Source organism: Streptomyces corchorusii (genome assembly GCF_001514055.1).
Taxonomy (GTDB): domain Bacteria; phylum Actinomycetota; class Actinomycetes; order Streptomycetales; family Streptomycetaceae; genus Streptomyces; species Streptomyces olivaceoviridis.
In genome coordinates this window covers 259,949-302,969 of record NZ_KQ948361.1, presented here as the reverse complement: position 1 = coordinate 302,969, position 43,021 = coordinate 259,949, and the positions used below count along the sequence as shown (strand labels likewise).

The following is a 43,021-nucleotide window of genomic DNA, read 5'->3' as shown; positions in this document are numbered from 1 at the left end:
TGGACAGGGTGAGGGCGGCGACCGCCAGCGCGGCGGACGCCGACGCGGGGAGGGATCTGGCTCTGCGCATGGTGGGGGCACCCTTTCGTGGGGAGGGGTGGTCGCCCGCGAAACTAAAGGTCCAGACCACTTCCGTCAAGGTGTGAAGTAAGAAGTGAGGGAAGTGAGTTGTCGTGCCGACCACGGGAGCGGACGCTGGCCGGAAGTCGTCACCGCCGCAGCGGTGGGTCCTAAGCTCGGTCGCGCTTGACGATCTCGGTGATGCTCGGTGATCTCGGTGAAAGGGGCCTGAACTGCAATGGAGGACAAGCGCGTTGTCGTCGTGACCGGCGGAGGCTCGGGTATCGGCCAGGCGACGGCCCGGCTGCTGACCGAGGCGGGTCACCAGGTGGTCGTCTCCGGCCGCCGGGCCGAACCCCTGGAGCGCCTCGCGCGGGAGACGGGAGCGCTGGCACATCCGTCCGACGTCGGGGACCCCGACGCGGCCGAGGGACTGGTCCGGGCGGCCCTGGCCGCGTACGGACGGCTCGACGGGCTGGTGCTGAACGCGGGCATCGGGCGCGGCGGAGCCGTGGGCGACATGTCGCTGCGGGACTGGGACGAGGTGATGCGCACCAACGTGACCGGACCGCTCCTCCTGCTGCGCGCCGCGATCCCGCACCTGCTGGAGTCCCGGGGAGCGGTGGTCGCCGTCGCTTCCGTGTCCGCGCTGCGCAACGGCACGAGCAACGCGCCGTACGCCACCTCCAAGGCCGCCCTGCTCCAGCTGTGCCGTTCCGTCGCCGTCGACTACGGGCGTCAGGGGGTGCGGGCCAACATCGTGTGTCCCGGCTGGGTGCGCACCGAGATGGCCGACCGGCGCATGGCCCGCTTCGCCGCGGAGGCCGAACTGCCGGGTGGCGGGGTGGAGGCGGGCTACGCGGAGGCCACCAGGCTGCTGCCGCAGGGGCGCCCGGGTGAGCCGCGCGAGGTCGCGGAGGCGATCGGCTGGCTGCTGTCCCCGGCGGCGTCGTACGTCAACGGCGCCGTGCTCACCGTGGACGGCGGCGCGACGGCCCTCGACCCGGGAACCCTCGCGTTCGACTACCGGATCACGCCCCGCGACGACGAGAACGGCTCCGCCGCTCCCCACTGACCGGGCTTCGGTGCTGCTGGGCCGGTGTTCAGCGCGGTTGACGGGGCCTCTGCTCGGCCGATCCTCAGCACGGCTGACGAGGCCCCTGCTCCATCAGGCTTCCCCTGCTCCATCAGGCTTCCGCGCGGCGGGCTGGCTTCCGCGTTGCCGGCCGGCCTCGGCGGCCTGCCGGGCTTCAGTGCCGACGGGCCGGCGAGGTCCGGTCGGGGCAGGGGAGTACGCCGGTCATGGCGGGCCACATCCGGGCGATCCCGAGGAGCGTCCCCGGACTGCCCTGCGTCACCCCGGGCAGGGGCCGCGGGTCGGCCGGTGGCACGCCGGCGAGGACGGCCCGCCGGGCCTGGTCCACGGCACCGGCGAGCGCGGCGGACGCCAGACGGTCGTCCCGCACCCCCGCCCGCCTGGCGTACCGGTACGCGCTCTCGTAGGCGTCCGGCCGCACGTACTGCTGGAGTGTCAGAAGGGCGTCGTACGTCTCGATGGTCTGCCGGTGCGCCTGCAAGGCCGGTGGAAGGCGCGGCCACAGCACCTCCTGGAGCCGGGACCGCCGGGGCCCGGCGAGGGCCACGTGGGGCACCGCCGTCACCAGGTCGCGCCACAGCGGCCACAGCAGCCAGATCGTCCGCAGCGCCCCGGCCGACCGGACGAGGGCGCTCGCGGTGGGGACCAGCAGGGACGCCGCCCGCAGGAAGCCGTGCACACTCATGATCACGGTCAGGTAGGGGAGCAGGCGCGGAACACGGTCGTAGAGGTGCCAGAGGTAGCCGGACCAGAAGGCGAGCGCGAGCACGCTGCCCGCCGCGAACAGGCGCAGCGACCATACGAGATCGCGCTCGGTCGTCCGCAGGCTGTACCGCCAGCAGACCACGACGGCGGCGGCGTCACCGGCGAGATGGGCGGCGATGAGGATCAGCCAGTAGGCGGACGCGGCGGACGCGGGCCCCTGGGCGGACGCCGTTCCCGTGCCGAGGTGCAGCAGACCCAGGACGAGCAACGAGACGAGGGCCGCCGTCATCCCCACCGCCGCGCAGAGGCGCAGCCGCGGCGGACCGCTGGAGTCGACCACGAAGAGCAGGACCAGTCCCGCGCTGAGCACGCCGATCAGATTGCGGAGGAGGGACACCGTGTGGACATCGAGGCCGGCCGACGTGAGCGGGCCGACGATCCCGGGCTGGAAGAGGGTGATCGCGATGGTCGTGGCCAGCACGGTGAGCCAGAGCCCCCGCTGCTGGGAGTGGCGCAGTGCCGGCCGGGCCCGCCAGACGAGGGCGAACCACAGGGCGAAGACGCCGGCGAGTCCGACCCGGGCCGCCAGCTCATTCACCGGCGTCGGCCGTCACCCCGAGGAACGCGCCGAGCCGCCCCAGGGGTCCGGCCACCCGGCCGGCGGTCCCGGCGCTCTGGATCAGGGTGGCGATCATCTCGGCTTCCTGTTCCTCGGTGTTCGTGTAGCTGGTCCTCGCCCTCAGCCGTGTGACGAGATGGGGCTGGAGGCCGACCAGGAGGTCACCGGCCTGCTGCTCGCCGTCGGCCGTGAGGCTCCGGTGGTGGTCGCACAGCACGTGGCCGATCTCATGGAGGATGATGTGCTCCCGGTGCAGCGGGGCGGTCCGGGCCTCGTAGAAGACGTAGTCGGCCTTGTCGGTGGCCATCCACAGGCCGCAGGCCCCGGTGGCCGCCGCCTCCTCGGGCAGCTCCCTCAGCACGAGCGGACGGCCTCTGAGTTCTTCCACCCGCTCCCGTACCGCGTCCAGGGACAGCGACCGGGGCACCCCGAGATCGCGCAGGATCGTGGTGCACCGGCGCCGTAGCGCGGCGTACTCGCCCGTTCTCCTCACCTGCCGTGTCACCCCGTTCGGGCGAGAAAGCACTTCACGTCACCAGCGGACAAGCTGTGGGTCACACCTAAGCAGGTCGCGCGTCCTCTTGCACACGCCTGCCCGGCCTTTTTGGTCACCCTTTGGCGAAAACCTTCTGCCGCGCCCGGCCGGCCCGTGACCGCGTCGGGGCCCGGACAGGCGCCGGCCGGGCCGGGTCAGGCGTCGAAGTCGGCGTCGCGGCCGACCGGCTCCGAGGCCGGCGACTCGTCACCGACGCTGTCCAGGTGGCCCTTGAGCGCGTCACGGAATCGTTGCCCGGCGCCAGGCGCGGCGGTGTCCTGCCGCTGTCGAGGGCTGCGGGAACGGGCCGCGGCGGCCTTGGCGGGATCACCGGGCTGCCTGCTGTGCGCACCCTCCATACCGGCGGGGCCGACGGTCGCCTCGTACGCGGGCGGGGACGCCGACCCGGTCCTTGGAGTCCGAGCCCGGCGTACGCCGGCTGGGTTCGAAGCCGGCGGCGCCGGTGGGCTCAGCGCCCGCGGCAGGTTTGCGCGTCGCAGGCCCGGCGCCCAGGGCGAACCGAAACGCCTCGACTGAGGCGAGGAGGTGGCGGCACTGTGCGACGGCCGGGCGGACGCCGCCTTCGTCTGGCCGCCGGCCGACCTCACCGGCCCGTACAGCGAGGTGATCCACTTCGAGCCCAGGTCATCCGCCTGCCCCGGGGACACCGGCCGGCCGCACGCGACGCGGTGAGCCTCGCCGATGTCAACGTCGACAGCCCGCCGCAGTGCCCGGGAGTCCGGCCCTGAGGCCATCGGCCGGCAGGGCAGCGGTCGGCAGGGCAGCGGTCGCCCCCTTCGGGACCGCCTACCCTTGACGCATGACCAGCAGCAGCGACCGGAGCCCGGCAGTGGACGTTCAAGGATCCAAGAGTTACGAAATCCGCACCTACGGGTGCCAGATGAACGTCCACGACTCCGAGCGATTGGCCGGGCTGCTCGAAGACGCCGGGTACGTGCGGGCCCCCGAGGGCTCGGACGGCGACGCCGACGTCGTCGTCTTCAACACCTGCGCGGTCCGCGAGAACGCCGACAACCGGCTCTACGGCAACCTCGGCCGGCTCGCGCCGAAGAAGGCCTCGCGCCCCGGGATGCAGATCGCGGTCGGCGGCTGCCTCGCGCAGAAGGACCGGGACACCATCGTGAAGAAGGCGCCCTGGGTGGACGTCGTCTTCGGCACGCACAACATCGGCAAGCTGCCCGTCCTGCTGGAGCGCGCCCGCGTCCAGGAGGAGGCGCAGGTCGAGATCGCCGAGTCCCTGGAGGCCTTCCCCTCCACGCTGCCGACCCGTCGCGAGAGCGCCTACGCGGCCTGGGTGTCGATCTCCGTCGGCTGCAACAACACGTGCACCTTCTGCATCGTCCCGGCCCTGCGCGGCAAGGAGAAGGACCGCCGCCCCGGCGACATCCTCGCGGAGATCGAGGCCCTGGTCGGCGAGGGCGTCTCCGAGATCACGCTGCTCGGCCAGAACGTCAACGCCTACGGCTCCGACATCGGCGACCGCGAGGCGTTCAGCAAGCTGCTGCGCGCCTGCGGGACCATCGACGGCCTGGAGCGGGTCCGCTTCACCTCCCCGCACCCGCGCGACTTCACCGACGACGTCATCGCCGCCATGGCCGAGACGCCGAACGTGATGCCGCAGCTGCACATGCCGCTCCAGTCCGGCTCGGACACGGTCCTGAAGGCGATGCGCCGCTCCTACCGCCAGGACCGCTACCTGGGAATCATCGAGAAGGTGCGGGCGGCCATCCCGCACGCCGCGATCACCACCGACATCATCGTGGGCTTCCCCGGCGAGACCGAGGAGGACTTCGAGCAGACGCTGCACGTCGTCCGCGAGGCCCGCTTCGCGCAGGCCTTCACCTTCCAGTACTCCAAGCGTCCCGGCACCCCCGCCGCGACCATGGAGAACCAGATCCCGAAGCAGGTCGTCCAGGAGCGCTACGAGCGGCTGGTCGCCCTCCAGGAGGAGATCTCCTGGGAGGAGAACAAGAAGCAGGTCGGCCGCACGCTGGAGCTGATGGTCGCGGAGGGCGAGGGCCGCAAGGACGGCGCCACCCACCGTCTCTCCGGCCGCGCCCCCGACAACCGCCTCGTCCACTTCACCAAGCCGGACCAGGAGGTGCGCCCCGGCGACGTCGTCACCGTCGAGGTCACCTACGCCGCCCCGCACCACCTCCTCGCCGAGGGCCCCGTCCTCGGCGTGCGCCGCACGCGCGCGGGGGACGCCTGGGAGAAGCGCACCGCCGCGGCGGCCGCCAAGCCGGCGGGCGTCATGCTCGGCCTGCCGAAGATCGGCGTCCCGGCGCCGCTGCCGGCGACCGCGGGAAGCGCCTGCGGCTGCGACTGAGGTCCTGGCGCACCTTGGGGCGGCGGGCAGCGGCATGCTCCTGCCACCCAGGCGACCTCTTCGGCGAGTACCTGATCGGCGTCCGGGTGGCCGGCGCGGCGGGGGACAGGGAGGACCCGTGCCGGTGATCACGCCGTCCGGTTCCATCCGGTCCAGCCGGGCCCGGAGCGTGCGGGCCACGCCGAGGAGGCGGGCGGCAAGCTGGTGGTGCTCGTCCTGACGGTGATCGGCCTGGCGGACGTGCCGATCGAGGAGTGAGCACGCGCCCCGCTCGCGGGGTTACGCTGCCGATCATGCTTGTCGCCGCCGCAGTCTGCCCCTGCCCACCACTGCTCGTGCCCGAGGTCGCCGCCGGTGCGGCGCCGGAACTGGACGCCGCCCGCGCGGCCTGCACGGACGCGCTCGGCGTGCTCGCCGCCGCCCGCCCCGGCCTGCTGGTGGTCGTCGGCACCGCCGAGGAGGGCGGGCGCGGCCCGTTCCCGCAGGGCACCCCGGGCACCTTCCGCGGGTTCGGGGTCGACCTGGACGTACACCTGGGGCCCGCCGCTCACCCCGTCCCGGAGCGCCCGCTGCCGACCTCCCTGGCGGTCGGCGCCTGGCTGCTGGAGCGGACCGGCTGGTCCGACGCCCCGATCGAGGGACTCGGCGTCGCGGACACGCTGGAGCCGGAGCGGTGCGCCGAGACCGGACGGGAGCTGGCCGGCCGGGCCGAGCGGGTGGCCCTGCTGGTGATGGGGGACGGCAGCGCCTGCCGCACGGTCAAGGCACCGGGCTACCTGGACGAGCGGGCAGCACCCTTCGACACGGAGGCCGCCCGGGCACTCGGCGCGGCGGACCTGGCCGCCCTGCGGGCACTGGACCCGGCCCTGGCCCGCGAACTGAAGGCCGCGGGCCGCGCGCCCTGGCAGATCCTGGCCGGCGCGGCCGAGAACGCGCACCTCGGCGGGGCACTGCTGTACGAGGACGCGCCGTACGGCGTGGGGTACATGGTCGCGTCCTGGTCCTGAGCCGGGATCGAGGGCTGGGCGGGCCGCACGCACGCGCGTGCGCGTGCGGACGCGACACGGCAGGCCGGCCCGGCTTCCGCGTGCGGATGCACGGCCCCCACGCGCCTGCTTGCCGTACGGCCCTGCCCCCGCGCGCTGACGTACGGCGCCGACACGCGCGTGCTGACGTAAGGCGCCGACACCGCGCGTGCCGACGTACCACCCTGCACCCGCGCAAGCTGCTGACGTCGCACGCCGCCGGGGCGCCCCGCTGATCACGGGACGCCCCGGGCGCGTAGTCACCAGGAACGACCGTCGGCCCTCACGAAGCCGGTGGCGGGCCCTCCGGGTGGGTCGGACGGGTCGGGGTCATCGGGTCGTGGGGCGCCGCCTCCGGGCCGCCCTTGTGCGCGAGGCGGTCCATAGCCTCCTTGGCCTTGCCCGTGCCCGCCTGGATCTTGTCGCTGTACTTGCCCTTGGTCCGCTGGTCGACGGCCTTCGCGGCCTTGTCGATCCCGTGCTGGACCTTGTCCCCATGCTGCCGCGCGAGGTCCGACACCTTGTCCTTGGCCGGGCCCAGCTTGGCCTTCATGTTGTCCATCAGACCCATGGTCCACCTTCCCTCGCGGGACAGTTATCTGCGGGCGCCCTCGCCGGCCTCGCTGTCGACGGCCTCGTCCGCGGACTGCTGGCGGGGGATCCCGGCACCGTCGGACGCGTCGTCCGCACCGGAGTCCGAGTGCACGGCCCCGTCCTCGTGCCCGTCACCGGACGCGTCCTTCGCCTCCGCCGGCCCGGTTCCCCTCGCCTGTGCCGCCTCCGCCTGCTCCGCCTCGGCCTCCTCCGGCTCTGTGCCGGCGCTCACCGCCGTGGCCGACGCCTCCGGAGTCGCCTTCGATCGGCCGAGAAGCCGTGCAAACACGCCCATATCCACTCCATACGGTACTCGTGCGGGCGAATTCCCGCGTCACCCGGTGCGTAAGGTTGCGCCGCCCGGGTCACCGCCCCCGGCAGCCCGGCGGGCGGCACCTCGCACGGGCAACGACCCGGGATGTACACCGTCACGTAACTCGTTCGAGACCTCGCCGGAAGGTTTGCGAGACTGGTGCGGTGAGCAGTGCACCCTCCGCCCCCCGCGTCATCGCCGTCGTCGGACCCACCGCGGCCGGAAAGTCCGATCTCGGCGTCTTCCTGGCCCAGCGGCTCGGCGGCGAGATCGTCAACGCCGACTCCATGCAGCTGTACCGAGGGATGGACATCGGTACCGCCAAGCTGACGCCCGAGGAGCGCGGCGGCGTCCCCCACCACCTGCTGGACATCTGGGACGTGACGGTCACCGCGTCGGTCGCCGAGTACCAGAAGCTGGCCCGCGCGCGGATCGACGCACTGCTCGCGGAGGGACGCTGGCCCATCCTGGTCGGCGGCTCCGGCCTGTACGTCCGCGGCGCCGTCGACAACCTGGAGTTCCCCGGCACCGACCCGGAGGTCCGGGCCCGCCTGGAGGAGGAGCTGGCGCTGCGCGGCTCGGGCGCGCTGCACGCCCGGCTGGCCGCCGCCGACCCCGAGGCCGCCCGCGCGATCCTGCCGAGCAACGGCCGCCGTATCGTCCGCGCCCTCGAAGTGATCGAGATCACCGGCCAGCCCTTCACGGCCAACCTGCCCGGTCATGACTCCGTCTACGACACCGTCCAGATCGGCGTCGACGTGGCTCGTCCGGAATTGGACGACCGCATCGCGCGGCGCGTCGACCGCATGTGGGAAGCGGGTCTCGTGGCGGAGGTGCGCGCACTGGAGGCGCAGGGCCTGCGCGAGGGGCGCACGGCGTCGCGCGCGCTCGGCTACCAGCAGGTGCTGGCGGCACTCGCCGGGGAGTGCACCGAAGCGGAAGCGAGGGCCGAGACCGTCCGTGCCACCAAGCGCTTCGCGCGCCGCCAGGATTCATGGTTCAGGCGCGATCCCCGGGTGCACTGGTTGAGTGGGGCCGCGGTGGATCGCCGGGAACTTCCGCAGCAGGCCCTGGCGTTGGTCGAACGACCGGTTACAGCCTGATCACGTCATGGCATCGGGATGCGCCGCCGGTCATCGCGGCCTTGGGCGCCGTGCCATCATCGAGCTTCGATCGACCAAGTGGAGCCTAGTTGGGAGGGCGCGTGGCGATGGAGGCCGGCCCTCGCGACACCGCACGAAGTGCCGAGCACGTCACCACAGAGGGTGACGAACCGGGCCGGGGCGGCCCGTGCCCCGGCGGGGAGCGCTCACGGGTGAACGGACACGCCGACAGCCGTCCGCACGAGCACGGCGTGCTCGACGCCGCTGTCCCCGACGACGGCCTCCGCGAGGGCCGCCCGACGGAGACCGGCCTCTCCGGCGACCGGCTCCCCGGCGACCGGCTGGTGGAGGACCGCCTCTCCGACGACCGCCTGTCCGACCCCGGCCTCTCTGACGACCGCCTCTCCGAAGACCCTCTGGCCGATGACGGGCCCGACGACACCGTGGGCGGTGTGACCGCCGACGGGCCGGCGCCCGAGGAGATGTACCCGAGCGGGCCGGAGGTCGAGGTCGAGCTGCGCCCGCAGCGCCGGCTGCGCATCTGGCAGCTCGCCCCCATCGTGGGCCTGGCCGCCGTCGGCTCCCTGATGTTCGCCTTCCCGCTCGCCTTCGACTTCGGCGACAGCGGCGCGGTCATCGCCATGCTCGGCCTGCTGATCTGCTCCTGCGCGGCGGGCTGGGGCATGATGGCCGCCCGCCGGGTGGGCTACACCTGGCCCGGCCTGCCCCCGCGCGGCTCCGGCCGCCGCCCCGACTGGCGGGTGGTGCTCGGGTACGTGCTCCTGGTGGCCGTGGTCGTCGTGCTCGCCGTGTGGCGCGTCGCCCGCCTGCGCTGACCCGCCGGAACGGGCACTGTCGTACCCACCCCGTACGATCGAGGAATGAGCACACGGATCGCCTTCCTCAAGGGTCACGGCACCGAGAACGACTTCGTGATCGTTCCGGACCCCGAGAACGCCCTCGACCTGTCCCCGGCCGCCGTCGCCGCCCTGTGCGACCGCCGGGCGGGCATCGGGGGCGACGGCGTGCTGCACGTCGTACGGTCCGCGGCTCACCCGGAGGCGCAGGGGATGGCCGCCGAGGCCGAGTGGTTCATGGACTACCGCAACGGCGACGGCTCGGTCGCCGAGATGTGCGGCAACGGCGTCCGTGTGTTCGCGCGCTACCTCCAGCACGCCGGACACGCGGCCGAAGGCGACCTCGCGATCGCCACGCGCGCGGGCGTGAAGACCGTCCACATCGCGAAGGACGGCGACATCACCGTCGGCATGGGCCGCGCCCGCCTCCCCGAGGGAGACGTCACGGTCACCGTCGGCGAGCACAGCTGGCCCGCGCGCAACGTGAACATGGGCAACCCGCACGCGGTGGCCTTCGTGGCCGACCTCGCGCACGCCGGCGACCTGTACACCGCGCCGCCGGTCAGCCCGGCGGCCACGTACCCGGACGGGGTGAACGTCGAGTTCGTGGTCGACCGCGGCCCCCGCCATGTCGCCATGCGCGTGCACGAGCGCGGCTCCGGCGAGACCCGCTCGTGCGGTACGGGCGCCTGCGCCGTCGCCGTGGCCACCGCCCGGCGGGACGGCACCGACCCGGCCGTCACCGGCACCCCGGCGACCTACACCGTCGACGTGCCCGGGGGCCGCCTCGTCATCACCGAGCGACCGGACGGCGAGATCGAGATGACCGGCCCCGCCGTGATCGTCGCCGAGGGCGAGATCGACGCCGAGTGGCTGGCTCACGCGTTCGGCTGACCCGCGACCCTAAACCTCAATTCCGTCGCTCGAATGGGTGATCCGTTTCACGCTCGGCGAGAGGCGGTCCGTCGCACGTGGTGGGCTCGGTAGCATCAAGCACCGGCACGGACGGGGGAACGTCGCCATCCCTGAGCCGCGTACGCCCTGGGGCCCCGTCCGCCGGTCCACGAGCCGGAGGTGCCCATGAGTGCGGAGGCCACGAATCCTGCGACCGCTGGCCCGGTAGCGCCCACAGCGCCACAAGCGCTCACAGCGTCCGTGGCGCCCGCGGCGGCGCGCAGAAAGTCCAGGCCGCGGATCGATCTGCGCCGACTGGGCCGGGCCGCGCTGCTCGGCCCCACGGCCCGCGGGAAACTGCCCGACGCGATCAGCCATGTCGTGGAGGCGCACCGCGCCCACCATCCCGACGCCGACCTCGAACCCCTGCGCCGCGCCTACGTCCTGGCGGAGTCCTCGCACCGCGGCCAGATGCGCAAGAGCGGTGAGCCGTACATCACGCACCCGCTCGCCGTGACCCTGATCCTCGCCGAACTCGGCGCCGAGACCACGACGTTGACGGCCTCCCTGCTGCACGACACGGTCGAGGACACCGAGGTGACGCTGGATCAGGTGCGGGAACAGTTCGGGGAGGAGGTTCGCTATCTCGTCGACGGCGTGACGAAACTGGAGAAGGTCGACTACGGAGCCGCCGCCGAGCCCGAGACCTTCCGCAAAATGCTCGTCGCCACCGGCAACGACGTCCGCGTGATGTCGATCAAACTCGCCGACCGCCTGCACAACATGCGCACCCTCGGCGTGATGCGCCCCGAGAAACAGGAGCGGATCGCCAAGGTCACCCGTGACGTCCTCATCCCGCTCGCCGAACGCCTCGGCGTGCAGGCCCTGAAGACCGAGCTGGAGGACCTGGTCTTCGCCATCCTCCGCCCCGAGGAGTACGAGCACACCAGAGAACTCATCGCGGAGAACGCCGCCCGCCCCGGCGACCCCCTCGCCGAGGTCGCCGACGAGGTGCGCGGGGTGCTGCGCGAGTCCGGCATCCCGGCCGAAGTCCTCATCCGCCCCCGGCACTTCGTCTCCGTCCACCGTGTGGCCCGCAAACGCGGACAGCTGCGCGGCACCGACTTCGGCCGCCTGCTGGTGCTGGTGAACGAGGACGCGGACTGTTACGGCGTCCTCGGCGAACTGCACACGTGCATGACGCCGGTGGTGTCGGAGTTCAAGGACTTCATCGCCGTACCGAAGTTCAACCTCTACCAGTCCCTGCACACCGCCGTCGCCCGCCCCGACGGCCAGGTGGTCGAAGTCCTCATCCGCACCCACCAGATGCACAAGGTGGCGGAGGCCGGTGTCGTGGCCCTCGGCAACCCGTACGCGCCCGCCGCCGACACTCCCGCGTCCGACACCGCCACGGCCGACGCCCCGTCTCCCGGTGCCTCGGCCGACGGTGAGCGCGTCGACCCCACCCGCCCCGGCTGGCTCTCCCGCCTCCTCGACTGGCAGCAGGCCGCCCCCGACCCCGACACCTTCTGGTCCACCCTGCGCGAGGACCTCGCCCAGGACCGCGAGATCACCGTCTTCCGCCCCGACGGCGGCGCTCTCGGCCTGCCCGAGGGCGCCACCTGCGTGGACGCCGCCTACGCGCAGTACGGCGAAGACGCGCACGCCTGTATCGGCGCCCGCGTCAACGGCCGGCTGGCCACCCTCAGCACGGTCCTGCGCGACGGCGACACGGTCCAGCTCCTGATGGGCCAGGACCCGGCCTCTGAACCCTCCCGCGAGTGGCTGGAGCACGCGCACACCCCGGCCGCCCGCATCGCCATCCAGCGCTGGCTGGCGACCCACCCCGCCGGCGGCACCGACCCGGCCCAGCCGGGCGAGTCGGACGACACCTGCGCCGGAGGCGTCCAGGTCACCGCCGGGCCCTCCGAGGTCACCGCCGAGCCCCGCACGGCGTCGTCACGGGCGACAGAGGTCCCCTCGCCCGCCCCCGCAGCCACCACCGCCGGCCCCGCGGACCCCTCCGCGTCCCGTTCAGCAGACCCCTCCGCCCTCCGCCCCCCAGTCGCTCCGGGAGCTGCGCCGGCGCACCCCGCCGGCGGTGCCCACACCCCGCGCTCCCGGCGCGCCGACGTCCTCGTGGACCGGCCCGGTGCCGCCGTACGGCTCGCCGGGTGCTGCACGCCCGTACCGCCGGACGAGATCACCGGGTTCGCGGTACGCGGGGGAGTGGTGACCGTGCACCGCGTGGAGTGCGCGGCGGTGGCGCACATGAAGAGCAGGGGGCGCGCGGAGATCGGCGTGTGCTGGGGGGACACCGCCGAGTGCCGGGTCTCCCTGGTCGCCGAATCGTTCGGCCGCCCCCATCTGCTCGCCGACCTCACCGAGGCGATCGCCGTACAGGGCGTCGAGATCGTCTCCGCCACCGTCGAACCGCCCAGCCAGCAGCGGGTGCGGCACACCTACACCCTCCAGTTGCCCGACGCGGCCCACCTCCCGGCCCTGATGCGCGCCATGCGGGACGTACCGGGGGTGTACGACGTGCGGAGGGCGCAGCACCAGCCACGGACGTCCTGACGACGGCGGCCACCGGCCTCGTGACGACGGCGTCCACGAGCGTCCTGGCGACGGTGTCCGGCCTACCCGTTCGGGTGGACCGGTCGCGCGTCGCCACCGTGGGGCGGGCAGCCACTGGTAGCGGTGGTCCATGCCGCTCACCCTCCGCTCCCGGCCCCGGACCGCCGTCCCCCGGACCACGCCCAAGGCCTCCCGGCACCGGAAGGCGGCCCTGCTCGCCTCCGCCGTCTCCCTCTGCCTCCTGGCCGCCGCGGCGCCGCCCGAACCCCTCGGCGTCGGCGACCGGCTCTTCCCCTACCTCGGCAACCCGGGCTACGACGTCGCCTCGTACGACCTGTCCCTCACCTACCCCGGCACCAACGACAAGCCGCTCCAGGCCGTCACCACCATCGACGCCTGGACCACCGACGACCTGGAGCGCCTCAACCTCGACTTCGCGCACGGCACCGTGCGGTCGGTCGAGGTCGACGGACGTCCCGCGGACTTCACCAGCGCCGGCGACGACCTGGTCGTCACCCCGGAGCACCCCCTGACCGAGGGCAGCCTGACCCGGATCACCGTGCGCCACACCAGTGACCCCGTCTACGGCAAGGACCAGCAGGGCGGCTGGGTGCGCACCTCCGACGGCCTCGCCATGGCGAACCAGGCCGACGCCGCCCACCTGGTGTTCCCGTGCAACGACCATCCGTCCGACAAGGCGATGTTCACCTTCCGGATCACCGCCCCGAACGGCTACACCGCCGTCGCCAACGGCCTGCCCGCCGGTGCCGACCGGGTCGGCGCCACGACCACCTGGACCTACCGCACCCGGCACCCCATGGCCACCGAACTGGCCCAGGTCTCGATCGGCCGCTCGGCCGTGCCGCGCCGCGAGGGCCCCCACGGCCTGCCCGTGCGGGACGTCGTCCCCGCGAGCGACCGCAAGGTCCTCGAACCGTGGCTCGCGAAGACGCCCGACCAGATCGCCTGGATGGAGAGCAAGGTCGGGCGGTACCCGTTCGAGACCTACGGCGTGCTCATGGCCCAGGCCTCCACGGGCTTCGAACTGGAGACGCAGACCCTCTCGCTCTTCGAGAAGGACCTGTTCACCGAGCCCGCCTACCCCCGGTGGTACATCGAGTCGATCATGGTGCACGAGCTGTCCCACCAGTGGTTCGGGGACAGCGTCACCCCCCGTAGCTGGTCCGACGTCTGGCTGAACGAGGGCCACGCCACCTGGTACGAGGCGCTGTACGCCGAGGAGACGGCGCACCGGCCGATGGAGGACCGGATGAAGGCCGCCTACGGCGCCTCCGACCGCTGGCGGGAGGCCGGCGGCCCGCCCGCCCGGCCCAAGCCGCCCGTCCCGGGCCAGAAGATCAGCATCTTCCGGCCCAGCATCTACGACGGCGCCGCCCTCGCGCTCTACGCCCTGCGGCAGGAGATCGGCCGGCCGGCCTTCGAGCGGCTGGAGCGGATCTGGGTCCGGGAGCACCAGGACGCCACCGCCACCACCGCCGACTTCGTCCGGCTGGCCTCGGCCATCGCCGGCCGCGACCTGAGCGGCTTCTTCAGGGCCTGGCTGTACGGCGAGAAGACCCCGCCGATGCCCGGCCACCCGGACTGGAAGCAGGCGGCATCGGCCCAGCCCACTCCGCCCCGCGCCCGGCGGTGACCCGGTGACGCCCGGCGATAACCCGGTGACGAGACGTGCCGTACCGTGCGACCATTCAAGGGTGGGCGCGTACGGGGACACGGGAATCTCCCGGGGTACTCGTGCGTTGGACATCATGAGCGGCGCGGGCGACCGCCCGCCGTGCCGAGGCCGTGACGCCGACGCCGTGACGGCACTCCCACCGACGTATCTCATCGACGTAAGGATCCAATGACCTCCTCTTCTTCCCCTTCCCAGGACGCCAAGCGCCTCGCGCACGCCTACCCCGAGGGTCTTCGGGCCGATGCCCTGATGGAAGAGGACGTCGCCTGGAGCTACGAGATCGACGGCGATCGGGACGGCGACCAGTTCGACCGCTCCGAGCGCGCGGCCCTGCGCCGCGTGGTCGGCCTGTCCACCGAGCTGGAGGACGTCACCGAGGTCGAGTACCGCCAGCTCCGCCTGGAGCGGGTCGTGCTCGTCGGCGTGTGGACCACCGGTACGGCGCAGGACGCCGACAACTCCCTCGCGGAGCTGGCCGCCCTCGCGGAGACCGCGGGCGCGCTGGTGCTCGACGGTGTGATCCAGCGCCGCGACAAGCCCGACGCGGCCACCTACATCGGCTCGGGCAAGGCCGCCGAGCTGCGCGACATCGTCATCGAAACGGGCGCGGACACCGTCATCTGCGACGGTGAGCTGAGCCCCGGCCAGCTGATCCAGCTGGAGGACGTCGTCAAGGTCAAGGTCATCGACCGTACGGCCCTGATCCTGGACATCTTCGCCCAGCACGCCAAGTCCCGTGAGGGCAAGGCGCAGGTCGCGCTCGCGCAGATGCAGTACATGCTGCCGCGGCTGCGCGGCTGGGGTCAGTCGCTGTCCCGGCAGATGGGTGGCGGTCGCGGCGGTCTCGCCACGCGTGGCCCCGGTGAGACCAAGATCGAGACGGACCGGCGCCGGATCCGCGAGAAGATGGCCAAAATGCGCCGGGAGATCGCGGACATGAAGACCGGCCGCGAGATCAAGCGCCAGGAGCGCCGGCGCAACAAGGTGCCGTCCGTCGCCATCGCGGGCTACACCAACGCCGGCAAGTCCTCCCTGCTCAACCGCCTTACGGGCGCCGGCGTCCTGGTCGAGAACGCGCTGTTCGCGACCCTGGACCCGACCGTCCGCCGGGCCGAGACCCCGAGTGGGCGGCTCTACACCCTGGCGGACACCGTCGGCTTCGTCCGGCACCTGCCGCACCACCTGGTCGAGGCGTTCCGGTCCACCATGGAGGAGGTCGGCGACTCCGACCTGATCCTGCACGTGGTGGACGGCTCGCACCCGAACCCGGAGGAGCAGCTCGCCGCCGTACGCGAGGTGATCCGGGACGTCGGCGCCACCGACGTGCCCGAGATCGTCGTGGTCAACAAGGCGGACGCGGCCGACCCGCTGGTCCTCCAGCGGCTGCTGCGGGTCGAGAAGCGCTCGATCGCCGTCTCGGCACGTACGGGCCAGGGCATCGAGGAACTGCTCGGCCTGATCGACAACGAGCTGCCCCGTCCCTCGGTCGAGATCGAGGCGCTCGTGCCCTACACCCACGGCAAGCTGGTCGCCCGCGCCCACACCGAGGGCGAGGTGATCTCCGAGGAGCACACCGCGGAGGGCACCCTGCTCAAGGTCCGGGTGCACGAGGAGCTGGCGGCGGACCTCGCGCCGTACGTCCCGGTCTCCGCGGCCTGACCCACCCCGTCACAAGGGCCCGTCACCCTCCTCGGGTGACGGGCCCTCGTCATGCCCACCGCCAGGTCACCGCCCGGCGAACTGCTTGCTCACCGACTCGTACAGGCTCTTGGCCACCTCGCCCAGCCGGGGACCGGCCAGCCAGCCGGAACGCACCGGGCCGATGGACGTGTTCGACACCAGCGCGGGCTTGCCGTCCGCGCCCGTCTCCACCCAGCCGCCACCGGAGGAGCCACCGGTCATCGTGCAGCCGATCCGGTACATCGTCGGGTCGGACTGCTCGATGGAGAGCCGGCCCGGCTTGTCCTGGCACTGGTACAGCCGCTGACCGTCGTACGGCGCCGCCGCCGGGTAGCCGGACGCCGTGATGCTCTGCACCTGGGACACGGCCGGTGCGTCGAAGTCCACCGGCAGCGCCCCGCCGACGGTCTCCTCCAGCGACTTGCCGCCGCTGCCCTGCTCGGGCGTCACATGGATGACGGCGAAGTCGTACGACGCGCCGTCACCGCCCGTCTCGCCCCCCTTGCTGATCCACTGCTGCGAGGTCTTCGCCGCGTCGGCCCACCACACGCCGTACGGCGCGATCTCGGACCGGCTGGCGTTCTCCAGCTCGGCCGCCGACATGCCCTGGTCGTTGTACGACGGCACGAAGGCGAGGTTGCGGTACCAGCCGCCCTTCTTGCCGGCGTGCACACAGTGCCCCGCTGTCCAGACCAGGTTGGACTTGCCCGGGTGCGCGGGGTCCGTCACCACCGTCGCCGAGCACACCATCGTGCCCTCGGGAGCGTCGAACAGCAGCTTGCCCGAGGTGGCCGCGCTGGTGTGGTACGGCGGGGTCACCGCACGTGCCTGCACCGGCTGCGGCGTCGGGTCCGTCACGCCCTGGTCACCGGAGATGTCGTTGTCGTCGACCCCCTGGTCCGGGTCGTCGGCGCCACGCATCCGGTCCGGGTCCCACAGGCCCTTGATGATCGGGTTGATGAAGTCGTTGGCCTCGCGCAGCCAGTCGTCCCGGTTCCAGTTCTTCCAGGCGCCGTTCTTCCACTTGTCGACGTCGATGCCGTGTTCCTTCAGCCTGTGCCTCAGGTCGTCCGGAATCGTGATCTTGCCGTCGCCGGTGCTCACCGCGGACGGCTTGCCGTCGGCGTTGTCGTCGCCGGCGCAGGCGGTGGCGGTCAGCGCCAGCACCGACACGAGAGCGACCGCCGTCAGCGAGGTGGAGGTCCGGCGACCACCCCTCCCTCGCCGAGCGGTGAGCGACGGCCGTATGGATCGCATGTTCTTGACTCCCCCTGCTGTGAAGAGAATTCGGCGCTTCGGCCCCGACACCGGCGGCGAACTCATGGAAGGTTCATGCCGGTCTCGCGACCTTCTGGGAACGGCATCACACACTATGCCGTCGCCGTGGGGGAGTTCCGACGGGAGGGCAACGGTTCCGTCACAGGCTGCCTGAACAGGGAACGAGCGTCGGTGAGTCCGAGGTCCGCCTTGTCGCCCACGATGACCCGTGCCGACTGATGACCTGTCACCCGGCGCCCGGCCCCGACCCGGCCACGGGTGACCCATGTCCCCCTGCGGCGGCGCGGACGGAAGCGCTGTCCGGTGCGGGGTGCCGGAGGGGCTCGTCCGCGCGCCGTCCGGCCAAGGATCTCCAGGCGAGCCCGTAACCGCCCGAACGGTCCGCTGTTGTAGCCGGTGGGGCCTGCTGCCAGTGTCCGGTCCCCGAGGATCAACTCGCCTTTGAGCAGCGGGGAGGACAGCGCGCCGTGGCTGTTACGGAGTCGAAGGCTGGAGGCACGTCCGGAGAAGCGCGGGCCGCGCACGAGGGGATCCTCAGACGCCAGTCGGCGCGTGAGTCCTCGGCACGCACCTATGCCCGGGCCCTGCCCATCGTGCCCGTCCGGGCGAGAGGACTCACCATCGAGGGCGCCGACGGCCGCCGTTACCTGGACTGCCTCTCCGGTGCCGGCACCCTCGCCCTCGGCCACAACCACCCGGTCGTGCTGGAAGCCATCCGCCGGGTCCTCGACTCCGGTGCCCCCCTCTCCGTCCTCGACCTGGCGACCCCCGTCAAGGACGCCTTCGTCACCGAGCTGTTCCGCACACTCCCACCCGGCCTGGCCGACCGCTCCCGCGTCCAGTTCTGCGGACCGGCCGGCACCGACGCCGTGGAGGCCGCCCTCAAACTGGTCAGGACCGCGACCGGCCGCACCGGCATCCTCGCCTTCACCGGTGCCTACCACGGCATGACCGCCGGCGCCCTGGCCGCCTCCGGCGGCGCCCCCGACGTCCAGGTCGCCCGCCTGCCCTACCCGCAGGACTACCGCTGCCCCTTCGGCGTCGGCGGCCCGCACGGCGCCGAACTCGCCGCCCGCTGGACCGAGTCCCTCCTCGACGACCCCAAATCCGGCGTCCCGCTGCCGGCCGGGATGATCCTCGAACCGGTCCAGGGCGAGGGCGGAGTGATCCCCGCCCCGGACGACTGGCTGCGCCGCATGCGCCGGCTCACGGCGGACCGGTCCATCCCGCTGATCGCCGACGAGATCCAGACCGGAGTCGGCCGCACGGGCGCCTTCTGGGCCGTCGACCACAGCGGCGTCACCCCCGACGTCATGGTCCTGTCCAAGGCCATCGGCGGCAGCCTCCCGCTCGCCGTGATCGTCTACCGCGACGACCTCGACGTCTGGCAACCCGGAGCCCACGCCGGCACCTTCCGCGGCAACCAGCTCGCCATGGCCGCGGGCACCGCCACCCTCGCCTACGTCCGCGAGAACGCCCTCGCCGAACGCGCCGCCGCCCTCGGCACCCGCATGCTCACCCGACTCGCCGAACTCACCCACGCGTTCCCCTGTGTGGGAGACGTCCGAGGGCGCGGGCTCATGATCGGGGTCGAACTGGTGAACCCGGACGCCGACCACACCGCTTCTCACCCGGCGCCCCTCGCCGGTGACATCGGTGGCGCCGGTGTCGTCGCTGACGTCGGTGACGGTCGCATGGGTGACCTCAGCGGCACGGCGGCCCGGCCGGAGCCCGCCCGCACCCCGTATCCGGCAGCCCCCGAACTCGCCGCCGCCGTGCAGCGGGAGTGCCTCCAGCGCGGACTGATCGTCGAACTCGGCGGCCGGCACGCGTCCGTGGTCCGGCTGCTTCCGCCCCTCACGATCAGCGACGAACAGGCGACGGCCGTACTCGACCGCCTGACCGACGCGGTGGCCGCAGCCGCCCGCCATCACGAACCCCATGGCCCACAGCAGCAACGCCAGCCCTGCCCGGCCCAGCACGCAGGCTGAACACCACCCGCGCCGCACCCGGCCCCCGGCGCCGACCTCTGGGCCCGCACCGTCTCCCATACCCGTTCAACCCCCTTTCCGGGTGTCCAGGCCGACGCCCACCGCCGACCGCAACTTCATGTCATCCCGCCCCACCGACCGCCGACCCCGAAGGAACGGCGCCCGAGCGGACGACGGAACGGGCCCGCACCACCTCACTCCAGCCCCCAGAGGAGCGTCATGAACGCCACCCCCGCCCCCGACGACCAGGGAGGCTCCGGCGCCCCGTCCTCCGCCGCACCGCTCACCGAGTCGGTCCCGCGGCAGAAGAAGCGGGAGACGGATCCCGCCCGGTGGACAGCTCGCGTCACCGATCCGCTGGAGGACCACGATCCGCAGGCGACCCCCGATCCGCTGGAGGACCCCGATCCCCGCGCCGCGGCCCAGGCCGCCGCCGTCGAGAACCTCCTGCGGTGCTGGACCCGCGAGACCGGCCTCACCGCTCCTACGACCGGCAGCCTCCGCATCCCACTGCCGGCCAGCGGCACCGCCCTGATCGCGCCGGTCCACCACTGGTCCCCGACGGGCTGGCACCGCTTCGGCCTCCCGCGCCTGGCCGACGCGCCCGACTCGGCGCCACCCATCGACGCCCTCACTCTCGCGGCCCTCCTCGCGAGGGAACCGGCCACCGAGCCGCCCGTCACCACCGCCCCCTCACCTCGCACCTCCCCGAATCCCGGTGACGGCGCCAGTCCCCACGGCACCGGCTCCCACGGCACCCTCCCCACCGGCAGCCCCACCAGCGCCAGTCCCAACGGCACCGGCTCCCCTCCTGACACCGGCCTCGGTGATCGAGCCGACAGCCCCGATCTCGTGGTCAGAGTCGCCGACTCCGTGCGCCGTACCGCCGCCTTCATCCGGCACCGGCGGGAACACCCCGCCGACACCCCCGACCGCTTCCTCAGCGCCGAACAGGCCCTCCTGCTCGGGCACCCGCTGCATCCGACCCCGAAGAGCCGGGAAGGCCTGACCGAAGCGGAAGCCGAGCGGTACTCACCGGAGTCGCGCGGCTCCTTCCCCCTGCACTGGCTGGCCGTCGCCCCCTCTCTCCTCGCGACCGACTCCGCCTGGACCGAGCGCGGCCGTCCCGTGCCCGCCGGGCACCTCGTCCGCCACCTCGCCGGCACCGGACTGCCGCTGCCCGACGGCTACACCGCCCTGCCACTGCACCCCTGGCAGGCCCGCGAGGTCCGGCACCGCGCGCCCGTCGCCGCGCTGCTCGACTCCGGGCTCCTCCGCGACCTCGGTCCCCTGGGCGCTCCCTGGTACCCCACCTCCTCCGTACGCACCGTGCACCGATCCGGTGCCCCCGCGATGCTCAAGCTCTCGCTGGCCCTGCGCATCACCAACTCCCGCCGGGAGAACCTCCGCAAGGAACTCCACCGCGGAGTCGAGGTGCACCGGCTCCTGCGCACCGGCCTCGCCCGCGAATGGCACACCGTCCACCCCGGCTTCGACATCGTCCGCGACCCCGCCTGGCTCGCCGTCGACGGCCCGGACGGCCTGCCCCTGGCGGGACTCGACGTGGTGATCCGGCACAATCCGTTCACCCCGGCCGACGATGTCGGCTGCGTCGCCGGGCTCGTCGCCCAGCGCCCGTTCCCCGAGCCGTCCGCCGGCACCGGGCCGCACCACCCCGCTCGGCCGATGCGGTCCCGGCTGGCCCACCTCGTCGCCCGCCTCGCCGCACGCACCGGCCGACCCGTCGGCGCCGTCTGCGTCGAGTGGTTCCTGCGCTACCTGGAGCAGGTCGTGCGGCCCGTCCTCTGGCTGGACGGCGAGGCCGGCATCGCCCTCGAAGCGCACCAGCAGAACACGCTGGTCCTGCTGGACGGCGAGGGCTGGCCCGCCGGCGGCCGGTACCGAGACAACCAGGGGTACTACTTCCGCGAGTCCCGGCGAGCCGAACTGACCGCCCGGCTGCCCGGCATCGGCGAGCACAGCGACACCTTCGTCGCCGACGAGGTCACCGACGAGCGCTTCGCCTACTACCTCGCCGTCAACAACGTGCTCGGTCTGATCGGTGCCTTCGGCTCCCAGCGCCTCGCCGACGAGCGGCTGCTGCTCGCGGCCTTCCGCCGCTTCCTCACCAGCCTCGCCTCGGGGCCCGCCCCGCTGCGCACCTCCCTGCCCGGCCGCCTCCTCGACTCACCTGTCCTGCGCTGCAAGGCCAACCTGCTGACCCGGCTGCACGGTCTCGACGAACTCGTCGGCCCGGTCGACACCCAGTCCGTCTACGTCACCATCGCCAACCCCCTTCATTCATGAGCGAAGTACCTCTGCGCACCACCTGGGCGGACCGCCCTCAGCGAACCGCGCACCGTCTCCCGTCCGGGAACATGACCCACCACGTCTCCTGAGAGGAGCGCACCGTGCCTCCCACCGACGCGAGCGCCGGAACCGGCCCCGTCCCCGCCCAACCGGACAGCGCCACCCCCCGCACGGTCACCGCGGGGCCCCGGAACTCTCCCTTCGGACGTTTCACCGTCGAGGACGACGACCCGGACGGCGAGGACACGCTGGAGCTGTGCCTGCCCGCGGAGTTCGTGGCCCTCCGCGCCGGGGCGACGACCGGCCTGCTCGGCCGACTCGCCACGTGGGGCCCGGTCGTGACCCCGGTCGGCTCCTTCCAGCTGATGCCCGTACGCCTTGATCAGGACCTCCCGCTCGTCCACCGCTGGATGAACGACCCCGCCGTCGCCGAGTTCTGGGAGCTGGCCGGCCCCCGGAACCGGACGGAGGACCACCTGCGGGCGCAGCTCCACGGCGACGGGCGCAGCGTGCCGTGCCTCGGCGTACTCGACGGCACCCCCATGAGCTACTGGGAGATCTACCGTGCGGACCTGGATCCGCTGGCCCGTCACTACCCGGTCCGCCCGCACGACACCGGGATCCACCTCCTCGTCGGTGACGCCGCCGACCGGGGGCGAGGGCTGGGATCCGTCCTGCTCCGAGCCGTGGCCGACCTGATCCTCGACCGGCGTCCCACGTGCGCACATGTCGTGGCGGAACCCGATCTTCGCAACACCCCCTCCATCGCCGCGTTCCTGAGCGCGGGCTTCCGGTTCGCGGCGGAGGTCGACCTGCCCGACAAGCGGGCCGCCCTCGTGATCCGCGACCGAGTCCTGCGCGATGCCCTGTAGCGCCTCGTGACCGTGCGCTCACAGATAGATACGAGTGGTGGATCCGTGGTGTTCCCGCGTCGAAGAAAAAATTCGGGGCGACTGCGACCTCCAGCCGAGCCGACCGTGCCCCCGAGCTGGTCCGACCGTGCCCCCCGAGCCGGTCCGACCGTGCCCGGTACCGACCACCAGCTCCCGTCCGCCCCACCCCGACGCGGAATCCTCGGACCCTGGCCCCACCCCGCCCCCACCCCACCCCGCCCCACGCCACCCCGCCCCCGCCCCCCCCGTCACCCAGGAGCCCCGCTCGTGAGCCCTCCCTCGGCCCCCGTAACGACCCCCCGTTTGTCAGTGCAGGGTCGTAGGGTGGTCAGGCTATGACGAAGCCCTCCCTCCCCGAACTCCTGCACGCCGCCGTCGCCGCCGTCGGCGGAACGGAGCGCCCCGGCCAGGTGACCATGGCCGAAGCGGTCGCCGAGGCGATCGACGACGGATCCCACCTGCTGGTCCAGGCCGGCACCGGCACCGGAAAGTCGCTGGGCTATCTCGTGCCCGCGCTCGCGCACGGAGAACGGGTGGTCGTCGCGACGGCCACGCTCGCCTTGCAGCGCCAGCTCGTCGAGCGGGACCTTCCGCGCACGGTCGACGCCCTGCACCCGCTGCTGCGCCGCCGCCCGGAGTTCGCGATGCTCAAGGGCAGGTCGAACTACCTGTGCCTGCACCGCTTGCACGAGGGCATGCCGCAGGACGAGGAGGAGGGGCTCTTCGACCAGTTCGAGGCCGCGGCGCCCACCAGCAAGCTGGGCCAGGACCTGCTGCGGCTGCGGGACTGGGCCGATGAGACGGAGAGCGGCGACCGCGACGATCTCACCCCGGGCGTCTCCGACCGTGCCTGGGCTCAGGTCTCCGTGTCGTCGCGGGAGTGCCTGGGCGCGTCGAAGTGCGCGTACGGCGCCGAGTGCTTCGCGGAGATGGCCCGTGAGCGGGCCAAGCTCGCCGAGGTAGTGGTCACGAATCACGCGCTGCTGGCCATCGACGCCATCGAGGGTGCCCCGGTACTGCCCCAGCACGAGGTGCTGATCGTCGACGAGGCGCACGAACTCGTCTCCCGGGTCACGGGCGTCGCCACCGGCGAGCTCACGCCCGGTCAGGTCAACCGCGCGGTGCGCCGTGCCGCCAAGCTGGTCAACGAGAAGGCCGCCGATCAGCTCCAGACCGCCGCCGAGGGCTTCGAGCGGCTGATGGAACTCGCCCTTCCGGGCCGCCTTGAGGAGATCCCGGAAGACCTCGGTTACGCCCTGATGGCGCTGCGGGACGCCGCCCGCACGGTGATCTCCGCGATCGGCGCGACGCGCGACAAGTCCGTCCAGGACGAGGACGCGGTCCGCAAGCAGGCGCTGGCCTCGGTGGAGACGGTGCACGACGTGGCGGAGCGGGTCGTGAACGGCTCGGAGTGGGACGTCGTCTGGTACGAGCGGCACGACCGTTTCGGCGCGTCCCTCCGTGTCGCCCCGATGTCGGTCTCCGGTCTGCTCAGGGAGAAGCTGTTCGCCGACCGGGCCGTGGTCCTCACCTCGGCGACGCTCAAGCTGGGCGGCGACTTCAACGGCGTCGGCGCCTCCCTGGGGCTCGGCCCGGAGGGCGCGGAGGGCGAGGACCTGCCGAAGTGGAAGGGCGTCGACGTCGGCTCCCCCTTCGACTACCGCAAGCAGGGCATCCTGTACGTCGCCAAGCATCTGGCACGCCCCGCGCGTGACGGCGAGCGCTCCGACATGCTGGACGAGCTGACCGAGCTGATCCAGGCGGCCGGCGGGCGCACCCTCGGCCTGTTCTCGTCCATGCGGGCCGCTCAGCTCGCCGCGGAGGAGCTGCGTTCCCGGATCCCCGAGTTCCCCATCCTGCTCCAGGGCGAGGAGACGCTCGGCGAACTGATCAAGAACTTCGCGGCCGACCCGAAGACGTGTCTCTTCGGCACGCTGTCGCTGTGGCAGGGCGTCGACGTCCCGGGCCCCAGCTGCCAGCTGGTCGTCATGGACAAGATCCCGTTCCCGCGGCCCGACGATCCACTGATGAGCGCTCGCCAGAAGGCGGTGGAAGAGGCGGGAGGCAACGGTTTCATGGCGGTGGCCGCAACCCACGCGGCCCTGCTCATGGCACAGGGCGCCGGGCGTCTCGTCCGGGCGTCCGGCGACCGGGGCGTGGTCGCCGTACTGGACCAGCGGCTGGCCACCGCGCGCTACGGCGGCTATCTGAAGGCGTCACTGCCGGACTTCTGGTACACCACGGACCGTAACCAGGTCCGCAAGTCGCTCGCGGCGATCGACGCGATGGCGAAGCAGGCGGAGGCGCAGCCGGCGGCGGCCAAGTGATCGCGGGGTAGTCCGGCCGGCGCCGGCCGGACTACCCGATGCGGTCCGGCCCCACGGCCGCCGGTGAACCCGCAAGGCTGCCGGAACACGCACGGCCTCAAACAGACGCACGCAGGGCCCCGGGCATACGCACGGCCTTGGGCATACGCAGGGCCCCGGAACCGGCGCAGGGGTTCCGGGGCCCGGTCAGGGAGCGGGCCGGCCGGCCCGCCCGCCGCGGCTGTCACACGCGGCGCAGCACGGCGACGACCTTGCCGAGGATGGTCGCGTCGTCGCCGGGGATCGGCTCGTAGGCCGCGTTGTGCGGGAGGAGCCATACGTGGCCGTCCTCGCGCTTGAAGCGCTTGACAGTGGCTTCGCCGTCGAGCATGGCGGCGACGATGTCGCCGTTCTCGGCGACCGGCTGGCGGCGGACGGTGACCCAGTCACCGTCGCAGATCGCCGCCTCGATCATCGAGTCGCCGACGACCTTGAGGACGAACAGTTCGCCGTCGCCGACGAGCTGGCGGGGGAGGGGGAAGACGTCCTCGACGGACTCCTCGGCCAGGATCGGGCCACCGGCGGCGATGCGGCCGACCAGCGGGACGTACGACGCGGCGGGCTTGCCTGCGGTGTCCGTGGGCTGCACGGTGACGGCCTGGTCGGATCCGCGCACCTCGTACGCGCGCGGGCGGTGCGGGTCGCGGCGCAGGAAGCCCTTGCGCTCCAGCGCCATCAGCTGATGGGCGACCGAGGACGTGCTGGAGAGGCCGACGGCCTGGCCGATCTCGCGCATCGACGGCGGGTAACCGCGCCGCTGCACGGAGTCCCTGATGACCTCGATCACCCGGCGCTGCCGGTCGGTGAGGCCGGAGCTGTCCGCCCGGATGCCTGGAGGTCGGCCCGGCAGGGAGCGCTTGTGTCCCTCGGGATTCGTGGCTTCGTTCATCGCGTGTACCGGCTCGACTCGGCCCATGGAGCGGTCCTGGGCGGTGATGGTGGCACTGTCTGCGGTGGTGGTCACGTCGGCCCCTCTCGATGGTCTCCCTGCTGGACAACGGTAGTTGCTTTCGAAAGGTTGCGCCAAACACACGTTCGAGTGAAAAAGTGCGTTTCACCTGACGCGATCGTGTGTCTGGGTGTATTGCTAACGCGACACTTGGCGGACAAAAGCGCCCATTGTTGTACTCTTCACCGCCGGGGTCTGCCGGCCTCGTGGGCCGTGCCCCAGTCTGCCATCCGGAATCCCGCAGTCCGGGATCCGGGGTCCTTTCTGCGCGGGAGTGCCACGCCTCCTCCTTGTGGCGCCCACGGTATCCCCGCAAGACGTCGCGGCGGCACTGCTCGGCGCCCGCGTGTCCTCGCCGGCCGCCGGCGGCGCTCTGAGCCGCCCTTCCGGCGCGACACGCGTATCTGCCTCGCTGTATGAGCCAATCCCCACATCTAGTGGTTGGATGGCTACCGCAGCCCAGAAGTTGTGGTCCCCCGGGTCTGAGACGCCTCGGCGATCGCCTATGCTTAGGGCTGCTTCGCGGGGCCTGTGGGTCCTGTGAGGCTGACGAGTCTGCTGTGAGGAGGGTTGGAGAACATGCACTGCCCCTTCTGCAGGCATCCCGACAGCCGTGTGGTCGACAGCCGTACGACCGACGACGGCACGTCCATCCGCAGGCGCCGCCAGTGCCCTGACTGCTCCCGTCGTTTCACGACCGTGGAGACGTGCTCGCTCATGGTGGTCAAGCGGTCCGGGGTCACCGAGCCCTTCAGCCGTACCAAGATCATCAATGGTGTGCGCAAGGCGTGCCAGGGACGGCCCGTCACCGAGGACGCGCTCGCCCAGCTCGGCCAGCGGGTCGAGGAGGCGGTGCGTGCGACCGGGAGCGCCGAGCTGACCACCCACGACGTGGGTCTGGCCATACTCGGTCCGTTGCAGGAGCTCGACCTCGTCGCCTACCTGCGGTTCGCCTCCGTCTACCGGGCGTTCGACTCGCTCGACGACTTCGAGGCCGCCATCGCGGAGCTGAGGGAGACGACGGCAGGCCCCGCCGCGAACGGGGAAGACGCGGGAACGGGGAGCCAGGAAGACGATCGCGGGCCCGGCGGGACCACTCAGGTCCCCGTGCCCGCGCGCGCCGCCGACTGACCGGAGGGCCGGAAACCGGGAGGAGAACCGGGTTCCGGCCGGGAGGCGGCGAACGAAGACCTGTTGCGGGTGGCAGCTGAGAGTGCCCGCAACACACGACAGAAACACGTGCCCATAGGAACAAATGGGCACTTCAGGGCGTTTTTGCCCGTACAGGGAGGCGGCATGACAGAGACGGCGAGCGGTCCGGCACGAGGTTCCCGAGCCAAGGGCGCCAAGGCCACCAAGGGACTGCGTATCGAGCGCATCCACACCACCCCCGGGGTGCACCCGTACGACGAGGTGTCGTGGGAGCGCCGTGACGTCGTCATGACCAACTGGCGCGACGGCTCGGTCAACTTCGAGCAGCGTGGCGTCGAGTTCCCCGACTTCTGGTCGGTGAACGCGGTCAACATCGTCACCAGCAAGTACTTCCGGGGCGCCGTCGGCACCCCGCAGCGCGAGACCAGCCTCAAGCAGCTGATCGACCGCATCGTGAAGACGTACCGGAAGGCCGGTGAGGACTACAAGTACTTCGCCTCGCCCGCCGACGCCGAGATCTTCGAGCACGAGCTGGCGTACGCCCTCCTGCACCAGATCTTCAGCTTCAACAGCCCCGTGTGGTTCAACGTCGGCACCCCGCAGCCCCAGCAGGTCTCGGCCTGCTTCATCCTGTCCGTCGACGACTCCATGGAGTCGATCCTCGACTGGTACAAGGAAGAGGGCATGATCTTCAAGGGCGGCTCCGGCGCCGGCCTGAACCTCTCCCGCATCCGCTCCTCCAAGGAGCTGCTCTCCTCCGGCGGCAACGCCTCCGGCCCGGTCTCCTTCATGCGCGGCGCCGACGCCTCCGCCGGCACCATCAAGTCCGGTGGCGCCACCCGCCGCGCCGCCAAGATGGTCGTGCTCGACGTCGACCACCCCGACATCGAGGACTTCATCGAGACCAAGGTCAAGGAAGAGGAGAAGATCCGCGTCCTGCGCGACGCGGGCTTCGACATGGACCTGGGCGGCGACGACATCACGTCCGTCCAGTACCAGAACGCCAACAACTCGGTCCGGGTGAACGACGAGTTCATGACGGCGGTCGAGAACGGCGGCAAGTTCGGCCTGCGTGCCCGCATGACCGGTGAGGTCATCGAGGAGGTCGAGGCCAAGGCCCTGTTCCGCAAGATCGCCGAGGCCGCCTGGGCCTGCGCCGACCCGGGCATCCAGTACGACGACACCATCAACAACTGGCACACCTGCCCCGAGTCCGGCCGGATCACCGCGTCGAACCCGTGCAGCGAGTACATGCACCTGGACAACACGTCCTGCAACCTGGCCTCGCTGAACCTGATGAAGTTCCTGAAGGACGACGGCAAGGGCAGCCAGTCCTTCGAGACCGAGCGCTTCCAGAAGGTCGTCGAGCTGGTCATCACCGCGATGGACATCTCGATCTGCTTCGCGGACTTCCCCACCCAGAAGATCGGCGAGAACACGCGCGCGTTCCGCCAGCTCGGCATCGGCTACGCCAACCTCGGCGCCCTGCTGATGGCCACCGGCCACGCCTACGACTCCGACGGCGGCCGCGCCCTGGCCGGCGCCATCACCTCCCTGATGACGGGTACGGCCTACCGCCGCTCCGCCGAGCTGGCCGCGGTCGTCGGCACCTACGACGGCTACGCCCGCAACGCCGACGCCCACAACCGCGTCATGAAGCAGCACGCCGACGCCAACGGCACGGCCGTCCGCATGGACGACCTGGACACCCCGGTGTGGGCCGCCGCCACGGAGGCCTGGCAGGACGTCCTGCGTCTCGGTGAGAAGAACGGTTTCCGTAACTCCCAGGCGTCCGTCCTCGCGCCGACCGGCACCATCGGCCTCGCGATGTCCTGCGACACCACCGGTGTCGAGCCCGACCTGGCGCTGGTGAAGTTCAAGAAGCTGGTCGGCGGCGGCTCGATGCAGATCGTCAACGGCACCGTCCCGCAGGCCCTGCGCCGCCTGGGCTACCAGGAGGAGCAGATCGAGGCGATCGTCGCCCACATCGCCGAGCACGGCAACGTGATCGACGCCCCCGGCCTCAAGCACGAGCACTACGAGGTGTTCGACTGCGCCATGGGCGAGCGCGCCATCTCCCCGATGGGTCACGTCCGCATGATGGCCGCGATCCAGCCGTGGATCTCCGGCGCCATCTCCAAGACGGTCAACATGCCGGAGACGGCGACCGTCGAGGAGGTCGAGGAGATCTACTTCGAGGCCTGGAAGCTGGGCGTCAAGGCGCTCGCGATCTACCGCGACAACTGCAAGGTCGGCCAGCCGCTCTCCGCGAAGACCAAGGAGAAGGAGAAGGCCGAGGTCACCGAGAAGGCCGAGGAGACCATCCGGGCCGCGGTCGAGAAGGTGGTCGAGTACCGCCCGGTCCGCAAGCGCCTGCCGAAGGGACGTCCCGGCATCACCACGTCCTTCACCGTCGGCGGCGCCGAGGGCTACATGACCGCCAACTCCTACCCCGACGACGGTCTCGGCGAGGTCTTCCTGAAGATGTCCAAGCAGGGCTCCACCCTCGCGGGCATGATGGACGCGTTCTCCATCGCCGTCTCGGTCGGTCTCCAGTACGGCGTGCCGCTGGAGACGTACGTCTCGAAGTTCACCAACATGCGCTTCGAGCCGGCCGGCATGACGGACGACCCGGACGTCCGGATGGCGCAGTCGATCGTCGACTACATCTTCCGCCGTCTGGCGCTGGACTTCCTGCCGTTCGAGACCCGCTCCGCGCTCGGCATCCACTCCGCCGAGGAGCGTCAGCGGCACCTGGAGACCGGCTCCTACGAGCCGGCCGAGGACGAGGTCGACGTCGAGGGCCTGGCCCAGTCCGCCCCCCGCGCCCAGGAGCTGAAGGCGGTCGCCACGCCGAAGGCCGAGGCCGAGGCGGCCAAGCCCGCGCCGCGGCAGGCGCACACCAGCGCGGAGCTGGTGGAGATGCAGCTCGGCATCCAGGCGGACGCCCCGCTGTGCTTCTCCTGCGGTACGAAGATGCAGCGGGCCGGTTCCTGCTACATCTGCGAGGGCTGCGGCTCGACCAGCGGTTGCAGCTGATGACACGCCGTTCCTGAAGTAAGGGGCGCCGGCCCATGGCCGGCGCCCCTTACCCGTACGGCTCCCGGGACCCTCAGGACGGGTGGGCCCTGCCCATCACCCGGGTGAAGGTGGCCGGGTCCTCGTCGAAGCCGCGCACGCCGGGACGGAACGTCCACTCGCCTGAGTCGTCCCGGACGAACTCGGCGATCGTGGCGGCCGTCGACCCGAGGACCGAAGCGAAGCCGTCCTCGGCGAGCACGGTGTACCCCTCACGGATGCGTACGGCGGGATTCAGTACGTGGGCGAACGTCTTGTGCCCGGGCCGCTGTTGGATGACGACGCCCACCACCACGCGCGCGTAGCGGTCGCTGAGGCGGTCCAGTTCGAGCGTCATGACCTCGTCCCAGCCGAAGCCCTTGCCGTCCGTGCTGTCGCGGTTGAGGAGGATCGTGCCGTCCGGCGAGCGGCTGTCGAAGTGCACCAGATAGGCCGGATCCCCGTACGGGTCGTCCGACAGGAACGTCGCGGCGACGATGTCGAGATCCGTCGGCGGCCGACCCGCCGGACTGGGGTCCCACTTGAGCGCGACCTCGACCTTGCGGATTCCCTTGCTGAAGCCGGTCACCAGGCCTTCCCTTCCCCCTGTGGCTCTCTCGACCCCAACTTCCCATCGGCCGGGGTCCCTTGCCGCCCATCGTCCCACGCGCGCGGGGGCGTGTGCGCGGGCGATCTCCGCCGGAGCGTGACCGACGCCACGCCCGGTGGCCTTACGATGGCGCCGTGCTGGTCAAGTGGATTCGCTGCACCGTGGTGGACCGCCGGGGGTTCGAGCGGGGACAGCGAAAATGGGCGGGGCTTCCGGGGGAGCCGGGTTTTCGGGGACAGGGCGGGGGCTGGAGCCGGCAGCGGGCGGGGGTGGCGCACATCTTCACCTTCTGGGAGAGCCGTGCCTTCTACGACTCCTTCATGGCCCGTTCCCACGACCGCCTGGCCGCCGCCCAGTCCGGCACGTTCAAGGACGCCCAGGTGAAGTTGTTCGAGTACCGCTTCGACGTGAAGACGGGATTCGAGCCGCGGTTCACCGACGCCGATCTGATCCGCGTGGCCCTGTGCCGGATCCATGAGGAGCGCGTGGAGCACTTCACGCTCATGCAGGAGAAGGTCTGGAACCCCGCGATGGCGGGTTCGCCCGGCATGATCCGCGGCATGTTCGGGGAGGCTCCGGAGCAGGAGTTTCTGATCCTGTCGATGTGGCGCTCGGCGGCCGAGCACGGGAAGTACCGCACGGAGCGTGTGGAGCGCCTCGCCCTGCGTGCCCAGACCGAGGCGGACATCGCGTCGCTCTCCGGTGACATCGTGGACCTGGAGCCGTCCTGGACGGTCTGACGCAGTGGTCCGGCGGACCACGCACCGCCTGGAACCGCCCCGGTACGGCGTGTGCGGAAGCGGCCCCGGACACGGCAGGCATGTGACCTATGCCGTATAGGGCCCCGTGAGTGCTCGACTCTCCGCGGTTCGAACTAGGGTTTTGGCATGGCACGACCACGGCGCATCGTCCTTGTCCGGCACGGCGAGTCCACGGGCAACGCCGACGACTCCGTGTACGAGCGCGAGCCCGACCACGCTCTCGCGCTGACCGAGCGCGGCTGGCGGCAGGCAGAGGAGACCGGCAAGCGGCTCCGCGAGGTCTTCGGCCGGGAACGCGTGAGCGTGTACGTCTCCCCCTACCGCCGCACCCACGAGACGCTCCGCGCCTTCCACCTCGACCCCGATCTCATACGCGTCCGCGAGGAGCCCAGACTGCGCGAGCAGGACTGGGGCAACTGGCAGGACCGCGACGACGTGCGCTTGCAGAAGGCCTACCGCGACGCGTACGGACACTTCTTCTTCCGGTTCCCGCAGGGCGAGTCCGGCGCCGACGTGTACGACCGGGTCGGCGGCTTCCTGGAGAGCTTGTTCCGCAGCTTCGAGGCCCCCGACCACCCGCCGAACGTCCTTCTGGTGACCCACGGGCTGGCGATGCGGCTGTTCTGCATGCGCTGGTTCCACTGGACGGTGGCGGAATTCGAGTCGCTGTCCAACCCGGGGAACGCCGAGGTCCGGATGCTCGTTCTGGGGGAGGACGGCAAATACACACTCGACCGGCCCTTCGAGCGCTGGCGGGAACCGGTGCCGTACTGGGCGAACGGATAGAGTGGCAGGGCGATGACCGCTGACTCCTCTTCCCTCGTACGCCTGGAACGCGCTCTGGCGAGCCTGCGCGGACTGGCCGTGGGGGACGCGCTGGGCTCCCAGTTCTTCGTTCCCGCGAACCACCCCCTGCTCAAGCGCCGCGAGCTGCCCGCAGGCCCCTGGCAGTGGACGGACGACACCGAGATGGCCTGCTCCGTGGTCGCCGTTCTCGCCACCCATCACCGCATCGACCAGGACGCGCTCGCCCGCTCCTTCGCCGAGCACCACGACTTCGACCGGGGCTACGGCCCCGCCGTCAACCGGCTGCTGCGCCTCGTCCGGGAAGGCGAGGACTGGCGCCGGCTGGCCGCCGGGCTCTTCAACGGCCAGGGGTCCTGGGGCAACGGCGCGGCGATGCGGATCGCGCCCCTGGGCGCCTGGTACGCGGACGACCCCGAGCAGGCGACCCACCAGGCGGAGATCTCGGCCTACACCACGCACCAGCACCGGGAGGCCGTGGTCGGGGCCATGGCCGTGGCCGCGGCGGCGGCCATGGTGGGCTCGCCCGACGGTCCGCCCGCCCCGGAGGCACTGCTCGACGGCGTCATCGCGCTCGTCCCGAAGAGCGCGGTCGGCCAGGGCCTGCGCCGCGCCCGCGACATGCTCGACTACGGCGACGCCGCCACCGTCGCCGCCGTCCTGGGCTGCGGGCGCCGTACGACGGCCCACGACACCGTTCCCTTCGCCCTCTGGTCCGCCGCGCGTTGCCTCGGTGACTACACATCGGCGTTCTGGACCACCGCCCAGGTCGGTGGGGACGTCGACACGACCTGCGCGATCGTCGGAGGCGTGCTGGCCGCGGCCGAGGCAGGGGCGCCGCCCGCGGAATGGGTGCGGCACACCGAGGCACTGCCGGACTGGGTGCCCGCGGGGAGCTGACGGCTTCCGTCCGGTGCTGTCCGCCTGGCGCTCTTCGCCGGCTTCACGTCGGCGATCAGAAACTCTCCGTGCCCCTCGGGAACTCTGCGTGACCGCCGCCCGTTCTTCCGGTATCCGCCGTCCACCTCGTTCGTGGTCGGGTGGGCGGGCGGAGCCGTGACCGTGACGAGGAGGGACGGAGGGGCGGGAGATGGCGTTCGCCGCGCCGGCGCCTGTGCCGAAGCTGGTCCCGGCTCTGTTCTTCCTGTTCCTCGCCTTGTCCAGGGCGCTGGTGGCCGTGGTGCGGCCGACCGGATCCTCGCGTGCGGCGTCGGCCCCCAGGCGACGATCCGGTCGGCCGCGGCATCGCGCGGCCCGGCCCGGATCAGCCGAGGTGCGGTCCCGCCGTGCCCGCGAGGGAGTCCAGGTCGCCCTTGCGGACCCTGAGCACCAGCCAAGCGGTGAGGAAGGCGAGCGCGGCCATCGCCGCGGCCGGTATGAAGGCCGTGGAGATGCCGTGGGCGAGCACGTCGTGGCCCCAGGGCGCGGGCAACTGGTGCGTCTTGGCGAACTGCGCCTTCTGCTCCGGCGAGGAGTCGGCGAGGAACTTCGGCAACTGCTTCTTCGCCTCGTCCGTGCTGGCCGATCCGAAGACGGTCGTCAGGATGGACAACCCGAGCGAACCGCCGACCTGCTGCATCGCGTTGAGGAGCCCGGAAGCCGCTCCCGCCTCGTGCGGGGCGACACCCGACACGGCGGTGACGGTGGCCGTCACGAAGTTCAGGCCCATGCCGAAGCCGAACACCAGCATGGGACCCAGCACCCCGCCCACGTAGGTGCTGTCGGGCCGGATGAAGGCCTGCCAGACCAGCCCGACGGCCACCAGCGCGGAACCGCCCATCATGAACGGCTTGGGGCCCAGAACCGGCAGGAGGCGTTGGGACAGGCCCGCCCCCACCGCGATCGCGGCGGTCACGGGAAGGAAGGCGAGACCGGCCTTGATGGCGCTGTAGCCGAGCACGTTCTGCACGAACAGCACGATGTAGAAGAACATGCCGAACATCGCCGCGGCCAGGCACAGCATGATCACGTACGTGCCCCAGCGGTTCCGGTCGGCGAACATCCTGAGCGGGGTGATCGGCTCCTTCGCCCGCATCTCGGTGAAGACGAAGGCGAACAGCAGGACCACGGCCGCGCCGAAGGAGCCCAGGGTGAGGCCGTCCCGCCAGCCGTCCTCCGCGGCGCGTATGAACCCGTACACCAGCGACGCCATGCCGACCGTGGAGGTCAGCGTGCCGGTGAGGTCGAAGCGTCCCGGATGCCGCTCGGACTCGTTGATGTACAGCGGTGCGAGCGAGGCGATCAGCACACCGATGGGCACGTTGACGAACAGCACCCACCGCCAGTCGAGCCAGTCGGTGAGCATGCCACCCGCGAGCAGGCCGATGGCGCCACCGCCCGCGGAGACGGCGGCGAAGACTCCGAAGGCCCGGTTCCGCTCAGGGCCTTCGGGGAAGGTCGTGGTGATCAGCGCCAGCGACGTGGGCGACGCGATCGCGCCCCCCACGCCTTGCAGAGCCCGCGCGGCCAGCAGTTGCCAGGGTTCCTGGGCCAGACCGCCCAGCAGCGACGCGAAGGTGAACAGCAGGATGCCGGCCATGAACACCCGGCGGCGGCCGAGGATGTCACCGGCCCGCGCACCGAGCAGCAGCAGACCACCGAAGGTGAGCGTGTAGGCGCTGACCACCCACGTCAGGTCGGTGGTGCTGAACTTGAGGGCCTCTTGAATGTGCGGGAGCGCGATATTCACAATCGTCGCGTCGAGTACCACCATGAGTTGGCAAGCCGCGATGACGGTGAGTGCGATGCCGGGATGCCCCTCCCGGCGGGCCACGCCCGGTTTCCGATCGTCCTTGAGCAGCTGAGAGGTCGTCACTGTGGGTCCCCCATACAGGCTTTAGTGAACGCTCGCGTTCACTTTCGCGTCCACGGTAGTGAGTCCCCAACAGTGAACGCAAGCGTTCACTTAATCGTGCGCCACGTTCCGCGTCCCCCTGTTGCTGCGGCGCGGCGCCACTTCCCCCGGAACCCCCGCTTCCCTTGCATGTTGGAGAAACACTGATGGTTACCTCGCGCTGGACGGCCGCTCCTGACCGGACGGCGTCCCCTCGTCGGCGCGGCGCGGTGCTGGAACGCGCGATCCTGGACGCCGCTCTGGAACAGCTCAGTACGGTCGGCTGGAAGGGGCTGACCATGGAGGGCGTCGCGGCCGGCGCCCAGACCGGCAAGGCCGCGGTCTACCGCCGCTGGCCCTCCAAGGAGGATCTGGTCGCCGACGCCCTGGTGTCCGGGCTGCCCCGGGTCGAGGAGGCCCCGGACCTCGGGAGCGTGCGCGAGGACCTGCTCACCCTGTGCCGGCAGGTACGGCGGATCATGTACTCGCGACCCGGAGTCGCCTTGCGTTCAGTGATTCACGAGTGCGATCACGTGCAGGTGGGGCGCTTCGAAGGAGTGATCTTCGGGACCGTGGTGGAGCCGACCGTCAGGTTGCTCCGGGAGGTCATCACTCGTGGAATAGAGCGAGGAGAGGTCCGCTCGGACGCGGCCAACGGGTACGTCTTCGATGCCGTCCCGGCCATGATGATGTACCGATCGAAGATGTGCGCGAGCGAATGGAGTGATCGGGACCTCGAAGAGATGATCGACCAGTTGATGCTCCCGCTGCTGCGGCCCTACGAGACCTGACCCGCCGCGTCGGCCCTCCCCGTGCCGACCGGACGACCGGGGTGTCGCGAGGCGATCCCGGCGGCGTACGCTAAGGGCGCCATGCCGTACGAACCACCTACTCACACCGTCGAGCGCTCCCTGCGCGCCACGACCGGAGCGAAGGTCATTGCCGGTGTCGACGAGGTGGGGCGCGGCGCCTGGGCCGGGCCCGTCACCGTCTGCGCGGCGATCACCGGACTCCGCCGCCCGCCCGAGGGGCTGACCGACTCCAAGCTGCTGACGGTCAAGCGCCGTACGGAACTCGCTCTGATCCTCCAGTCATGGGTGACGGCCTACGCACTGGGGCATGCTTCCCCGGAGGAGATCGACGACCTGGGGATGACGGCCGCGCTGCGGCTCGCCGCGGTCCGCGCTCTGGACGCGCTGCCGGTCCGCCCCGACGCCGTGATCCTCGACGGGAAGCACGACTACCTCGGCGACCCCTGGCAGGTACGCACGGTGATCAAGGGCGATCGATCGTGTGTGGCCGTCGCGGCGGCGTCGGTGATCGCCAAGGTCCAGCGCGACAAAATGATGGCCGAACTGGGCATCGACCATGCAGACTTCGGATTTGCGGACAACGCCGGGTATCCGTCGCCCGTGCACAAGGCCGCACTGGAGGAGTGGGGGCCCACCCCGCACCACCGATTGTCGTGGGCGTATCTTGATGCGTTGCCCCAGTGGCGGCACCTCAAGAAGGTCCGCAACTGGGCGGACGGAAGCGTTCCGGAAATCGAGGGTCAGCTCGTTCTCGATTTCTGACGGTTCCGCTCGCACTGATGTGCCACCCGGTCATCCGCGCCGCACCAACGTTTGATAAATATCAGCTCATGCCTCTCATTCCCGAGGAGCCTCAGATTCACGAGAGTGCCCAGGGTCCCCGCGCCACTCCGGCCAGCGGCCGTACCGCGCCGACCCCACGCCCCGTACCCGGCCCCCGTCCCGCGGCTCCGTCCCGCCCCGGTCGTCCCGGCCCTGTGCGGCCCACGCCGCCGGTGCAGCGCACGCCGCGTGACGTGACTCCGGCCAAGCCCGGCCCCTCCGGCCCGGCCGCTCCCGCCGCCACCGCGGCGAGCCCGCAGATCCAGCTGATCCCGGCTTCGGCCGAGGGCGCGCTCGACGCCGCCGAGGAGGCCGTGGACCTGCTCCTGGACTCGGGCCGCGCCCCCGGCGACGTGCTCGTGATCACCACTGGTGCCCAGCACCCGTGGGCCGAGCACGAGTTGTCCTTCGGCGAGATGTCCTACTGGGCGCAGCACGACGCCGGTGACGACGTCTTCTACGCGGATGCGGCCGTCGCCTCCCGTGCCGCGTCCCGCCCGGTGGTCGTCGTGGCCGTCAACGGAGGCCCCGCCTCCGCCGCTGCCACCGCCCTTCCGCTGGCCCACTCCCGGGCCGGTGCCCTGCTGATCGTCTGCGGCGACCCGCAGCAGATCAACTCGGTGCTGGGCGCCGGCGTCTGAGTCGCGTCCGGCACCCCGGGTCACCGGGGTGCCGAGGTGGCCGCTCCGGCGGAGTCCGCACGGTGCGGCTTTTGGCATGCCCGCGTGCGGGCCGTGGCAGCACCGCTGACGGTGCGGCTCTCCGGGGGACCGCTTGAGAGCGGGACGCGGAGGGCCGGCACGCCTGATCCGGGTCGCGACAGCGCGGGCGCATGCCCGGCCGACGGAGCGTTTCCCTGTTTGGCCGTGGCCGTGGCCGTGACAGTGCCGTGCCCCGGCCGAGGCGACCGCGCCGGGGCTGCTACCGGAGTTGATCTGGCCGGAGTCGATTACGTACCGCCGGACCAACGCCTGAGCCCACGTGTGTTCTCGGCGCCGCTCGCGACAGACGACGGCCCGGCTCGGGCATCGCACACCGGGCGCCGCCTACCGGCTGGCCACGTGCTTTCGGCAGCCCGGCCCGCCGATCCGTTTGTGCCGCCCGGCTGGTTGCGGTGCTCGTGCGGCCGAGCCGGGTCGGTCGCGGCGATCGGGCACCCCGCTGTCGCAGCGTTCCTGGCGTTCGTACAGCCAGGTCGGCGGCATGAACCGTCGTACCACCGGCGCAGCGCTGCTCGGCGAACTTCAGCGAGCCGCAGCCCGGCGCAGCACCTCTGAGACCGGGCCACCGGAGCGCGGTACGAGCGGCGGAGCTTCCGCCGTGGCGAAGGGCTCGGGAGTCGAGTGCGCGTTGGGCCGGCGTCCGCCGCGCCCCTCGCCGAGCACCTGCCAGCCGTCATGCGTCAGCGTGATGTACGCCCCGCAGCGCAGCCCGTGCAGCGTGCAGGCATCGCGCAGCCCCCACATCCAGGCGCCGTCCTCTTCCGTCCAACGCGCGTCACCCTCGCGGCAGTAGAGCAGGACGGCCGTGCGCACAGGAGTGCGGCGGCGGAGGTCGTGCGGAATCACCCGGCGCAGCTGGGCCAGCAGCGCGTTGCGGAACATCCAGCCGTCGGCGGCAGCCGGACGGCGTGTGAACGAGGCGCTGGCCCGCAGCCGCTCGTCCGGGTCGAGAACCGCCACGATCGCCGTGAGCGGCTTCGGGTGGTGGCGGGTATGCAGCCCGCTGACGACCTCACGGGGGTTGCGCAGCAGCGGGATTCCGGCAGCGGCCCACTCGGCCGGCTCCAGCAGGCGACTGGCGGAAGCGGTGGACGTGGACGTCGACAACGAGGCCGCCGAGGACGAGGCGAATCCGAAGGTCACGTTCCTCCCTTCGGCTACGCGCCCACACTGCGGGCGAGGTCGGATTCGGGGGAGCGCGCACCGCAGCTGAGCCCAACCGGATCACGGACGAGCCGTGCGGGGAGCGGACCTCAATTCTTCCTGTCGAACTTGGCTGCGGCAACGAGCAATTGGCGCCGCCGACTGTTATCTGGTGGTGCGTGGCTTATATCCCTACCCAAAGGTTCGGCTGATGACGCCTGAGGTGCCCGGTCGCCGCCTGCCGGGCCACCGTGAGTAGCCGCGCGGTCCTCCTTGAGCAGTGAGGTGCTCCCTGAGCCCTGGGGTTCTGTGGCAACACGTCGCCCAGTCCGGGGGAGGCGAGAGCGGGCGGCGGCACGCCGGTCTCCCCGGACGGCGAGAAGCGGTGCCGACACTTCGCTTACCCGCGGACGGCGAGACGTAATGGCGACACGTCGGTCACCTCTGCACGGTGAGAAGTGGTCCGGGGCATGTCGGTCGCCCCTGCACGGTCAGAAGCGGTCCGGGACATGTCGGTCACCTCTGCGCGCTGAGAAAGCGATCCGCGACATGTCTGTCACCTCTGCACGTTGAGAAGTGATTCGACGGCACGTTAGTCACCCCTGCACCGCGAGGACCAGCGGCAGCACCGCGCGCGCCCCGGACTTCCGCAGCAGGCGTGCCGCGACCGCGAGCGTCCAGCCCGTCTCCGTGAAGTCGTCGACCAGCAGCACCGGACCGTTCCCCGCGGCGAGTGCCGACGCCAGGTCGGGCGGCACCGTCAACGCGCCGTCGAGGGCCTTCAGCCGCTGCGCGCTGTTGCTGCGTGGCGAGCGGGGAGCGTCCCCGGCGTACTCCACCGAGCCGAGCAGGGGCAGTCTGCCGACTTCGGCGATCCGGGTGCCCAGGGAGTGGATCAGCCGGGGCCGGCTGCGCGAGGCCACGGTGACGACGCCCACGGGCCGGGGCGGGGCGTCGGGCGCACCGGAGGCCCAGCCGCCGGGACCTCGGGCCCAGTCGGCCAGGACGTCCACCACAGCTCGCGCCACGTCGTCGGGGACTGCGGCGTCCGGCGTCTGGGGCGCGAGCAGCGGACGCAGGCGGTTGCCCCAGCCGATGTCGGACAGGCGTCCCAGCGCCCGCCCGGGCGAGGCCTGGTCCCCGGCCGGGATGCGTCCCTTGAGGTCGATGCCGATGGACGGCAGGCCGGTCGGCCACATGCGGCGGGGCTCCACTTCCACTCCGGCGCGGCCCAGGTCGCTCCGCGCGGCGTCGAGGGCCGCCGGGGAGAGACCGGAGGTGAAGCGCGGGCCGGCGCAGTTGTCGCAGCGGCCACAGGGTTTGGCGCCTTCGTCGTCCAGTTGGCGCTGGAGGAACTCCATCCGGCACTCGGTGGTGGTCGCGTACTCGCGCATCGCCTGCTGTTCGGCCGCGCGCTGCCGGGCCACCCACGCGTAGCGGTCGGCGTCGTAGGACCACGGCTGTCCGGTCGCGATCCAGCCGCCCTTGACGCGACGCACCGCCCCGTCCACGTCGAGGACCTTCAGCATGGTCTCCAGGCGTGAGCGCCGCAGCTCGACCAGCGGTTCCAGGGCGGGCAGCGACAGGGGGCCGTCCGCCCGGGCCAGGACGTCCAGGGTGCGCCGGACCAGATCCTCGGAGGGGAAGGCCAGCGACGCGAAGTACTGCCAGATCGCCTCGTCCTCCCGGCCCGGCAGCAGCAGTACCTCCGCGTGGTCGACACCACGGCCGGCCCTGCCGACCTGCTGGTAGTAGGCGATGGGGGAGGAGGGCGAGCCCAGATGGACCACGAAACCGAGATCCGGCTTGTCGAAGCCCATGCCGAGCGCGGAGGTGGCGACCAGGGCCTTGACGCGGTTGGCGAGGAGGTCGTCCTCGGCCTGCTGCCGTTCGGCATTCTCCGTCTTGCCCGTGTACGGGGCGACGGCGTGCCCGCGCTGCCGCAGGAAGGCGGTGACCTCCTCGGCGGCGGCCACGGTGAGCGTGTAGACGATGCCGGAGCCCGGCAGGTCGTCCAGATGGTCGGCGAGCCAGGCCATCCGGTGCGCGGCGTCCGGGAGCCGCAGCACGCCGAGGCTGAGACTCTCCCGGTCCAGCGGCCCGCGCAGGACCAGGGCGTCGGACGTGCCCCCCGTGCCGAGCTGGTCGGCGACGTCCGCGGTCACTCGCGCGTTGGCCGTGGCGGTGGTGGCCAGTACGGGGACCCCGGGTGGGAGGTCGGCGAGCATGGTGCGCAGCCGGCGGTAGTCGGGGCGGAAGTCGTGGCCCCAGTCGGAGATGCAGTGGGCCTCGTCCACGACGAGCAGACCGGTGGCCGCGGACAGCTTGGGCAGGACCTGGTCACGGAAGTCCGGGTTGTTCAGCCGCTCCGGCGAGACGAGCAACACGTCGACGTCGCCCGCCGCGATCTCGGCCTGGACGGTCTCCCACTCCTCGGTGTTGGCGGAGTTGATGGTCCGGGCGTGGATACCGGCCCGGCCGGCGGCATCCACCTGGTTCCGCATGAGCGCGAGCAGCGGCGAGACGATCACCGTGGGCCCGCTTCCTCTGGCCCGCAGCAGCGAGGTCGCCACGAAGTACACCGCGGACTTGCCCCATCCCGTGCGCTGTACGACCAGGGCCCGGCGCCGGTCCGCGACCAGTGCCTCGATCGCCCGCCACTGGTCCTCGCGCAGCCGGGCCGCGCCCGTGGCATCCCCGACGAGCCGGGCGAGGACGGCGTCCGCCTGCGCCCGGAGATCCGCGTTGCTCGTGTGCTCCATGCGTCCCATACAACAGGACGGCACCGACAAACGGGCGGGCCCGAGCCGAGGCTGTGGACAACGCGGGAGGCTTTGTCGTGTCCCTGATTCGAGTTATCCACAGGCTCAACCGGAACCTCAAGATCCGCGAGATCGTCGACGCATGACGAATCACAGCGAAACCACCGGACCGTTCGAAAGCAACGACATCTCGGGGCAGGAACCAGCGGCCACATCCGCGGACCACGCCACGCAGGTCACGCTGCGCACCCCGGCCGAGCTGGCCGACGCCCTGCCCTACCTCCTCGGCTACCGCCCGGAGGACAGCATGGTGCTCGTCGCCCTGCACGACCACGCGGGCCGCCGGGGCAGGTTCGGCGGCCGGGCCCGGCTCGGCATCCCCGCGACCGAGGAGGACTGGGAGGCCGCCGCCCGGCAGCTGGCCCGCGGCCTGGTCACCGGCAGCGAGCGGCGCGGCGCCCGGCCCGAGCGGATGGTGGCCTACGTCTGCCAGGAACCGGGCCCGGGAGAGTCCGGCAGGGACGTCAAACAGCGGCTGGAGAGGCTGGCCCAGCTGATGCGCACCGAGTGCGGCAACCTCGACGTGCCGGTCATCGAAGCCCTGTGCATCTCCGACGGCCGTTTCTGGTCGTACTGCTGCCCGGTCAAGGGCTGCTGCCCCGAGGACGGCTCGCCGATGGGCCTTCCCGGCACGTCCGTGCTCGCCGCGGCGGCCACCTACGCCGGCATCCAGGTGCGCGGCTCACTGCGGGAGCTGCGCGCCCGGTTCCAGCCGTGGGAGACCACCGCGGCGCTGGAACAGGAGATCGCCCTGGACGCGGCCGGCATGAGCCTGGTGCCCCGCCTCCTGGACGAGACGGCCCGTCAGGAGGTGGCCGAGGAGACCCTGGACCTGGCCGAGCGGATCATTCGCCGCTACGGCACCGCGGCTCCGGTCTCCGGCGCGCATCCGGCGGACGTGCGCGACGACAACCTCCTCGCGGACGACGAGGCGGCCGCCCTGATCCTCGGGCTCCAGGACCGGACGACCCGCGACAGGGCCGCCGCCTGGATGGAGGGGGACGAGGCCGGTCCGGCGCTCCGGCTCTGGCGCGCCCTGGCCCGCCGCTGCGTCGGGCCCTATGGCGAGCACGCCGCCGCACCACTGACCCTCGCGGGCTGGGTCGCCTGGTCCATGGGGGACGAACTGGAGGCGCGGGAAGCGCTGGCCATGGCCCTGGCCGCCGATCCCGACTACCTCTTCGCCCGCCTGCTGCACCAGGCCTGCAACGAGGGGCTCGACCCCGAGGCGGTCCGTCGCTGCCTGCGCACGGAGAGCGCACGGCACACAACGCCGGGGACGACCAAGGAGCGAACGGACCCGGCACCGCGGACCGCCCTCACCGAACCCCCGCAGCCCGCGGCCCCGGCACCCGCAGCCGGCATCCAGGCGGACGACCAGAGCGCCGAGCCCGGCTCCCGGACGGGCAGGCAACGACGGCGCCGCGCGCGCAACGCGGACGGCGACGACGGCCGTCAGACGGCTCGCGCGAAGGGAGACCGACAGAGGCCGGCCGACACCCGCCCCCGGCCGTCCGCCCCCAGGACCTCCAGGCTCGGCACCCGCAGCCCGATCACCACGCGCACGCGTGCGGTGGGTCCAGGCGGCGCCT

33 protein-coding genes and 1 pseudogene are annotated in these 43,021 nt (G+C 71.9%); 22 read left to right on the top strand and 12 right to left on the bottom strand.

The features are described 5' to 3' along the window. The first annotated feature begins 298 nt into the window (after positions 1–298). Positions 299–1,135, top strand: a complete 837-nt coding sequence (locus AQJ11_RS28500; protein ID WP_059265047.1) for an SDR family NAD(P)-dependent oxidoreductase — start codon at positions 299–301, stop codon at positions 1,133–1,135. Between the two features lie 175 nt (positions 1,136–1,310). Here the strand turns inward: AQJ11_RS28500 and AQJ11_RS28495 are convergent, their stop codons facing one another. The 3 genes from AQJ11_RS28495 to AQJ11_RS28485 form a co-directional block, all read right to left on the bottom strand. Next, complete coding sequence (locus AQJ11_RS28495) at positions 1,311–2,459, bottom strand: MAB_1171c family putative transporter (RefSeq protein ID WP_059265045.1); 1,149 nt, start codon at positions 2,457–2,459, stop codon at positions 1,311–1,313. Beyond that, a complete protein-coding gene (locus AQJ11_RS28490) occupies positions 2,452–2,973 on the bottom strand; it encodes a BAR domain-containing protein (RefSeq protein WP_014675436.1) in 522 nt (173 codons plus the stop codon). Before AQJ11_RS28490 ends, AQJ11_RS28495 begins: the two co-directional genes overlap by 8 nt. Before the next feature lie 197 nt (positions 2,974–3,170). Continuing rightward, positions 3,171–3,374 (bottom strand): hypothetical protein, encoded by a 204-nt coding sequence (locus tag AQJ11_RS28485; RefSeq protein WP_059265043.1) that lies wholly within the window; start codon positions 3,372–3,374, stop codon positions 3,171–3,173. Between the two features lie 461 nt (positions 3,375–3,835). On the opposite strand from AQJ11_RS28485, the gene miaB reads away from it, so the two are divergent. Continuing rightward, complete coding sequence (gene miaB, locus AQJ11_RS28480) at positions 3,836–5,365, top strand: tRNA (N6-isopentenyl adenosine(37)-C2)-methylthiotransferase MiaB (RefSeq protein ID WP_107120887.1); 1,530 nt, start codon at positions 3,836–3,838, stop codon at positions 5,363–5,365. Positions 5,366–5,464: 99 nt separating this feature from the next. On the opposite strand, the pseudogene AQJ11_RS51290 reads toward miaB, so the two are convergent. Beyond that, a pseudogene (locus tag AQJ11_RS51290) lies at positions 5,465–5,560 on the bottom strand (Lrp/AsnC family transcriptional regulator); the annotation flags it as partial. 98 nt (positions 5,561–5,658) lie between these two features. Here AQJ11_RS51290 and AQJ11_RS28475 point away from each other — a divergent pair. After that, positions 5,659–6,372 carry a class III extradiol dioxygenase subunit B-like domain-containing protein gene (locus AQJ11_RS28475; protein ID WP_059265039.1) on the top strand — a complete coding sequence of 238 codons (714 nt, stop codon included), beginning with the start codon at positions 5,659–5,661 and terminating at the stop codon, positions 6,370–6,372. 301 nt (positions 6,373–6,673) lie between these two features. Here the strand turns inward: AQJ11_RS28475 and AQJ11_RS28470 are convergent, their stop codons facing one another. Then, on the bottom strand, positions 6,674–6,961 hold the full coding sequence (locus AQJ11_RS28470; RefSeq protein WP_014675440.1) for an antitoxin: 288 nt from the start codon (positions 6,959–6,961) through the stop codon (positions 6,674–6,676). 24 nt (positions 6,962–6,985) lie between these two features. Beyond that, a complete protein-coding gene (locus AQJ11_RS28465) occupies positions 6,986–7,216 on the bottom strand; it encodes a hypothetical protein (protein ID WP_059265097.1) in 231 nt (76 codons plus the stop codon). Between the two features lie 245 nt (positions 7,217–7,461). On the opposite strand from AQJ11_RS28465, the gene miaA reads away from it, so the two are divergent. The 6 genes from miaA (at position 7,462) to hflX (ending at position 16,083) form a co-directional block, all read left to right on the top strand. Then, the gene (miaA, locus tag AQJ11_RS28460) at positions 7,462–8,400 is read left to right on the top strand and encodes a tRNA (adenosine(37)-N6)-dimethylallyltransferase MiaA (protein WP_059265037.1); all 939 of its coding nucleotides are present in this window, start codon (positions 7,462–7,464) and stop codon (positions 8,398–8,400) included. 371 nt (positions 8,401–8,771) lie between these two features. After that, positions 8,772–9,236: a hypothetical protein gene (locus tag AQJ11_RS51285; protein WP_244218373.1), complete on the top strand. Its 465-nt coding sequence runs from the start codon at positions 8,772–8,774 to the stop codon at positions 9,234–9,236. Between the two features lie 45 nt (positions 9,237–9,281). Then, the gene (gene dapF / locus AQJ11_RS28450; protein ID WP_058082164.1) at positions 9,282–10,151 is read left to right on the top strand and encodes a diaminopimelate epimerase; all 870 of its coding nucleotides are present in this window, start codon (positions 9,282–9,284) and stop codon (positions 10,149–10,151) included. Between the two features lie 186 nt (positions 10,152–10,337). Next, the gene (locus AQJ11_RS28445) at positions 10,338–12,728 is read left to right on the top strand and encodes a RelA/SpoT family protein (RefSeq protein WP_208616632.1); all 2,391 of its coding nucleotides are present in this window, start codon (positions 10,338–10,340) and stop codon (positions 12,726–12,728) included. A 130-nt stretch (positions 12,729–12,858) separates the two neighbouring features. After that, positions 12,859–14,382: a M1 family metallopeptidase gene (locus AQJ11_RS28440; protein WP_059265035.1), complete on the top strand. Its 1,524-nt coding sequence runs from the start codon at positions 12,859–12,861 to the stop codon at positions 14,380–14,382. Positions 14,383–14,592: 210 nt separating this feature from the next. Continuing rightward, a complete protein-coding gene (hflX, locus tag AQJ11_RS28435; protein ID WP_059265033.1) occupies positions 14,593–16,083 on the top strand; it encodes a GTPase HflX in 1,491 nt (496 codons plus the stop codon). Positions 16,084–16,149: 66 nt separating this feature from the next. On the opposite strand, the gene AQJ11_RS28430 is transcribed toward hflX, so the two are convergent. Then, positions 16,150–17,361 (bottom strand): trypsin-like serine peptidase, encoded by a 1,212-nt coding sequence (locus AQJ11_RS28430; RefSeq protein ID WP_208616631.1) that lies wholly within the window; start codon positions 17,359–17,361, stop codon positions 16,150–16,152. Positions 17,362–17,849: 488 nt separating this feature from the next. On the opposite strand from AQJ11_RS28430, the gene AQJ11_RS28425 reads away from it, so the two are divergent. From AQJ11_RS28425 to AQJ11_RS28410, 4 genes are all read left to right on the top strand, one after another. Beyond that, a complete protein-coding gene (locus AQJ11_RS28425) occupies positions 17,850–19,373 on the top strand; it encodes a diaminobutyrate--2-oxoglutarate transaminase family protein (RefSeq protein ID WP_208616630.1) in 1,524 nt (507 codons plus the stop codon). A 219-nt stretch (positions 19,374–19,592) separates the two neighbouring features. After that, a complete protein-coding gene (locus AQJ11_RS28420) occupies positions 19,593–21,680 on the top strand; it encodes an IucA/IucC family protein (protein WP_059265031.1) in 2,088 nt (695 codons plus the stop codon). Between the two features lie 104 nt (positions 21,681–21,784). Continuing rightward, positions 21,785–22,555 carry a GNAT family N-acetyltransferase gene (locus AQJ11_RS28415; RefSeq protein WP_059265029.1) on the top strand — a complete coding sequence of 257 codons (771 nt, stop codon included), beginning with the start codon at positions 21,785–21,787 and terminating at the stop codon, positions 22,553–22,555. 356 nt (positions 22,556–22,911) lie between these two features. Next, positions 22,912–24,903 (top strand): ATP-dependent DNA helicase, encoded by a 1,992-nt coding sequence (locus tag AQJ11_RS28410; protein WP_014675454.1) that lies wholly within the window; start codon positions 22,912–22,914, stop codon positions 24,901–24,903. A 223-nt stretch (positions 24,904–25,126) separates the two neighbouring features. On the opposite strand, the gene lexA is transcribed toward AQJ11_RS28410, so the two are convergent. Continuing rightward, a complete protein-coding gene (lexA, locus tag AQJ11_RS28405; RefSeq protein ID WP_014675455.1) occupies positions 25,127–25,906 on the bottom strand; it encodes a transcriptional repressor LexA in 780 nt (259 codons plus the stop codon). Between the two features lie 564 nt (positions 25,907–26,470). On the opposite strand from lexA, the gene nrdR reads away from it, so the two are divergent. Both nrdR and AQJ11_RS28395 read left to right on the top strand, forming a co-directional pair. Beyond that, a complete protein-coding gene (gene nrdR, locus AQJ11_RS28400) occupies positions 26,471–27,022 on the top strand; it encodes a transcriptional regulator NrdR (RefSeq protein ID WP_058084060.1) in 552 nt (183 codons plus the stop codon). A gap of 165 nt (positions 27,023–27,187) precedes the next feature. After that, on the top strand, positions 27,188–30,082 hold the full coding sequence (locus AQJ11_RS28395) for a vitamin B12-dependent ribonucleotide reductase (protein WP_014675457.1): 2,895 nt from the start codon (positions 27,188–27,190) through the stop codon (positions 30,080–30,082). A 73-nt stretch (positions 30,083–30,155) separates the two neighbouring features. On the opposite strand, the gene AQJ11_RS28390 is transcribed toward AQJ11_RS28395, so the two are convergent. After that, positions 30,156–30,689, bottom strand: coding sequence for a TerD family protein (locus AQJ11_RS28390; RefSeq protein ID WP_059265028.1), 534 nt, complete (start codon positions 30,687–30,689; stop codon positions 30,156–30,158). Positions 30,690–30,844: 155 nt separating this feature from the next. Here AQJ11_RS28390 and AQJ11_RS28385 point away from each other — a divergent pair, with 155 nt between their 5' ends. The 3 genes from AQJ11_RS28385 (at position 30,845) to AQJ11_RS28375 (ending at position 33,175) form a co-directional block, all read left to right on the top strand. Then, entirely contained in the window at positions 30,845–31,450 is a 606-nt protein-coding gene (locus tag AQJ11_RS28385; protein ID WP_058082173.1) for a YdbC family protein, read from the top strand. Positions 31,451–31,597: 147 nt separating this feature from the next. Then, positions 31,598–32,257 carry a histidine phosphatase family protein gene (locus tag AQJ11_RS28380; RefSeq protein ID WP_014675460.1) on the top strand — a complete coding sequence of 220 codons (660 nt, stop codon included), beginning with the start codon at positions 31,598–31,600 and terminating at the stop codon, positions 32,255–32,257. Between the two features lie 12 nt (positions 32,258–32,269). Continuing rightward, a complete protein-coding gene (locus tag AQJ11_RS28375; RefSeq protein WP_058082174.1) occupies positions 32,270–33,175 on the top strand; it encodes an ADP-ribosylglycohydrolase family protein in 906 nt (301 codons plus the stop codon). A gap of 364 nt (positions 33,176–33,539) precedes the next feature. Here AQJ11_RS28375 and AQJ11_RS28370 read toward each other — a convergent pair whose 3' ends face one another. Further along, positions 33,540–35,090, bottom strand: a complete 1,551-nt coding sequence (locus AQJ11_RS28370; protein ID WP_107120885.1) for an MFS transporter — start codon at positions 35,088–35,090, stop codon at positions 33,540–33,542. Between the two features lie 185 nt (positions 35,091–35,275). Here AQJ11_RS28370 and AQJ11_RS28365 point away from each other — a divergent pair, with 185 nt between their 5' ends. The 3 genes from AQJ11_RS28365 to AQJ11_RS28355 all read left to right on the top strand — a co-directional run bounded on the left by AQJ11_RS28365 (position 35,276) and on the right by AQJ11_RS28355 (position 37,383). After that, entirely contained in the window at positions 35,276–35,899 is a 624-nt protein-coding gene (locus AQJ11_RS28365) for a TetR/AcrR family transcriptional regulator (RefSeq protein ID WP_167360881.1), read from the top strand. Positions 35,900–35,980: 81 nt separating this feature from the next. Continuing rightward, complete coding sequence (locus AQJ11_RS28360; RefSeq protein WP_014675465.1) at positions 35,981–36,682, top strand: ribonuclease HII; 702 nt, start codon at positions 35,981–35,983, stop codon at positions 36,680–36,682. Positions 36,683–36,750: 68 nt separating this feature from the next. Continuing rightward, entirely contained in the window at positions 36,751–37,383 is a 633-nt protein-coding gene (locus tag AQJ11_RS28355; protein ID WP_107120884.1) for a hypothetical protein, read from the top strand. Positions 37,384–37,986: 603 nt separating this feature from the next. Here AQJ11_RS28355 and AQJ11_RS28350 read toward each other — a convergent pair. Further along, complete coding sequence (locus tag AQJ11_RS28350; RefSeq protein ID WP_059265024.1) at positions 37,987–38,607, bottom strand: hypothetical protein; 621 nt, start codon at positions 38,605–38,607, stop codon at positions 37,987–37,989. Positions 38,608–39,203: 596 nt separating this feature from the next. Then, the gene (locus tag AQJ11_RS28345) at positions 39,204–41,369 is read right to left on the bottom strand and encodes a RecQ family ATP-dependent DNA helicase (protein ID WP_059265022.1); all 2,166 of its coding nucleotides are present in this window, start codon (positions 41,367–41,369) and stop codon (positions 39,204–39,206) included. A 142-nt stretch (positions 41,370–41,511) separates the two neighbouring features. Between AQJ11_RS28345 and AQJ11_RS28340 the strand changes: the two genes are divergently transcribed. Continuing rightward, positions 41,512–43,021: DUF4192 domain-containing protein (locus AQJ11_RS28340; RefSeq protein WP_059265021.1), on the top strand; the 1,510-nt coding region annotated here is incomplete at its 3' end.

Excerpts from the sequence above, each read along its gene's own strand:
- AQJ11_RS28345 (WP_059265022.1), bottom strand. The coding sequence starts at position 41,369 with ATGGAGCACACGAGCAACGCGGATCTCCGGGCGCAGGCGGACGCCGTC.
- AQJ11_RS28380 (WP_014675460.1), top strand. The coding sequence starts at position 31,598 with ATGGCACGACCACGGCGCATCGTCCTTGTCCGGCACGGCGAGTCCACG.
- nrdR (WP_058084060.1), top strand. The coding sequence starts at position 26,471 with ATGCACTGCCCCTTCTGCAGGCATCCCGACAGCCGTGTGGTCGACAGC.
- AQJ11_RS28355 (WP_107120884.1), top strand. The coding sequence starts at position 36,751 with ATGCCTCTCATTCCCGAGGAGCCTCAGATTCACGAGAGTGCCCAGGGT.
- AQJ11_RS28395 (WP_014675457.1), top strand. The coding sequence starts at position 27,188 with ATGACAGAGACGGCGAGCGGTCCGGCACGAGGTTCCCGAGCCAAGGGC.
- AQJ11_RS28365 (WP_167360881.1), top strand. The coding sequence starts at position 35,276 with ATGGTTACCTCGCGCTGGACGGCCGCTCCTGACCGGACGGCGTCCCCT.
- dapF (WP_058082164.1), top strand. The coding sequence starts at position 9,282 with ATGAGCACACGGATCGCCTTCCTCAAGGGTCACGGCACCGAGAACGAC.
- AQJ11_RS28430 (WP_208616631.1), bottom strand. The coding sequence starts at position 17,361 with ATGCGATCCATACGGCCGTCGCTCACCGCTCGGCGAGGGAGGGGTGGT.
- miaB (WP_107120887.1), top strand. The coding sequence starts at position 3,836 with ATGACCAGCAGCAGCGACCGGAGCCCGGCAGTGGACGTTCAAGGATCC.
- AQJ11_RS28500 (WP_059265047.1), top strand. The coding sequence starts at position 299 with ATGGAGGACAAGCGCGTTGTCGTCGTGACCGGCGGAGGCTCGGGTATC.
- AQJ11_RS28440 (WP_059265035.1), top strand. The coding sequence starts at position 12,859 with ATGCCGCTCACCCTCCGCTCCCGGCCCCGGACCGCCGTCCCCCGGACC.
- AQJ11_RS28470 (WP_014675440.1), bottom strand. The coding sequence starts at position 6,961 with ATGGGTCTGATGGACAACATGAAGGCCAAGCTGGGCCCGGCCAAGGAC.
- AQJ11_RS28410 (WP_014675454.1), top strand. The coding sequence starts at position 22,912 with ATGACGAAGCCCTCCCTCCCCGAACTCCTGCACGCCGCCGTCGCCGCC.
- AQJ11_RS28445 (WP_208616632.1), top strand. The coding sequence starts at position 10,338 with ATGAGTGCGGAGGCCACGAATCCTGCGACCGCTGGCCCGGTAGCGCCC.
- AQJ11_RS28420 (WP_059265031.1), top strand. The coding sequence starts at position 19,593 with ATGAACGCCACCCCCGCCCCCGACGACCAGGGAGGCTCCGGCGCCCCG.
- AQJ11_RS28485 (WP_059265043.1), bottom strand. The coding sequence starts at position 3,374 with ATGGAGGGTGCGCACAGCAGGCAGCCCGGTGATCCCGCCAAGGCCGCC.
- AQJ11_RS28375 (WP_058082174.1), top strand. The coding sequence starts at position 32,270 with ATGACCGCTGACTCCTCTTCCCTCGTACGCCTGGAACGCGCTCTGGCG.
- AQJ11_RS28475 (WP_059265039.1), top strand. The coding sequence starts at position 5,659 with ATGCTTGTCGCCGCCGCAGTCTGCCCCTGCCCACCACTGCTCGTGCCC.
- AQJ11_RS28360 (WP_014675465.1), top strand. The coding sequence starts at position 35,981 with ATGCCGTACGAACCACCTACTCACACCGTCGAGCGCTCCCTGCGCGCC.
- hflX (WP_059265033.1), top strand. The coding sequence starts at position 14,593 with ATGACCTCCTCTTCTTCCCCTTCCCAGGACGCCAAGCGCCTCGCGCAC.